Annotated in this window: 54 protein-coding genes, 1 tRNA gene and 1 pseudogene (2 of these 56 cut by a window edge); 27 read left to right on the top strand and 29 right to left on the bottom strand. The window is 44.5% G+C overall.

The window, feature by feature from the left end; genetic code table 11:
* Window positions 1-545, top strand: the 3' end of a protein-coding gene (locus ESB13_RS18400; protein WP_129005158.1) for a zinc-dependent metalloprotease. Its footprint begins 1,969 nt before the window's first position; only the last 545 of its 2,514 coding nucleotides appear in the window; its start codon lies off the left edge, out of view; it ends in the stop codon at window positions 543-545.
* 70 nt (window positions 546-615) lie between these two features.
* Here ESB13_RS18400 and ESB13_RS18395 read toward each other — a convergent pair whose 3' ends face one another.
* On the bottom strand, window positions 616-975 hold the full coding sequence (locus ESB13_RS18395) for a hypothetical protein (protein ID WP_129005157.1): 360 nt from the start codon (window positions 973-975) through the stop codon (window positions 616-618).
* Between the two features lie 911 nt (window positions 976-1,886).
* Here ESB13_RS18395 and ESB13_RS18390 point away from each other — a divergent pair.
* The 6 genes from ESB13_RS18390 (at window position 1,887) to ESB13_RS18365 (ending at window position 9,996) form a co-directional block, all read left to right on the top strand.
* On the top strand, window positions 1,887-2,168 hold the full coding sequence (locus ESB13_RS18390; RefSeq protein ID WP_129005156.1) for a hypothetical protein: 282 nt from the start codon (window positions 1,887-1,889) through the stop codon (window positions 2,166-2,168).
* Window positions 2,155-2,478 (top strand): hypothetical protein, encoded by a 324-nt coding sequence (locus tag ESB13_RS18385; protein WP_129005155.1) that lies wholly within the window; start codon window positions 2,155-2,157, stop codon window positions 2,476-2,478. Before ESB13_RS18390 ends, ESB13_RS18385 begins: the two co-directional genes overlap by 14 nt.
* A gap of 355 nt (window positions 2,479-2,833) precedes the next feature.
* Window positions 2,834-3,535: an RNA polymerase sigma factor gene (locus tag ESB13_RS18380; RefSeq protein ID WP_129005154.1), complete on the top strand. Its 702-nt coding sequence runs from the start codon at window positions 2,834-2,836 to the stop codon at window positions 3,533-3,535.
* A 107-nt stretch (window positions 3,536-3,642) separates the two neighbouring features.
* Window positions 3,643-4,824 carry a FecR family protein gene (locus ESB13_RS18375; protein ID WP_129005153.1) on the top strand — a complete coding sequence of 394 codons (1,182 nt, stop codon included), beginning with the start codon at window positions 3,643-3,645 and terminating at the stop codon, window positions 4,822-4,824.
* Window positions 4,825-5,192: 368 nt separating this feature from the next.
* Window positions 5,193-8,531 carry a SusC/RagA family TonB-linked outer membrane protein gene (locus ESB13_RS18370; RefSeq protein WP_164974270.1) on the top strand — a complete coding sequence of 1,113 codons (3,339 nt, stop codon included), beginning with the start codon at window positions 5,193-5,195 and terminating at the stop codon, window positions 8,529-8,531.
* A gap of 19 nt (window positions 8,532-8,550) precedes the next feature.
* Window positions 8,551-9,996: a RagB/SusD family nutrient uptake outer membrane protein gene (locus ESB13_RS18365; protein ID WP_129005151.1), complete on the top strand. Its 1,446-nt coding sequence runs from the start codon at window positions 8,551-8,553 to the stop codon at window positions 9,994-9,996.
* Between the two features lie 489 nt (window positions 9,997-10,485).
* Here the strand turns inward: ESB13_RS18365 and ESB13_RS18360 are convergent, their stop codons facing one another.
* Window positions 10,486-10,779 carry a hypothetical protein gene (locus ESB13_RS18360; protein WP_129005150.1) on the bottom strand — a complete coding sequence of 98 codons (294 nt, stop codon included), beginning with the start codon at window positions 10,777-10,779 and terminating at the stop codon, window positions 10,486-10,488.
* 477 nt (window positions 10,780-11,256) lie between these two features.
* Between ESB13_RS18360 and ESB13_RS24315 the strand changes: the two are divergent.
* The 3 genes and pseudogenes from ESB13_RS24315 to ESB13_RS18350 all read left to right on the top strand — a co-directional run.
* A pseudogene (locus ESB13_RS24315) lies at window positions 11,257-11,550 on the top strand (ATP-binding protein); the annotation flags it as partial.
* Window positions 11,551-11,678: 128 nt separating this feature from the next.
* Complete coding sequence (locus ESB13_RS24310; protein ID WP_407920904.1) at window positions 11,679-11,813, top strand: ATP-binding protein; 135 nt, start codon at window positions 11,679-11,681, stop codon at window positions 11,811-11,813.
* A gap of 240 nt (window positions 11,814-12,053) precedes the next feature.
* The gene (locus ESB13_RS18350) at window positions 12,054-13,481 is read left to right on the top strand and encodes a thioredoxin family protein (protein ID WP_129005149.1); all 1,428 of its coding nucleotides are present in this window, start codon (window positions 12,054-12,056) and stop codon (window positions 13,479-13,481) included.
* 167 nt (window positions 13,482-13,648) lie between these two features.
* On the opposite strand, the gene ESB13_RS18345 is transcribed toward ESB13_RS18350, so the two are convergent.
* From ESB13_RS18345 to ESB13_RS18300, 10 genes are all read right to left on the bottom strand, one after another.
* Window positions 13,649-13,945, bottom strand: coding sequence for a hypothetical protein (locus ESB13_RS18345; RefSeq protein ID WP_129005148.1), 297 nt, complete (start codon window positions 13,943-13,945; stop codon window positions 13,649-13,651).
* A gap of 115 nt (window positions 13,946-14,060) precedes the next feature.
* Window positions 14,061-14,564, bottom strand: coding sequence for a TlpA family protein disulfide reductase (locus tag ESB13_RS18340; RefSeq protein WP_129005147.1), 504 nt, complete (start codon window positions 14,562-14,564; stop codon window positions 14,061-14,063).
* A gap of 17 nt (window positions 14,565-14,581) precedes the next feature.
* Complete coding sequence (locus ESB13_RS18335) at window positions 14,582-15,031, bottom strand: MauE/DoxX family redox-associated membrane protein (RefSeq protein ID WP_129005146.1); 450 nt, start codon at window positions 15,029-15,031, stop codon at window positions 14,582-14,584.
* Between the two features lie 370 nt (window positions 15,032-15,401).
* On the bottom strand, window positions 15,402-16,424 hold the full coding sequence (locus tag ESB13_RS18330) for a helix-turn-helix domain-containing protein (RefSeq protein ID WP_129005145.1): 1,023 nt from the start codon (window positions 16,422-16,424) through the stop codon (window positions 15,402-15,404).
* 209 nt (window positions 16,425-16,633) lie between these two features.
* On the bottom strand, window positions 16,634-17,626 hold the full coding sequence (locus ESB13_RS18325) for a helix-turn-helix domain-containing protein (protein WP_164974269.1): 993 nt from the start codon (window positions 17,624-17,626) through the stop codon (window positions 16,634-16,636).
* A 223-nt stretch (window positions 17,627-17,849) separates the two neighbouring features.
* Window positions 17,850-18,113: a hypothetical protein gene (locus tag ESB13_RS18320; protein WP_129005143.1), complete on the bottom strand. Its 264-nt coding sequence runs from the start codon at window positions 18,111-18,113 to the stop codon at window positions 17,850-17,852.
* A gap of 6 nt (window positions 18,114-18,119) precedes the next feature.
* Window positions 18,120-20,687: a protein kinase domain-containing protein gene (locus ESB13_RS18315; protein ID WP_129005142.1), complete on the bottom strand. Its 2,568-nt coding sequence runs from the start codon at window positions 20,685-20,687 to the stop codon at window positions 18,120-18,122.
* A gap of 289 nt (window positions 20,688-20,976) precedes the next feature.
* Window positions 20,977-21,321, bottom strand: coding sequence for a LytR/AlgR family response regulator transcription factor (locus tag ESB13_RS18310; RefSeq protein ID WP_129005141.1), 345 nt, complete (start codon window positions 21,319-21,321; stop codon window positions 20,977-20,979).
* An 84-nt stretch (window positions 21,322-21,405) separates the two neighbouring features.
* Entirely contained in the window at window positions 21,406-21,636 is a 231-nt protein-coding gene (locus ESB13_RS18305) for a hypothetical protein (protein ID WP_129005140.1), read from the bottom strand.
* Window positions 21,637-21,781: 145 nt separating this feature from the next.
* The gene (locus tag ESB13_RS18300; RefSeq protein ID WP_129005139.1) at window positions 21,782-22,345 is read right to left on the bottom strand and encodes a hypothetical protein; all 564 of its coding nucleotides are present in this window, start codon (window positions 22,343-22,345) and stop codon (window positions 21,782-21,784) included.
* Between ESB13_RS18300 and ESB13_RS18295 the strand changes: the two genes are divergently transcribed.
* Window positions 22,344-22,592 (top strand): hypothetical protein, encoded by a 249-nt coding sequence (locus ESB13_RS18295; RefSeq protein WP_129005138.1) that lies wholly within the window; start codon window positions 22,344-22,346, stop codon window positions 22,590-22,592. The genes ESB13_RS18300 and ESB13_RS18295 overlap by 2 nt on opposite strands.
* Before the next feature lie 273 nt (window positions 22,593-22,865).
* Window positions 22,866-23,177 (top strand): LytTR family DNA-binding domain-containing protein, encoded by a 312-nt coding sequence (locus tag ESB13_RS18290; RefSeq protein WP_164974268.1) that lies wholly within the window; start codon window positions 22,866-22,868, stop codon window positions 23,175-23,177.
* Window positions 23,178-23,317: 140 nt separating this feature from the next.
* Here the strand turns inward: ESB13_RS18290 and ESB13_RS18285 are convergent, their stop codons facing one another.
* Both ESB13_RS18285 and porV read right to left on the bottom strand, forming a co-directional pair.
* Window positions 23,318-23,770, bottom strand: coding sequence for a DUF983 domain-containing protein (locus ESB13_RS18285; RefSeq protein WP_129005136.1), 453 nt, complete (start codon window positions 23,768-23,770; stop codon window positions 23,318-23,320).
* A 63-nt stretch (window positions 23,771-23,833) separates the two neighbouring features.
* On the bottom strand, window positions 23,834-24,964 hold the full coding sequence (porV, locus tag ESB13_RS18280; RefSeq protein ID WP_129005135.1) for a type IX secretion system outer membrane channel protein PorV: 1,131 nt from the start codon (window positions 24,962-24,964) through the stop codon (window positions 23,834-23,836).
* A 320-nt stretch (window positions 24,965-25,284) separates the two neighbouring features.
* Between porV and ESB13_RS18275 the strand changes: the two genes are divergently transcribed.
* The 3 genes from ESB13_RS18275 (at window position 25,285) to ESB13_RS18260 (ending at window position 29,459) form a co-directional block, all read left to right on the top strand.
* Window positions 25,285-26,829: an SUMF1/EgtB/PvdO family nonheme iron enzyme gene (locus ESB13_RS18275; RefSeq protein ID WP_129005134.1), complete on the top strand. Its 1,545-nt coding sequence runs from the start codon at window positions 25,285-25,287 to the stop codon at window positions 26,827-26,829.
* A gap of 92 nt (window positions 26,830-26,921) precedes the next feature.
* Entirely contained in the window at window positions 26,922-28,199 is a 1,278-nt protein-coding gene (locus ESB13_RS18270) for a UDP-N-acetylmuramoyl-tripeptide--D-alanyl-D-alanine ligase (RefSeq protein ID WP_246022621.1), read from the top strand.
* Window positions 28,200-28,451: 252 nt separating this feature from the next.
* Entirely contained in the window at window positions 28,452-29,459 is a 1,008-nt protein-coding gene (locus tag ESB13_RS18260; RefSeq protein ID WP_129005132.1) for a PorP/SprF family type IX secretion system membrane protein, read from the top strand.
* An 8-nt stretch (window positions 29,460-29,467) separates the two neighbouring features.
* On the opposite strand, the gene ESB13_RS18255 is transcribed toward ESB13_RS18260, so the two are convergent.
* Window positions 29,468-30,088, bottom strand: coding sequence for a DNA-3-methyladenine glycosylase (locus ESB13_RS18255; RefSeq protein WP_129005131.1), 621 nt, complete (start codon window positions 30,086-30,088; stop codon window positions 29,468-29,470).
* Between the two features lie 61 nt (window positions 30,089-30,149).
* On the opposite strand from ESB13_RS18255, the gene ESB13_RS18250 reads away from it, so the two are divergent.
* From ESB13_RS18250 to bshA, 3 genes are all read left to right on the top strand, one after another.
* On the top strand, window positions 30,150-30,941 hold the full coding sequence (locus tag ESB13_RS18250) for an EI24 domain-containing protein (protein ID WP_129005130.1): 792 nt from the start codon (window positions 30,150-30,152) through the stop codon (window positions 30,939-30,941).
* Window positions 30,942-30,964: 23 nt separating this feature from the next.
* Window positions 30,965-31,666, top strand: coding sequence for an SAM-dependent methyltransferase (locus ESB13_RS18245; protein WP_129005129.1), 702 nt, complete (start codon window positions 30,965-30,967; stop codon window positions 31,664-31,666).
* A 72-nt stretch (window positions 31,667-31,738) separates the two neighbouring features.
* On the top strand, window positions 31,739-32,869 hold the full coding sequence (gene bshA, locus ESB13_RS18240) for an N-acetyl-alpha-D-glucosaminyl L-malate synthase BshA (RefSeq protein ID WP_129005128.1): 1,131 nt from the start codon (window positions 31,739-31,741) through the stop codon (window positions 32,867-32,869).
* 184 nt (window positions 32,870-33,053) lie between these two features.
* On the opposite strand, the gene ESB13_RS18235 is transcribed toward bshA, so the two are convergent.
* The 6 genes from ESB13_RS18235 to upp form a co-directional block, all read right to left on the bottom strand.
* Window positions 33,054-35,771 carry a prolyl oligopeptidase family serine peptidase gene (locus ESB13_RS18235; RefSeq protein ID WP_129005127.1) on the bottom strand — a complete coding sequence of 906 codons (2,718 nt, stop codon included), beginning with the start codon at window positions 35,769-35,771 and terminating at the stop codon, window positions 33,054-33,056.
* Window positions 35,772-36,594: 823 nt separating this feature from the next.
* Entirely contained in the window at window positions 36,595-38,028 is a 1,434-nt protein-coding gene (locus ESB13_RS18230; protein WP_129005126.1) for a murein hydrolase activator EnvC family protein, read from the bottom strand.
* A gap of 53 nt (window positions 38,029-38,081) precedes the next feature.
* Complete coding sequence (locus ESB13_RS18225; protein ID WP_129005125.1) at window positions 38,082-38,909, bottom strand: DUF4292 domain-containing protein; 828 nt, start codon at window positions 38,907-38,909, stop codon at window positions 38,082-38,084.
* Window positions 38,910-38,916: 7 nt separating this feature from the next.
* Window positions 38,917-39,360 carry a dUTP diphosphatase gene (dut, locus tag ESB13_RS18220; RefSeq protein ID WP_129005124.1) on the bottom strand — a complete coding sequence of 148 codons (444 nt, stop codon included), beginning with the start codon at window positions 39,358-39,360 and terminating at the stop codon, window positions 38,917-38,919.
* Window positions 39,361-39,427: 67 nt separating this feature from the next.
* Window positions 39,428-39,907: a 2-C-methyl-D-erythritol 2,4-cyclodiphosphate synthase gene (gene ispF, locus ESB13_RS18215; RefSeq protein WP_129005123.1), complete on the bottom strand. Its 480-nt coding sequence runs from the start codon at window positions 39,905-39,907 to the stop codon at window positions 39,428-39,430.
* Between the two features lie 52 nt (window positions 39,908-39,959).
* A complete protein-coding gene (gene upp / locus ESB13_RS18210) occupies window positions 39,960-40,613 on the bottom strand; it encodes a uracil phosphoribosyltransferase (RefSeq protein WP_129005122.1) in 654 nt (217 codons plus the stop codon).
* A 155-nt stretch (window positions 40,614-40,768) separates the two neighbouring features.
* On the opposite strand from upp, the gene ESB13_RS18205 reads away from it, so the two are divergent.
* Window positions 40,769-41,872 (top strand): anhydro-N-acetylmuramic acid kinase, encoded by a 1,104-nt coding sequence (locus ESB13_RS18205; RefSeq protein ID WP_129005121.1) that lies wholly within the window; start codon window positions 40,769-40,771, stop codon window positions 41,870-41,872.
* A 4-nt stretch (window positions 41,873-41,876) separates the two neighbouring features.
* Here ESB13_RS18205 and ade read toward each other — a convergent pair whose 3' ends face one another.
* The 7 genes from ade to ESB13_RS18170 form a co-directional block, all read right to left on the bottom strand.
* Window positions 41,877-43,559, bottom strand: a complete 1,683-nt coding sequence (gene ade / locus ESB13_RS18200; RefSeq protein WP_129005120.1) for an adenine deaminase — start codon at window positions 43,557-43,559, stop codon at window positions 41,877-41,879.
* 448 nt (window positions 43,560-44,007) lie between these two features.
* Window positions 44,008-44,691, bottom strand: coding sequence for a tRNA (guanosine(37)-N1)-methyltransferase TrmD (gene trmD / locus ESB13_RS18195; RefSeq protein ID WP_129005119.1), 684 nt, complete (start codon window positions 44,689-44,691; stop codon window positions 44,008-44,010).
* An 89-nt stretch (window positions 44,692-44,780) separates the two neighbouring features.
* The gene (locus ESB13_RS18190; RefSeq protein ID WP_129005118.1) at window positions 44,781-45,191 is read right to left on the bottom strand and encodes an RNA-binding S4 domain-containing protein; all 411 of its coding nucleotides are present in this window, start codon (window positions 45,189-45,191) and stop codon (window positions 44,781-44,783) included.
* A gap of 94 nt (window positions 45,192-45,285) precedes the next feature.
* Window positions 45,286-46,647 carry a dipeptidase gene (locus tag ESB13_RS18185; RefSeq protein ID WP_129005117.1) on the bottom strand — a complete coding sequence of 454 codons (1,362 nt, stop codon included), beginning with the start codon at window positions 46,645-46,647 and terminating at the stop codon, window positions 45,286-45,288.
* A 28-nt stretch (window positions 46,648-46,675) separates the two neighbouring features.
* Window positions 46,676-47,686 (bottom strand): cation diffusion facilitator family transporter, encoded by a 1,011-nt coding sequence (locus tag ESB13_RS18180; RefSeq protein WP_129005116.1) that lies wholly within the window; start codon window positions 47,684-47,686, stop codon window positions 46,676-46,678.
* 15 nt (window positions 47,687-47,701) lie between these two features.
* On the bottom strand, window positions 47,702-49,159 hold the full coding sequence (locus ESB13_RS18175) for an LptF/LptG family permease (protein WP_129005115.1): 1,458 nt from the start codon (window positions 49,157-49,159) through the stop codon (window positions 47,702-47,704).
* Between the two features lie 13 nt (window positions 49,160-49,172).
* Window positions 49,173-49,556 carry an START-like domain-containing protein gene (locus ESB13_RS18170; RefSeq protein ID WP_129005114.1) on the bottom strand — a complete coding sequence of 128 codons (384 nt, stop codon included), beginning with the start codon at window positions 49,554-49,556 and terminating at the stop codon, window positions 49,173-49,175.
* A 257-nt stretch (window positions 49,557-49,813) separates the two neighbouring features.
* Between ESB13_RS18170 and ESB13_RS18165 the strand changes: the two genes are divergently transcribed.
* From ESB13_RS18165 to ESB13_RS18140, 6 genes are all read left to right on the top strand, one after another.
* The gene (locus tag ESB13_RS18165) at window positions 49,814-50,686 is read left to right on the top strand and encodes a sigma-70 family RNA polymerase sigma factor (protein ID WP_220399719.1); all 873 of its coding nucleotides are present in this window, start codon (window positions 49,814-49,816) and stop codon (window positions 50,684-50,686) included.
* A 93-nt stretch (window positions 50,687-50,779) separates the two neighbouring features.
* Window positions 50,780-52,099 (top strand): signal recognition particle protein, encoded by a 1,320-nt coding sequence (ffh, locus tag ESB13_RS18160; RefSeq protein WP_129005113.1) that lies wholly within the window; start codon window positions 50,780-50,782, stop codon window positions 52,097-52,099.
* 159 nt (window positions 52,100-52,258) lie between these two features.
* Window positions 52,259-52,702: a 30S ribosomal protein S16 gene (gene rpsP, locus ESB13_RS24205; protein WP_281275057.1), complete on the top strand. Its 444-nt coding sequence runs from the start codon at window positions 52,259-52,261 to the stop codon at window positions 52,700-52,702.
* Between the two features lie 205 nt (window positions 52,703-52,907).
* Window positions 52,908-53,420: a ribosome maturation factor RimM gene (gene rimM / locus ESB13_RS18150; protein ID WP_129005111.1), complete on the top strand. Its 513-nt coding sequence runs from the start codon at window positions 52,908-52,910 to the stop codon at window positions 53,418-53,420.
* A 187-nt stretch (window positions 53,421-53,607) separates the two neighbouring features.
* Entirely contained in the window at window positions 53,608-54,375 is a 768-nt protein-coding gene (locus tag ESB13_RS18145; protein WP_129005110.1) for a TatD family hydrolase, read from the top strand.
* A 39-nt stretch (window positions 54,376-54,414) separates the two neighbouring features.
* Window positions 54,415-54,501, top strand: a tRNA-Ser gene (locus tag ESB13_RS18140).
* Window positions 54,502-54,587: 86 nt separating this feature from the next.
* Here the strand turns inward: ESB13_RS18140 and ESB13_RS18135 are convergent.
* Window positions 54,588-56,141 carry a Fic family protein gene (locus ESB13_RS18135; RefSeq protein WP_129005109.1) on the bottom strand — a complete coding sequence of 518 codons (1,554 nt, stop codon included), beginning with the start codon at window positions 56,139-56,141 and terminating at the stop codon, window positions 54,588-54,590.
* A 441-nt stretch (window positions 56,142-56,582) separates the two neighbouring features.
* Between ESB13_RS18135 and ESB13_RS18130 the strand changes: the two genes are divergently transcribed.
* On the top strand, window positions 56,583-57,161 hold the full coding sequence (locus tag ESB13_RS18130; RefSeq protein WP_220399718.1) for a Crp/Fnr family transcriptional regulator: 579 nt from the start codon (window positions 56,583-56,585) through the stop codon (window positions 57,159-57,161).
* A gap of 78 nt (window positions 57,162-57,239) precedes the next feature.
* Window positions 57,240-57,671 carry the 5' portion of a CPBP family intramembrane glutamic endopeptidase gene (locus tag ESB13_RS18125; RefSeq protein ID WP_129005107.1) on the top strand. The gene runs 231 nt beyond the window's last position, so the window shows 432 of its 663 coding nt (coding positions 1-432); it begins with the start codon at window positions 57,240-57,242; the stop codon falls past the right edge of the window.

The raw sequence follows: 57,671 nt of genomic DNA, 5'->3' as shown, positions 1-57,671 counted from the left end.
AGTTATTCGAGCCGCCGGTATGGCTTATCAATAAGGCTATTTTTGAAAAAGTGGCTGGTAAGGGATTGTATGCTATTATCGATATACAGCAACGGGTGCTGAAGATGGTATTGTCGCAACAAACACTTACTTCCCTGCTTTGGTTCGAAAGCAATGAAGGCACTGATAAAGCATATACGATACACGAACTGCTGACCGATCTTGAAGCGGGGATCTGGAATGAGTTGGAGGCAGGTAAAACAATTGATATCTACCGCAGAAACCTGCAGAAGGTTTATGTAGAACGTCTGTTGATGGTGCTGGACTACAAAAAATCCGACGAAGTCACCGATGTTAGTTCTATTGGTCCCCTGAATGCCAGAACCGATGTACCATCTGTTGCAAAGGCGCATATCAAGGAGCTGCAAAAAAGAATAGGCAAAGCATTGCATAATTATACACAAGGTATAGCGCGTTGGCATTTGCTTGATGTGCAGGAGTCGTTGCAGCGGGCGTTGGAGCCGGGCCGGCCGGCTGCTGATAACCGGAGTGCAAAACAGGAATAACAATACTGCCCGGGTAATAGGATAAACAGGAGTAAGCATTTGCTTACTCCTGTTTTATGGATCCCTGTGCTTATTCTGCCACTTTCAGAAATACAGTAACAGCGTGGCCATCTTGCTGGTATTCCTGCCCGTTACTAAGATTATTTAAATTGTCGCTTACAATATCCAGCGCTTCTGAGAGGTTGGTATCATCGGTATCAAAGCGGATACCGTAGAGCTGTGTGCCTGAATTGCTGGCATCAGGTAAGGTTGTAGGGGTAGTCCAGTTGCCGGGAGTGGTGGCACTCGTAGGCGTTGCAGGCTGTGCACCAATATATTCATATTGGATAGGAGCCAGGTTTTTCACTTTTTTAGCAGGCGCAAATGCAAATGCTGCACCAATAACTGCTACGGCCAGTACGGCGGCGAGAACAACTCTTAAACTTTTCATGATAGTAAATTTTTGATTTGATGATGATGATGCCTACTCTCATAGGTTTTCGGCTACCCCTTTACCTGCCGTTGCGTGACAGGCACCGCTTTCCCCGTTAACACTGCAGTATCAACAGAGCTTGTTGCGCAACACTTATTTCAGAACCAGGCAAAAAATCCGGCTCCTAAATCTTTGAAATCTGAAACTGGTAACTTGTTTCTCCCGTAAGTGGTGTGGGGAGCAAATCTCAATTCCCTTGGTGGCAGGGGAAGAGAAGCAATAACCAGGGATAAGCAAACCGGGTGGCTGCTAACAACAACATCGTGTGATAACCGCGATCTTTGTGTTTCCCTTTTTCATAATCTTTTATTGCTTTTGTAAAACAAATATAGTCTATTGAAATGGTGGGGTATGGGAACTTCAGGAAAAAAGAAAGGGGCTTTATATCTTTTGTTTTATAAATATTTCATTTTGTTGAAATTAGTTGAATTTCAACGTAATTACTTTGAAATTTAATTGTTTTAAATTAAACCTCAATATAATTTTATAGCATAATCCAATCTGGTTCTTATAGGTACCCTTTGATCACTGCACTTTTTATCCGGCTCAAAAAGCGGGGTAATACGCTTGTGTATGAAATCAAATGCAGTCAATGAAAATGCTATAACACCATGCCGTCCTTAAAATCTATGGCAAAGGCCGAAAAGCTTATTGCCAACGTATTATCCAATAACCGAAACAAGCCTGCAACACCACCCCGGGATGCTGCCAACCCGATATTTGATCATATCCGGCAAACCAGTGCAAAAGATCCTTCAACCCGGCCCGAAAACGAGTGTGCAAAAATATTTTTTCATTAACATGACCGTTTCCCGGTTTTCAGCACCTCTATAATAGGAGGGGATCCTTTTTATTTAATACCCGTATATATGAAAATGATGCATAACAGGGCTTTTCCGGTGGCATTGCCATTTGGCGCCACTGGTTCACGTAAAAGACGTCCGGAAGCGCCGGAAGAAATTGTTTACGAAGAGCAAACAACTGCCCAAAGCTACCGGATCTTTATCCTTAAGTTCTGCGCGGTCATGATAGCGGCAAAATTACTGCTCGTCATGGCCGTGTTAACCTGGGCCGACCGGGAGGTCGAAAAAAGAGTTGCTGAACGGTTACAGCAACAGCAGAATAACCTAAACTACTATGGCCAGAAATGAAGATTTGTTCGATGGTTTTATGGGGTCGGGTAAATATCCCGGCGAATTCGACAGCCTTTTCGATTTTACAGAAGACAATAAACTCGTCCGCAAAACAGTGAGCGATGAAAAAACGGAAGAAGAACCCATTATCCCTCCGCATACGCTTAAAGGAGCATCTGAACAAAAAGCGCTTCCCTATAGGTCGGTGATACGAAGCGGGAAAAAAACGCTACGTGGTAAAAAGGGTCAATGGTACGTCCTGGGTATCCTGGTTGCCTTTGCATTCATCTATTTAATGGTCTATCTCTATCATTTAATAAAATCTTAAACACTCTTTTTGATGCTGGTATTGACAACTCTTTCTTTTTAACCAGTTGATTATGACGCAATAAGGTTTTGTTTAAAAAGTTAGTTTGTTTTTAAATGTAAAAAAAGGGGACTTTGAGGATGCGGGAAAACGCGGCTTTTTTGTATACTACCGCTTGTTATATCATAATTCTTGATAGATTTGGCTAAATTTTTGACTTAACCCCCATTATCAGCATATAACAAGGGCATTCAATATCCATTTATTGTTTTAAAGCATTAGCCGGTACTCTTTTCTCCCCCGAAAAGGCCAGTCCGGTGGCTACTGAGTGCCTGTGCATATCGCTGATCATTTAAAAAACGAATGACGGATTTGTATGGCTTCAGACTCGCAACCAGCATATTATTATCCAACGTATCATCATCCGGGCCTGGTGGCAGCGCTCGTATTGAAAATGCAAAGGGCGCTGGGGTCTTTGTTTCGCATCGGTGAACATAGTAAGGCCGACAAAGAAGCCATGAATTTGGTTAAAACCCTGGAAGATGAACGCGAGCTGTTCCGCAAGATCAGCGAGCAGGACGACCAGGCGGCTTTCAAGATCTTCTATAATCTTACCTGCAGTAAAGTTTACGGTTATTGTTTAAAGGTGGCGCGTTCTGTGCCGGTAGCCACCGATCTGTTGCAGGAAACCTATATCAATTTATGGAATGAGCGCAAGTATCTTTCGGGGGTGATCTATCCCCGTGCTTATGCCATGCGTATTGCGTCGCGTGCGGTTTACCGCTATTTTTCCCGCAGGAACGGCACCCATGAGGCATTGGATATCTCCGAATCGGAGCACCTGCTCGATCCCGAGCTGGCTTCACAGGTTTCGCTCGAAACCAAGGAAATACTGCAGCTGATAGAGCTGGCGGTATTAAAGCTGCCTCCCCAGCAGCAGCAGGTTTTCCGTATGAATAAATACGAAGGCCATAGCTATAAGGAAATAGCACAGCATCTGAAACTAAGCGTGTCTACCGTAAGCAACTACCTGGATATAGCAATGAAAAAAGTACGCGCCAGCGTAATAGGGCAGTAGTATTTTCCCTCCTTAACACAATTTTTAACTTTTTTTCCTGTCCGTAGGGGTATTTGTTTTCCTTTTAAACATCTCCTTTATACAACCATAATGTTGTACGATGATAGATGGCGCAAGATAGGATTACATATTTATTCAACAGGTATTTCGAAGGAACGGCAACGTACGGCGAAATAGAGGAGCTGAAGCTGATGTTTTCGGCGGACAGCGATGAGGCATTACGCGTAGAGTTGCTGGTGCTGAGTGTATTAGGAGTGGGAGAAGATTATCCTGAGGTAGAGCCCGGCAGTATTTATGCCGAAGCTTACGACGATGAATTGCGCAGGCCTGGTGTGATACGGATGTACAAACGTTATTGGTATGCAGCAGCTGCTGTGATCATATTCCTCATTGCCGGGGCGGCCTGGTTTTTCAGGAGCGCACCTGGTGAACATGGTAACGGGAAGCCGGTGCTGGTAGCGAAAAATGACGTTCCTCCGGGCGGGGACAGGGCTACTTTAACCCTGGCCGACGGCAGAACGCTGGTGTTAGACAGTGCGCAGGACGGAACCCTTGCAAAAGAAGGTATTACAACAATTAATTTACTCGGTGGCGAGATAACCTATGCAAATCATCACAACTTACATCAAACGGGGAAGGACCTATTGAAGAACACCCTCACCACCCCGCGGGGCGGTGAATTCAAACTGGTGCTGCCTGACGGAAGTCATGTCTGGTTAAACGCAGCGTCTACGTTGCGTTTTCCCAGCCAGTTTACCGGTGATGTAAGGGAAGTGGAATTAACGGGAGAGGCCTATTTTTCAATTGCTTCGAATGCGAAGGCCCCGTTTTATGTAAAAACCGCCACCACGAGGATACAGGTATTAGGAACTGAGTTTAATGTAAATGCGTACAGCGAGGAAAGTGCTGTACGTACTACGTTGCTGGGGGGCAGCGTACGTGTGAGTAGTGCTGCTGCCGGTTCGCTGCCGGTTCTTACCTTACGTAAGCCAGGTCAGCAGGCTGCCACAACGGAGGCTGGCAATACCATGAAAGAGGTAGATGCCCAGGCTGTTGCGGCATGGAAAGATGGTATGTTCAGCTTTGAGAAGGCCACCATTGGCGATATCATGCGGCAGTTAAGCCGCTGGTATAATGTAGAGGTGATTTACGAGGGGCAGCCATCGGGTGCAACATATATGATCGGATTTCCGCGGAGGCTCAGTTTAGCCACTGCTTTAGATATATTGGGGAAACTCAATGTTCACACCAGGATTAACGACAACAAACAGGTGGTTGTAACACCTTAGGGTGTACGAAACTGCTGCTTAGGCTAATCAAAACAAAATACCCGTGGGGGATATCAGCAATCCTCCTGAGTTATGGGCGGAAGTTGTTTAAACAATTTCTTAAATAACAAATGTGCTGTTATTGTATTGCAAGCCATAATGGATACATAGCGTTAACCCTGATCTCCACCTGAAATTTACAGTCTTAAAACGAAAAACCAGCGGTGTTTGAGCCACCACTGGTAAGTGAATCTTTTAAGATTTTTCAATCATGTCTCGATTTTTCCACCTTAAAAGTCCAAAACAAAGTTATGCATTTGTTATCAAAGCTGTGGACATTTCTGAATGTCTGCGACTGTACCCGGAAAGTCCGAAAAACGATTCTGATCATGAGATTAACTGCCCTGTTCCTGCTGATTGGCGTACTCACGGTGCATGCGAGAGGCAATGCACAAAAGGTCACGATTGACGAGGTGAACGTCCCGCTGCAAAAAGTCATTAATATCATTAAAAAGCAAACCGGCTACGGCTTCAATATCAACCTGGGTAACCTCGATGAGTTGCCGCCGGTTACGGTAAAGGTTAACGGCGGTAGCATAAAAGAGGCGCTGGAGCAGTGCCTGGAAGATCTGCCTATCTCTTATTATATAGGGGATAATTATGTGGTGTTGGGGAGGAAGAAGGTTGCTCCTGTTAAAGAAGAGATTACTAATGGGTTTATGCCGGAGGTACAGGAGCCTATTTCTGGTTATGTTTATGATTCAGAGGGGAAGCCATTAGCAGGTGCTATCGTAAAGGTAAAGAATAGTACAAATGTAGTAGCAAATACCGGTACAAATGGCAAGTTTGAATTAAAGCTTGGTAAGGTAGGTGATGTACTTGTAGTTAGTTTTGTGGGATTTGAAACTCAAGAGTTGATTGCAAGAACGACGGCAGGGAATATCGTAAGATTAAATAACGCTAACGGAAGTCTGAACGATGTCCAAGTTATTGCATATGGTATAACTACTAGAAGGCTCACTACTGGTAATATAGGTTCTGTGAAGGCGGACGTAATAGAGAAGCAGCCAATAAATAATCCGCTGTTGGCTTTACAAGGACGAGTTCCTGGTGTTTCCGTTGTACAAAATAGTGGGGTTCCTGGTGGAGGTATTACTGTACGCATACAAGGTAGAAATAGTATAAGCAGCGGAAATGATCCGTTATACGTGGTAGATGGTGTACCTATCGCATCACAGTTACCTGCCATTGGGCAGGATCAAAGTATATTTGGCACTTCGGGAACGGTAGCGCGAAATGCGCAGGCTGCTTCGGGAAATCCTTTGAGCTTTTTAAATCCTTCTGATATCGAAAGTATTGATGTACTAAAAGATGCAGATGCTACTGCTATTTACGGATCAAGGGCAGCAAATGGTGCAATTCTTATAACGACAAAAAGTGGTAAATCAGGAAAAGCTAGCCTTGATTTAAATGTGCAAAGCGGATGGAGCAAAAATACTGGGAAATTGGAAACTCTAAATACTAGGCAGTATCTAGATATGCGTTATGAAGCGTATAAAAATGATAATATTGACTGGAGAGCTGCAAGTGTGGCGGCAGATGATTTGAAAGTATGGGATACTACTCGTTATACTAATTGGCAAGACGAATTGCTTAGAGGTACAACTGCTTTTTCGACTGCAAGTGTTTCTGTAGCGGGCGGTATTACTGGCACTACTTATCTTGTGAGCGGTACTTATGCTAAGGAAGGAGTCCCCTTTCCTGGTGACTTTTTTAATAAAAGAACATCGGTACATTTTAACATTAGCAGTAATTCTTATAATCAGAGATTAAGATTTAAGTTCTCGGGTAATTATATGAATAATAGTAGTAAACTTCCTGTGAATGACCCTACTTCGGTCGCGTTGTTTCTTGAGCCTGTCGCGCCAGCCCCTTTTAATGCGGATGGAACATTGAACTGGCAGCCAAATGCAGCGGGGGCATCTACCTTTTCAGTTAACCCTTATAGAGGACTTGTTGCTGGACGAGATATGAGTACGCATAATTTAATTGGTAATATTGCTATAAATTATAAAATTTTGACGGGCTTGGAAATAGGAACTAGTTTAGGATATACCCGTACCCAAACTGATCAACTATTTCGCACGCCTTTGAGTACTATCCCACCCGAATCACGTTTGGCGACACCTAACAGCGCAAATTATAGCAGCCGGGATTTAAATTCATGGATAGTAGAACCTCAACTGAGTTATAAGCGGGTAATTTCCCGTGGTAGGCTGGATGCCTTAATTGGAGCAACAATATTAGAAAGTAACACAAAAGTTTCTACCATTGTTGGTCAAAACTACACTAGTGATGCATTGCTAGCGAATTTGGCCTCAGCAGCAACGATTGGTAGTTGGGCAAGTAATTCTACTCAATACAAGTATGCAGCAGTTTTTGGGCGATTAAATTATAATTGGCAAGATCAGTATATAATAAATATTACAGCAAGAAAGGATGGCACTTCGCGATTTGGTTCTAATAATCGCCTGCATACTTTTGGGGCAATTGGTGGAGCTTGGATTTTTGTTAAATCTGGAGTAGAAAAGAATGCTTTATCCTTTTTGAGTTTTGGAAAGCTAAAAGGTAGTTACGGTATTACAGGTAACGATCAAATAGCAGACTTCCAATATATGAGTCGATATGACAGGCTGACTGCTCAGGTTCCATATCAAGGCATAGCAACTCTAGTGCCTGCTAATCTACCTAATCCTAATTTAAAATGGGAATCTACTAGAAAGCTTTCTGTTGGGGTAGATTTGGGATTTATGAACGATAGAGTTTTGCTGAATGCTAACTATGCCAAAAATACTTCTGAAAATCAATTGGAGACCTATAGAGTTTCATCTGTGACAGGTTTTATAAATTATATAGCGAATTTTCCAGGAACAGTTCGTAATACTACTTGGGAGTTTACTTTAAATTTAGAAAATATAAAAAATAAGCACATCGATTGGTCATCTGATTTTAATCTCACAATACCAAGAAATAAATTAGTTGCATTTCCTGATTTGGCGTCTTCGGCTTATGCTACAACTTTAGAAATTGGAAAGTCATTAGGTATTCAACGTTTGTCCTCATTTATTGGAGTCGACCCTGCAACTGGTTTGTATCAATTTAGAAAAAAACATGGTGGGGTAACGGATAAGCCAGTATTTACGGATGACTATAATTCATTTAATTTAGATCCGAGGTGGTATGGTGGTGTGAATAATCATCTCAGAGTGGGAAGTTTTAGTTTAGATTTCTTTGTGCAGGTTGTAAAACAATATGGTCGAAACGTATTTCTTGGGAACGGAGGTGGTCTTGCAACTCCCGGAGCATTTGTCTTGGGCTTAAGTAATCAACCTGTTTCTGTTTTAGACCGTTGGCAAAACGTGGGGGATGAGGTGACAGTGAAGAAATATAGTTCTATAAGGGGAGACGTTTCTACCGGTCTTGCATATAGTAGCGATGCAGGATACACTGATGCGTCATTTGCTCGGTTGAAGAATGTTTCTCTCTCTTGGAGTGTCCCTGTTAATTGGTTGAAAGCGAGTGGCTTTAGGCAAGCTAGGTTTTTTGTGCAGGCCCAGAATTTAATTACTATCTCTGGATATAAAGGTCTGAATCCGGAAGTGCCAAGCACCGTTCCTTTGCTACCGCCAATGCGTGTTATAACATTAGGTGGGCAAATTGGTTTTTAAAAAATTTAAAAATAAAATTATGAAATGCGTAAATGGGGTGCCTGCTTTTATATTTATTGTTGTTTTAGTATCTGCTTGCAGCAAAATGATAGATACAAAGCCGCCAATTTCCAGCATTAACAGCGAAAATGTTTATGCTGAGAATGCAACTGCTATAGGTGTTTTGACAGGTATATATGTTAATCTAGTTAATAGCTTTACTGGAAGTACCACACAAAATATTTCTCTTAGAGCTGGCTTGTCGGCGGATGAGCTAGTTTTGTTTAGTGGTGTGACAAATGCAGATCAAATTGCTACATATCAAAATAAGCTAGTTTCTAATATAACAAATTCGTTTGGAGGAGCCATGTGGTCTAGATTATATACTTTTTTATTTTTCTGTAATTCTGCTATAGATGGTCTTTCTAATTCACAAAGCCTAAATGCTAACGTGAAGCAGCAATTATTGGGAGAAGCTTTGTTTATGCGTGCTTTTTGTTATTTTTACTTGGTTAATTTATATGGTGATGCTCCAATCGTTTTGACTACTGATCCTCTTGCAGTTCAACAACAGGCTCGTTCCTCTACTGGATTGGTATATCAGCAGATAATAAAAGATTTAAAAGAATCTCAAAACCTGCTTAGTACAAGTTTCCTAAACAAAGATTTGATGCCTTATGCTAATGCTAGCATTGAGCGAGTTAGGCCTACTAAATGGGTTGCTACTGCTTTGTTGGCTAGAGTATATTTATATACGAAAGAATACGGTTATGCAGAGGCTGAATCTAGTAAAATTATTAATGAAACTTCTTTGTTTGATACGGTGCCTGTTAATATGGTTTTTGGAATCAATAATAAGGAAGCAATATGGCAATTGCAGCCAATTAGGACCGGTCGTAATAGCGAAGATGCATTTTTATTTATTATACCGACAACAGGGCCTAGTGCTAGCACAAATCCAGTTTATTTAAGTGATGCCTTAGTGAATTCTTTTGAGTCAGGAGATAAAAGAGCTGTACTTGGCAACTGGATAAATAGAAGAGTCGTTACGGGGATAACCTACTATTACCCTTATAAATATAAGGCTACGACGGGGGCTGTAAGCGAGTATCCTGTGGTGTTTAGGCTGGCAGAGCAATATTTGATACGAGCCGAGGCAAGAGTGATGTTAGGGAAAATAAGTGGAAATAACAGTGGGCAGTCAGATTTAAATATAGTTCGATATAGAGCAGGACTTCCTTCTACGACGGCTTCGGATAAAGATGGCTTAGTCGCTGCAATACTACGAGAGCGACGTGTTGAGTTATTCACGGAATGGGGGCATCGATGGCTTGATATGAAGAGGTTAGGCGTCGTGGATGCAGTTATGAATCAGGCTGCTGTGTATAAAGGAACGACATGGAACTCTTATCAACAATGGTATCCTTTGCCTTTTGGAGATATCCAGGCTTCTACTGCATTAAAACAAAATGAAGGATATTTTTAAAATGAATATTGAGTTGTCTTTTTTTTCTAAAATGAATATTTATTTATTAAATGTATTGTGACTAAGTAAGGGGCAGTCATGGTAATCTTTCGGCTTTTTATCTTTTTCTGTCTAGGCTTAGCCTCTTTTTGTATCTTTAGATTCGATGATGTATTTGAGTGTTAAGTTCCTGAGAATTGGTTTAGTTTTAGATTGGTTAATGCTTTTGTTACATAATGGCAAGTGTATTCGCATTTTGAAAAAAAGAGTGCTAGCGTCTATGATATCATTTATGTTGCCTCAGGCAATTAATGAATATGTTTCTATAATTGGACAAGGGGGGCTGCGGGATTTTTGGGCTACTTCATAAAAGGTACATCTAGGTTATGTTTCGTTGCCAAAGCTCAATGCAAGTGCACAGTTTAATCCAGTCTGAAAGCCATCATAGGTGTTAAAATTAATAAGCAGACATCTTAACATAGGATGTCTGCTTATTAATATGCGTTAAATTTAGGCTCCTTCACCTAGCAAATTAATTGCAGGGCATGATTCCACTTCTTGACATGGTTGACCTGCAGGAGTAGTTTTAGGTACCGCATAGAAAGTTGGTGATGGCTGTGGTTCGTCGCGCAAGAATACTGTAAGTGTACAGTTTAAAGCAGTTGGGTCGCCATTGTATTGCACTGGAATTCCGTTGGTGTGCGCTAAACACCAAGGTGTATTTACTGTCTTGTTATGTGCCATGGCAGTTCCAACTGTAGCTGTAATAGCTACTGCTGATAAGGCTAATGTTACTCTTTTCATAGTTTGATAATTTGATAATAGTTAATGTTTGCTTGCCTACTCTTTTTATGGTTTTCGGCTACTCCATTTTCTTTGCCTTTTATGCTAAGGGATCCGCTTAGTTATGTTCTGGCAAAAATAGTCTGCGTCTTTTATTGATTGGGCTTTAAGATATTTACTCTTATTAACTTTCTTTCTTTATAAGTGATAAGATGGTTGGAATACAGTCTTAGACTTATTCTTATTTTAGAGCTGCGGTGTAAGTACCATACTTAGATTGCGATAATGTATACGTGCTAATCGATAAAATTTTGGTCTTACTTTGAAGACTATTTTGCTGTAGTTTTTCCTTTAGGATTGGCGTTTGAGTTATTGTATTGTAAAGTTAGCTTTACTTTTCCCACAATAAGGAACTGTATAAGTGACTGCTAGGAACAGTTAAAAATGGCTGATACAAAGTGAACAACTGGCCCGGCAACAGGAAAAACAGCCTACTACCTGAAACCGGCCAAACTAAGACAGCAGGCCATCCCCGAACAAGTACACTGCTCCGCTGCGCGGAACCTGAGCAAACAACAGCTGGCCGTTTTACTGGAAGGCCAATACCTGAAAGACGCAGATAATATACTTATTACAGGTTCCACCGGGTGTGGGAAAAGCTATCTCGCCTGCGCACTGGGTTATCAAAGCTGTATGCTGGGGCAGAAAACTACTTATCTTAATATGAACCGTTTTGTTGAAAAAGTTACGCTGGCTAAACTGGACGGTACTTACCTGAAGCTACTTACTCACCTAGAAAGACAGACCCCGATCATATTAGACGATTTTGGCTTGCAGCCACTCACGCAGGAGATTAACTGGCGCTGCTACAGATCCTGGAAGAGCGTCACGGCAGGAGGTCTACTATCGTCACATCACAGTTGCCTGCCTCTGCCTGGCATGAGTACATCAACGAGCCCACACTGGCAGATGCAATTATGGACAGACTGACAGCCAAAGCCCATCGTATTGAACTAAAAGGGGAATCAATGAGAAAGAAAACTCAAAAATCGTAACGGGGAATCTATATTTTTGATCTGCTTTAGTAACTTCTATAACAGCTCTTTACATACTGCTTTAAACCACCTCCACGGTGGGGGCAACATCGACCGGAACGCAGGGGACAGCTTCAGCGGAAGCTACAAAATAGATTTAAATATCTTTATTTTTTATTTCATAGGGTGCATCGGGAAATTAAATTCCTCACTACTGATGTGCTTTCACTGTTTTTTATTTAACCATACTAAGATGTTATTATGCGTCAAATATGTTTTATATTTTTCGTGCTATTTCTTTTAGGCAAATTCGAGCCAGGCAAATGTCAGCAACAACCAGCAAAGACCGCTTTTAAAAAGTCTGCTATACATTTCGAAGAACGAATTGGATGGCAAGATATTCTTGCAAAGGCAAAAAAAGAGTCGAAATACATATTTTTAGACTGCTTCACGACATGGTGTGGTCCTTGTAAGAATATGGATGCTGAAGTTTATACTGATGATAGTGTTGGTGCTTTTTTTAATAGGAACTTTATTTCTATAAAGTTACAAATGGACAGATCAAAAGCGGATTCGGAGGCTACAAAGAGTAGATATAAGGATGCGGTTTGTATTTCTAAAAAGTATGAAATAACTGCATATCCTACTCTTTTATTCTTAAGCCCGGATGGAGAACTAGTTCATAGGCATGAAGGGTTTCTTAAGCCTTCAAAGTTTGTCCTTCTTGCCACTGCTGCAATGGAACCTGGTCGTAAATTCGTTGATCCGGTTAAGGAATTGCGTGAGGCCATTAAGAGCTACCAAAAAAGAGGGGAAAAGCTAAGCGATTTGAAACCACTTATAGATCAGGCAATAGCTGCAAAAAGAAAAATAATGGCAGACAGTTTATCTCAGGTCTACCTAGAAAGGCTTCGTAGTGAAGAAAAAAATAATTTATACAAGAAGGAGGTATTGTTGTTTATTGGAAACTCTAAGTTGGGTTTTGAAGATCCTTTGCTTTCATTATTCTATCCTGATGGAAGTAAAGCCGATGCAATTGTTGGGTCTAAAGGCTTTTCACAATTTGTTGTAGATAGATATATCAAGAAGAATTATTTCAGCCGAGATTCTGTATTTAAAAAAGATAGCATGTCTGTTAATTGGGATTCTATTACTTCTGTAATAGCCAAGCGCTTTTCTGTAGAATACGCTAATAGGGGGAGAAGTGCGGCACAGCTTAGGTGGTACGAGTTACGAAAAAGAGAGGAGCAATTTAAATATGGTTTTATTAAATTGATTGATAGCTTTGGAATTAGTGCTGTTCTCATTTACGATCATTTATTGGGTAGCTCCTCCAGATATGAGGATGGAAGAAAGAATTCTGCTATTATTGTAAATGCAGTCTGTGATGATTTAATTCTTAAAAAATCTGACGAAACTGCTATTACAGATTGGGGTATTAATTGTATGAGGAAGTTAGTACAAGATGGAGAAAATGACTCTACAGCTTGGTGGAATGTTTACACATTTGATACTTATGCGTGTCTTCTCTATAAAAGAGGTCTAATTGATCAAGCCATTTGCTATGAAAACAAAGCTTTAGCCTTGCTGAGAGCAGACCTTAATACTCCTAAAGACTATATAAATAGCTATGAGGCTACTCTTCTGAAAATGAAAGAGGGAGCACCTTTGTTTTCTAAAACTAAGTAACATTATTATAATCTATAATACAGTATGGAGTAATATGTTGGAGTTTATTCAAAAATTCTACTGCATGAAAGTTTCAATACTTCGTAAAAACTCTAAGGCGGAAGCGAGTATCTCATCAAGATGGGATACTCGCTTAAGTTATTATTAGTTGTAGAACCTAATATTAACTATTGTTGCAACAGATTAACTGTAGGACATGATTCAATTTCTGGACATGGATCTCCTGCTGGAGTCGTTTTAGGAATAGCATAAAATGTTGCACCTGGCTGTGGTTCTTCGCGGAAGAATACAGTAAGTGTACAAGTGGTTGCGCTTGGTGTTAATCCGTCATAAGGCAATAGCTGATTAGTATTAGGGATAGCTGCTGCACAATAAGGTTGAGAAACTGCTTTAGTATGTGCCATCGCTGTGCCAACTGTAGCTGCAATTGCCAGCGCAGATAAGGCTAATGTTGCTCTTTTCATAATGATGATTTGATAATAGTGAATATTGGTTGCTTACTCTTTTTATGGTTTTCAGCTTCCCCATTTATTTGCCTTAATTAGCTAATGGATCCTCTTAGTTTTATTATGGCAAAATTTATATTTTGCAAGCATTTAAAATAGAATTTTTAGACATCGCTCCTACATATACTTGCTGTAACTTTTTATTTTTATCATATATTGCTGAAAATGGCATTTGCATGGGCCTAAAATATTTAATAAAAGCTCTTCCAGTGTCCACTGCTATCGAGATGTTGCTGAAGTTTTTGGTTTTAAACTCCGAAATGAACTTGTTTATGTTTTTTATATGTTTTTTTTCTGTTATAAATATGAAAGATGTTTTTTTCAGTTTCTCGATGTTGTTAATAATTCTTCTTGTTTCCATTTTGCAGTAAGGGCAGGTTGGGGAGAAGTACATAAGAAATGAGTTGTTTTGATTTTGAGAGAGTGGGATAGAAATCGCAGTAATGGTATCTGTCATTGTCATATTGAAAGTTGGCATATCTGTCCCTTCTTTTCCGGTTTTGATTATTTGAGCGCCGTTTTTGTTAGAGCAAGCGATTGTAGTTGCCAAGAGGATATATGCAAGAATATGCTTCATGTTTTTTTTCTTTATGATTAGTTGAAAGCAGGCTGGTTTGTAATTTTAGATCTTTCCTTGCTTTTGTGTTCAAGAAAAATAGCAATACATCCAATCAATACAAATCCAGTATTGAATAAAAGATGTTGCGGCCATGAAAGTGACTGTAAAAAACCACCGCATGTACAGGGTGTGCTATTGTGAAACTTCATTAGATAAGCTACGTATAGAGTGAATGTTAACATTAGACTTGTGCCAAGATATAGTCCTTTCAGTCTGCTTTGAGGCCAGAATATTAATAGTGCTAGCAGAATTTCAGAAACAGGTAGTAGCCATACTACTACTCCGGATATAGGTCCAACTAGTGGCATTGTAGCTAGCTGCTCTCTTGATAAGTCATAATCCATTAATTTACTTATAGCTGTATAAATAAAAAGAGAGGCATATAAAATGACTATTAATTCGACAATTACTTTTTTTAGTTTCATATAATTTATTCTATTGGTTATATAGTTATTCAACTGGATCTATTGCTTTATTACCCAATGTAGTGGGAGCTAATTGCTCCCAGCTACTTTTGGATAACTTTATATATAATTGACTGTGTACAAAGGCGGGTACGGATGTTCCCTGTGTGGAAAATAGTATAGTCTCCACCCCTTTGTGATTACACCAACGTAGACACGTCAGTCGTTAGTCAGTAAATAGATTGATCTTGTTTTAGAATTGTTTCGCTGTAATGGCTTTTGTCTTTGTTGTGTGACCTGGTTTTTCTCTGCCTTGTTTCGATTAGCGCTGTTGTTCTTGAATTATTACTTTGTAAAGATACGCTCAGTTTTCACTGTTTATAGGAACTTTCTAAACTATAGTTGGGAGCATTTGAGTTGTAGTATTTACCTGTGGTTGCCTGTGTTTTTTCCTTAACTCATCAGGTGTTAATCCCAGCTCTCTTTTAATAGCCCTGCTGAATACACGCCTGTCTGCATAACCCAACTGCATACTTATCTCTTCAAACGATGTCCTGGTTTCTGTGATCATGGCCATAGCCTTAATCATCAGGTTTTCTCTTACTGTTTCTTCCAGGTATTCGTTATATCTTTTCCGGTAACACCTCGATAATTCCCTCGCATCTATATTGTATTGCTTGGCGAGATGTTTTAACTGGTGATCGGCATTGTGTGGTGCTTCAATAATGGCGTAACGTATGTTCTCCAGTAGGTACAGCATTTCCTCGTAAGCATCGTTTTTGCTGGCTTCCATAATATGTATGACTTGCGCAATCAAATGGTCAACCACGCTATAAAGCTTGAATAGTTTATAACTGCTTTCGCCACCGGTATGTAAAATGCGTATCAGCTCCTGGTTGATGCTGGTATTGATCCCCGTATGTAAAATGGATTGATCCTGCAAAGGGGCTTGCTCCAGCAATTGTTTGATGACAGACAGTATACAGGCACTTTCTGCTATATCCATGGCATAACCAGGCCTCAGCCGGAAACAAAGCAACTGGTGTACTCCGGCATCCAGCCGCATTAGTTTGGTGTTCTTGGGTACATATTGTAAGCCACAGGTTTTGTTTTCGAATACAGTCGACAAGGTAGGGCTATGCTGGCTGATAAACGTACCTTTAATAATAAAATAAAGATAAATGGATGGCGCGTCTTCAATAGCATAGAATCGATCTGCTTCATTCATCCGGTAAGTCCGAAGCGTCATGTCAAATCGGGCGCATTGAAAAATTTGGGTGTAAACGTAACCACAAGGGTACTTTTTGCACGAACTGCTGTTGGCCCAGCTTAACTCGTACTTTTTTAATTCGGCGGGTACTGCTACCGGTTCCCCGATATCATACCTCGTGTCCGAAGTGTAACTGATTTCCATAGTTTGCTATCCTCCGTTTTCAATCCGGGGCCGCTGGCAAGCTTGCTTCCCGGATCTCATTTTAGAACCGTGAACAAATGATGTATAGTAAATGTCACTATATAAAATATGTTTTTAGGTAATGCTGAAGACTAAAGTTACCACAGAACATATTAAAAAAGTATGTGATTATTGATAAAAAGCAAATGTGAAAAATATAACTGTTGTAATTACATCGATCGGCGGTAATCCCTGGGATACATACCATACATGGCTTTGAAAGCATTGCTTAAATTGGCCTGGTTGGCATAGCCCACTTCATAAGCAATATCCTCTATCCGCATATCCGTATCTTGTCGCAACAGGTCGGCCGCTTTTTGCAGGCATTGGGTACGCACAAAATTTTGAATAGGCTGATTATAAAGCTGCTTGAATGTTTTCCGCAAACTGGCTTCACTTAAGCCGGCCAGCTGTGACAAATAATCCATGGTACAGGTTCTTAAGCTGGGGCTTTCGAGGATAAAATCATGCACCCTTTCAACTTTTTCCCGGGAGGTTTCTCCATCACTTTTTTGCCGGTTGTACTCATGTAAATGTTTGGTGAGCTCCGTAGCCAGTATGTAAAGGATGCTATGAAAATAAATGCTATGATGCTGGATCTTGGGATCGTAAAGCCCTACCCGGTTTACCTGGTCTCTCACTACCGTGTTCATGCGTAATAAGGCTACTGGCCTCCCTTTGGGAGAATGTTGCAAGGCAAGATTAAGCAGGATCTTCATATCAGGTATTACCTCTGCCAGTCCTTCCAGTAATTCATCTGTTTGTAAAAGTATTTGTAGTGCCCCGGAAAACCCCGGACCAACCTGCACTTCATTGGCGCCAACAGGAGCATAATAAGGACCATAATCTCCCGTGCGCGTTTGAAGGAGCTCGGTGTAGGGAGTGATCTGGCAGCTATAAGAACCTTTCAGGTTATACATAATGCCGATGGACGATTCATCATGAAAAGGATAAAGCGTGATGCTGCGGTCGCTGATGGTATAGAACCGGTGAAAAGTATGTTTCCCTACAGGTATTTCCTGGCTGATGATATAACCAAAGTCATAGCGTCTGCAGGAATGGTTACCATGGTTAACAGGTACAATATATTGACGGTAAGCGGCTGGTACCGGTACTTCTGTTCCCTTGTCATCTGCAGGGTTCGATGTGGCGAATACTTTCATATTGTTAGTCTTACTGTTTTCCATTAAAGGCAAACGTTCTCAGCAGATCACGATTATTACAATCATAGCCAGCCGGCTTATATAACCCAACGGGTCACATTTACACTTCAGGTACGGTTAAGACGGGAAATAGTTAGTTTTTTCGGGGAAGTAATTGATCCTGTATTTCCGGGCACAAAAATATAACACAATTTCTTATTATACCAAGTTTATCTTTTTTAATTCATTTTATAGCGGTTAAGCTCATTTTGTGAATACCCATCGTGGCATCACAGGCAAGCGGGCAATCCTTTTCTGTTGCGATATAGGTATAATGTGGCTTTAATACACTGTCTTCAAGATTATCAATTCCCAGTGTACACGCACCAGGCCCTTGTTCTACCGGTCTTGCACAATACAGTACATTCATGGAACGGCTAAAAGCAAAAGCGCCGCAACAGGTTGCTGCTATCAATAAGGCGCTGATAAAAGTTGTTGACTTTTTCATATTTATTCAGGCAATTGTTTGATGCTGTTGATAAACTTGTATCTGTTTTTCCAGGTAAGCAAGCTCATATTCTTCCGGCCGGCACAAAGCCAGCGTTGGGTGTTGTAATTGTCGCCAGAACATATGATAAGGTTGCTTCTGTGAAATACTGGTATGTTGTATTACAGCGCTCACCCATGCTGCCCGTTTTAGCCAGTCGACATCTTCAAATACTTCCCCGGCCAGCAGGTAGGTTTCCCCTAGTCCTGCCATCCCATATTCCAGCGAAGCGCTGTCCAATAGAATGTATTCCGGCACCCGGCTTAATAATCGGTTACTTAACGCTTTATATTCGGCGGCTTCCAGTATATGTCCTGCTTTTATCAGTACGTAAATAATGCCCAGGCTTCCCTCCGAAAACGTAAGCAGGTCAAGCCGCCCATTGTTATGCCAGCCTTCAAATCCGTTTTCATTTCGTTTCTCACGAACCAGCCAGTTTAGGCCATCTGTGATCACTTCTTTTAAACCTGGTTGTGCATCCTGGTGATAAAACTCCAGTAAGAAAAGCAGGATCCCCGCCACACCTCTCAACAATCCCGGTCTTGAAGTTTCATCTGTTGGCCTGCGCAACGCCCACGACCCGTCCGGGAGCTGTTGTGTAGCAAGTAATTGCACAATGGCATTTAATTGCTTGCTGGCGAATGCTTTGTCATCTATCCAGGGTAAACACTCGAGTAAAGCAAGTCCTTGTCCCGCCATTCCCGTAGCAATATCAGCTTCCATACCAATGCGGCTAAAGCATTGTTGTATAAATGCGCTGATCTCGGGTGTATCAGCCAGCTTATCATTGCGTAATACGCCGCAAACGCAAACTGCCATACCGGTAACACCATGCAAAAGACTCGTTTGGTTACTGGAAAAATCCTGGACCAGGCCGCGCTTAAAAGTCGGCCACTCAAAACGGCCTGCCGGAACTTTAATTCGTTCGTCTACGATGTTAACGCTGATATAAGGCAATCTGCTCTGCTCCACCTCCTGCAAAAGACTGTAAAGCCCTTCTTTTACAGCTCTGATGTCGGGCCTTAATGTCGGATCCTGGGCCATACAACCGGTGATCAGCCGTACAATGGCTGAACTGCCTGTGAAAAACAGCAGGTTTTTTTCCAAATTGGCCGGATGAACCTGGTCTATTTGCCTGGGTGATAGGCCTGCAAAGAAGCGGATCATCAGCCCGCCAATATTATAAACATCCTGCGCACTGGTAGGTGCCTGGGATGTTCTTTGCTCCGGCGACATATATCCAAAACTTCCCAATGCAAAAGGCGGTTGTAACGGCACTGCTGTAGTGTCATAAGCCAGCTCCAGGTCAATCAGCGTGATCTTATTACCCCTGCCAATTATAAAGTTCTGCGAAGTAATATCCCGGTGCAGGTAACCGGCCAGGTGCATTTTTTCAATTAGTGTAACAATATGGATAAGCATATTTATCAGCTCCCGCTTTTCACCGGCAGTAAGATGAAACCAATGCCGGTATTTTCGGATATGCCCAATCCAGTCACGCAGCGAAACACCTTGCACAAATTCCATTGCCATATACACCGTTGTATCCTTTTCAAAGAGATCTAGGATCTTCGGCAACGGAATCACATCCCGTAATGCTTCATGCAGTTGATATTGCCAGCGTAATCTGTCTGTATTATCCCTGTCATATTCATCAGCCGAAACAGCGTAATGTGCAGCCTTGATAATACAGGGCTCCTGGGTAAAGCCGGTAAAATAACTGGCCCGGTACACACAACCTTTCATGTCGGCTTTGATAGTGCTGTTGATGGTGTACTTATTATGCAACTTATGCTGCTCCGAATTGCCTTCTGCCGGTGGCTGGTGTGCTTTGATATCGCCAAAAGGCCATTCCACGCCCGGCGCCAGGTACCAGGGATCGTATAAAGTATCTTGGATCCGGTTGGTAAAAAGATTGGCGATCAGCCGCTGCCCCGGTGGACGGCTATCAGGAAGCTGCTGAGGAGCAGTACCGCCATGCCGGGTATAAACAATGCCGCCCAGGTGTATATCGGTAGCAACAAGAGGGCCTTTGTAGGTAGTAAACGCTACAAGGCGCGCTGCCAGTTCTATGGCGTTGCTAACCGATTTTGGGTAAATGGTAATGATTTTTCCAACATAGGCCTTCCCAAAACTGCCACCCAGTAACATATTCACAATAGCCTGGGTTTTCGCCAGCCGGAACGAAACGCCGGCGGCTTTTAATATAGGAAGACAATCGTCTAGTAATCTTTTTACCTGTGTCGGTATCACAGAAAGATGCAATATCCATGCTCGTGTTTCAGGTAATTCTCCCACCTGCCAATGGTATTGCAGTTCTTTAAACTCAAACCCATGGTTACGTAGTAGGGCTGCATATTCCTGCTCAGGTGTAACAGTCGGCTCAGTTGTCGAAGCTGCTGTCTCTACGCCTGGCGTCACTGTATTGTGCGTCGCTTCCGCTGCCACAGCAGGTGCTGGTGGCACTTGTTGTGCTGGTGGTGTGTCAATGGTTGCAGCGCTGTTATCAGCAGCAGCTGTTTCTTTGTTTTGCATAGTACATGATTTGGATTTTCCCTTGCCGGGTATCTCACAACAGTTAACAGCACTTAACTAACTGTAGTATGTTGTAGGAAAAAGTGGTAATGGTTCATGACGACCAGGGCGCACGGATCCGGATGAAGGAATGGTTAATCATAGTTTTTCTTTCAATAATAATGAAGCAAGCAATTTTTTGAGTTCATAATATTAGATAAAAAAAATTGTATTCACACAAATGCTACTTGTGAATTTTGAAATGTGCAGGATGAGTGGTACACAAAACACTACAACCGGCAAAAGCTGTTTACCCCTGTGATCCTTTGCTGGTATGAATTGTACGTACCTCGCTAAGCAACAATCGAAAATATTTTTTAGAAACCGGCAAATTTCCGACTCCTTTAATGTCTGTAACGTCTGAATTTATACTTACGATGCGTTGCAGCGGAACAATATAGGAAGTATGTATCCGGTAGAACCCATTGGCCTTCAGGCTTTCAGCTATTAGGTACAGGGGCATCTTAACAAGATGTTTGCAATTGTCGAGATGAACAGTACTGTAAACATCGCCGCCTTCTATATGGCTGATCCTGGATATTTCAATATTTAAATAACCGTCCTGGTGAAAAATGAACAAATGATTTAAAGGCATTGTATTGTATTTAAAAGATTTGAAAGAGAATAGCTTGAGTAATTTTGAAGACGAAGGAGAATCGTTCTCCTTCGTCTGAATCGGTTAGTAACCTTCTACCGCCACCTGGCTAACCGCCGTAGCAACACCTCCGGCTACTGCAAGATAACCGGCAATAGTAGTGACAGCTGCAGGTAAGCTAACTGGTGCTGTAAGTAAAGCGGCGCTCGCCGCCGCCAGCACGAGCCCGATGGTTCTTAATTTTTTAAAGAACTGCGGCGTCTCCGCCTGCGCCCTTTCAACGAGCGTCAAATTGTCAATTTCAGTTTGTGTCATTATTAATGTATTGATAGAGTAACAGGTTGTATGATAGTAGGGCTTAGCGTAATGCTTACCCCTTTCCCAATCTGTTATCTCTTTGTTAAAGGAAAAGCAAGCCGGCAGGAGGAGTATCTCTGCCGGCCGGCCAGGCACCTGCCTTTTACACGACTTTATTGGAATTCGCGCTATTCCCCGGCAGGTTGAATGCCGTAGCGGTAACAGTCGATCCGGAAGGAGAGCTGTTCAGCGTAGTTGCTGTATATATCCAGTCAAGATCATTGGCTAGCACAACTGCTTCACCCTGTTCAATAATGGAGCCCGCGCTCGATTTAATGACGATCTTCACTTTGTTCACTTTACACTTATCGGTAGCCTTCACCAAAATTTTGCTGCCGATACTGCCGTTATAACCACTTACATCAACCAGTTTTACTTCCGGCAGGTCATAGAAGTTTCGGACTGCCACGTTATAGGCCGATTCAATACCTTTTGCCTTAAAGGCATAGATCTCTTTAACGGCAGGGTCAACGATTGCTGCCCTGGCGTAGGTGATGGCATCGGCGAAAAGAGCCTGGTGTTGTAATTCTTCTTCAGTAAACGGCTTCTTTCGTTTCTGTGGCCGTTTGGCAATAAATGTGCGCCCTTTGCGCTGTCTGTAAACAAGCATATTGCCTGTTAATCCGCTTGATCCCATTACGAAATCATTATTTAAAACTTCACCCATGATAATTAGTATTTTTTATGAAATAATAGAAACGCAACCCAGTGAAACATTCGTTACGGGGACGCTCTTCCCGTACTTCCTGCTGAGCGTACAACCTTTGGTCGCGTTCTGTAATGCAATGTTACGATACCTGTTAGCCCTCAAAAAGCAGGAGATAGGTAAACGACCAAATGGTCATGGTAAACAGCAGGTTGAGCAGGGTGAGCGTAAAAAACAGCCCTCGATTGAGATGTCGAAATGCTTTTAAAAAATAGTAAACAATGAATGGTATCAACTAGGGTAGGAGAGCTTAGTTATTTTAAAGTTTTGGCAATGCTGTTTCGAAGCACGCGTAAAGCCGTTTCTAAGCTGTTGTTTACCATTCGTCCCTAAACAAAGATGTTATCACATAAACAGGGCCATGGTTTAAAATTTAACTGCTACGTTTACATCGCAGTTTGCAAACGCAACCTTTTAATTTTTATGAAGAAACACATTAAAGGCTACAAACATGTCTTGTTTTATTTTCAACCGCAACAAATTGATAAGGATTCCGATGAAAGACATCGTCCTTATCAAGGCCGCAGGCCCCTTTACCAACATTTACACAGTAAATGGTGAAAAGTATCCGACAAACCTTACGCTGAAGGAGTTTGAAGAAATTCTGGGCGACAAGGAATTCTGTCGTGTCCACCGATCGAGCATCATCGCTTTACCGCGCATACAGTCGATTGAAGCCCGTGTAGTGGACCTTGGTGATAGGCAGGTGGCTGTCAGCCGGACTTACTATCCGCTTCTTTTAAGTAAGATCGACAAATTCTTCAAGGTAAAAACCAAAAAGAAGAAGAAGTGATCTTTCCCCCCTCTCAGCATTTACCCCATAATGAAATAGGATCGGTGCCCCATTAAAAACCAAGCCTGGTTGCAGTAGTCCAAGTCAGCATTGGACTTACCGTAACCAGGCTTTACTTATATTTCCTGTAATCTATTATACTACCAATTCCCCATCTGCTCCTTCACGATCCTTTCCGGCGCATCAACCTTATGCGTCTTCCATTCCGGATCATATTTCACAAACCAGCTCAGCCATATAGAGCGCGAGAGGCGCATCAGCGGCGGCTGTAACCCCACCAGCAGGCAGCTGTTCACCACCAGGTACCAGATAAGACTATTATCATCGATAGAAATACCCAGCAACACCCACCACGCCACAAACACAGCAACAGACACCGCCACGCCCAAAGCATAGCTAACATAGCTGGTGCCATAATAAAACCCAACTTCAATCTCCGTAGGCTGCCCGCAGGTAGGACAATTACTATGCATCTTAATATACCTGCTTTTCTTCAGCGCATAAGCATTCTTCTCCAGGAACAGATCTCCCTCTCTGCACCGCGGACACTTATTCCGCAATACACTTAAAACATACGATGGCTTGGACTTCATGTTGCAAAGATACTGATATAGATGAGGGACTACAACAGGTGATGCCGGAATCCAGGTTCCGGGCTATTCTTTTACCAGGTCAAACCCAATCCCCAACCTCAAAGTATTGGACAACGGATTTCTCGTCACCCCACTCCCTGAAGGGATCAAATAAGAAAAGTTCGCATGAATAGCATTATACTTGAACCCAACTCCCATGGTAAGATACCGTCTTCCCCCCTGCGATTTGTCTTCATAATAATACCCCGCACGCGCAAAGAATTGGTTCACATAAGCATATTCCGCTCCACCGGAGATCTGTAAGCTCTTAAACCCGCCATTATCGCCTCCAAAACTCTTGAACCAGCTTTCAAAAACGCCACGGGTATAATAGTCGTCGATATCCTGCGAAGTGGGCGCCTTGGGCAGCGCCGGCACCAGCAGTTTATTGATATCTGCCGCCAGCGTCAGCTTCGAATCTTCATCAAAAGCCCAGGTATAACCCACTCCCACACCTAAGTTGGCAGGGATATAATCTTTGGCATTGGCGTTATTGGTATAACTTATTTTAGTCCCCAGGTTCGACAATACAGCTCCCCCGGTGAACCCGGCGCCCGTTTCATCGATACCATTATAAAAGAACGAGATATCTGCACCAAAGGCATTGCCGGGCTTATAGCTTACCCCGGAACCATTGACATCGCCATTGGCCAGCCTTGAATTGATATACCGCAACGCCAGTCCCAAACTGGTCTGCTTCGACAAACGGCGGGTATATCCCATGTCAAAAGCAAACTCACGCGGATCGGAGGTGCCGAGACGGTCGCCATTAATATTGGTAAACTGGATGGAGCCAAGATTGAAATAACGGATAGAAGAACTGAGCGCCTGCTCATCATCTATTTGGTAATAACCAGCCAGGGAAGCCAGGTAAACATCACTGGTGATATCACTTAACCAAGGGGTATAGGTAGCGCTGATGCCCGACTTTACCGGGGCAAACGGCAGCTTCGCCTGGTTCCAGAAACTGGAGTTGGCATCGGGGGCCGTAGCAATGCCGGCATCGCCCATACCACCTGCACGGGCATCGGGAGAAATACGTAAAAATGGAACCGCTGTAGTTACAACGTTAATGTCCTGGGCTTTGGATTGAACCATTCCTGTTCCACAAAGCACTGCTAACAAAGCAGTTATCCTAAAACGAATTACTTTCATTTAAAATGATGATTTAAGGTATCGTGATGCCTTTTCACGAAATTATCAGAAACTTCAGAATCGGTGTTAGGGTAGAGTTGGAGTCAAATAGTCGGATAGTTTGGTGTAAAGGATATGAATGGCAATGATTATTTTTAACAATTGTATAGCAAATATGTGGATTTTTTACTTGTTTTGCAACTATCCATGTTTTTTTAATTTAAAGTAAGCCGGCGCGCGATGTATATCGAAAACGATTATATTCGCAATCTCTTCGACTTACTTGCAATAATTAGGAAAAACCAAACGTTAAATATTCAGCAAAAACTGTTGTCTGCAACATGCAAAATAGACTGATAACTTGTACGCTTTTATTGGCTGCCCTGGGTGGCCTCTCAGCCTGCAACAAAAACAAAGGGGGTAAGTCTGACGTCACCGGTTGGAATTACAACGACGGTAAGAAGTCCTCCGGTTTTTACGTTGCCAAACCCAAAGACATCAAAACAGGCCCCGGTCTGGTATTCGTTCAGGGTGGTACTTTCACCATGGGCGCTACCCAGGAAGATGTAATGGGCGACTGGAATAACGTTCCACGCCGCGTTACCATCAACTCCTTCTTCATCGACAAAACCGAGGTTGCCAACGTTCACTACCGCGAATACCTCTACTGGCTGGAGAATGTGTTCCAGGATCCCCAGTACGAAGCAGTGGTGAAAGGCGCCAAGCCCGACACCCTGGTATGGCGCAGTGAGCTGAGCTATAACGAACCGCTCGTGGAATATTATTTCCGTCACCCCTCTTATAACTACTACCCGGTGGTTGGCGTTACCTGGAAACAGGCGTATGACTTCTGTATCTGGCGTACCGACAGGGTGAACGAAAAAGAACTGATCGACAAAGGCTACCAAAACCAGAATGTCCTGAAACAGGAACTGAATGGTGGCGGCCAGGATAACTTCAACACCAAGTCTTACCTGATGGGTGAGTACCAGGGCGTTCCGGGTAAACCTAAAAAGAACCCGCTGAAAGATGCACAGGGCCGTCCGCGTAACACGGTGAAATTTGAAGACGGCATCTTATTACCCGACTACCGCCTGCCTACAGAAGCAGAATGGGAATATGCCGCGCTGGGTCTTATCAACGAAAACCCTTCACCCCGCCGTTCCGAAAAACAACGTGGTGAGGAGTTGATCTCCAACAGGCAGATGTACTCCTGGAAAAACGACGGTTACGACAACCTGCGCGCTACCCGCAAGGGCAACTGGCAGGGTGCTTTCCTCGCCAACTTCAAAAGGGGTAATGGTGACTATATGGGTACGCCCGGTGGTTTGAACGACCGCTCTGCTTATCCTGCCGACGTAAACTCTTTCTTTCCCAATGGTTTTGGCTTATATAACATGAGTGGTAACGTGAACGAATGGGTTGCCGACGTGTACAGGCCTACTACCAACCAGGATGAAGATGACCTGAGCCCTTACCGTGGTAACGAATTCAAAACCGTTGACGTAAGCGGTGGCGAAGGTAACCTGCGCGACAGTCTTGGTCGTATCAAATATGTCAATGAAAATGACTCCAGCTTACGCAACCGTTTCAACTACCAGCGTTCCTATGCAGTGAACTTCCTGGATGGTGACTCGTTGAGCTCTTCTTCTTACGGTTATGGCATCACCACCCTCATCAGCGACAAATCACGCGTGATCAAAGGTGGCAGCTGGAACGACATGCCTTACTGGCTGAGTCCCGGTACCCGCCGCTTCCTGCAGGAAGATCAAAGCAGCAGCACGGTAGGTTTCCGTTGCGCCATGACACACTATGGAGCACCTGAAGGCGCCGGCAGCAAACACAAAACGGGTAACTTCTTCCCAACCCGCAGACAAAAGAGATAAGGAAAAGGTAAATACAAATGAAGGCCATCCACGTTCAACGTCGGGTGGCTTTTTTTTGCCCCTCATCATCTATCTTCACGAAAAATTACGCCGTGACCATTCCTGAACTATATTCCCTGTTTTTACTCCACCCTTCCGTTGAAACCGATACGCGTAAACTAAAAAAGGGTGATCTCTTTTTCGCATTGAAAGGGCCTTCTTTTAACGGCAATACCTTCGCCCTGAAAGCCCTGGAAGCCGGCGCAGCCTACGCAGTGATAGACGAGCCCATAGCACCCAATAACGGCCGCCTCATCCTGGTCGACGATGTGCTTACAACCTTGCAGCAGCTGGCGCGCCATCACAGGGAGCAGTTCAACATCCCGTTCATCGCCATCACCGGCAGCAACGGCAAAACCACCACCAAGGAATTGGTGCACGCCGTATTGGCCAGTCACTATACCACCTGCACCACCCAGGGCAACCTGAACAACCATATAGGCATCCCCCTCACGCTTTTAAGAGTGCAAAAAGACGCTCAATTCGCGGTTATAGAGATGGGCGCCAACCACCAGAAAGAAATTGAAGGATACTGCACCTATGTGCAGCCAACACATGGCATCATCACCAATGCCGGCAAAGCCCACCTCGAAGGTTTTGGCGGCGAAGCCGGCGTCCGCAAAGGCAAAGGCGAACTGTTCGATTACCTGCGCGCTCACAACGGCGTAGCCTTCGCCTTCAACGATTACGACTACCTGCACGAAATGTCTGCCGGCATCCCCACCATCGAATGGTACGGCACCACCAGCGGTACCGTCACCGGTGAAGTGGCGCACTCCGAGCCGTTCCTGGTGCTGAAAATGACCAGTGGCGTAAATTTTAAAGCACTAAGCACACAGCTGGTAGGCAGCTACAACCTGCCCAATGTATTATGTGCTGTTGCCGTAGGTAAACACTTCAATGTCCCCGAAGACAAGATGGTAGCGGCATTGAGTCAATACACCCCCTCAAACAGCCGTTCTCAGCTGGTAAATGCCGGCAGCAACAAGATCATCCTTGACGCTTACAATGCGAATCCATCAAGTATGAAAGCCGCCATCGAAAACTTCGCAAAAGTAGAAGCTGCTCAAAAGATCTTATTACTCGGCGCCATGATGGAACTGGGCCCCGAAAGCATCGCCGAACACCAGCAGCTGGTAGACCTCATCGCCCGGTACAACTGGCACGCAGTAGCGCTGGTAGGAGGAGATTTCGCGAAAGTGAGCCACCCCTATCACTACTTCCAAAATGCCGCCGCCGCCGCCGAATGGCTGAAGGCACAAAACTTTACCGACAGCTACCTGCTGGTAAAAGGCTCACGAAGTATAGGGATGGAAAAGGTGATACAATAAAAATTAGCTGCTCGGCCCCAGCTATGTTTCACTGGCTATTATCAAATGAACTATATGCAGTTAAGTTTTGCCACGGAGGAAAGACTGCTGCTTAAACCATTTTCCTTTTATGTAAAATGTTTCCAGCTTCCTTATCTGTTTGCCGGTAAAATGCACGCGCATGTTGGGGGAAACCAGTAATTTCGCGGAATTACAGACTCAACCCTTTCACCATCCGCCATCTATCCCTATATTTAGGTGGCAATATCAACTATGAGAAAAATAATCCTAAGCTTTCTACCCTTAATAGCGCCAATATTACTGCTGGCGCAGGATCCGCATTTCTCACAGTTCTTTTCATCACCACTTACCCTGAACCCCGCATTTACAGGAAAATTCGACGGCACCTTCCGGGTCTCCGGCAACTACCGCAACCAGTGGCCTACCATCAACAGGGCTTACCAGACAGCCACCTTATCGGTAGACCTGCCTGTGATGCTCAACAGCATCCCCGAAACAGACAGGTGGGGCGTAGGTTTTATGGGCTATACCGATAAAAGTGCCAATGGCGCCGTAAAATTCAACTATTTCTCCGCATCTACAGCCTATCATATAGGCCTCGATGAAGAAGGTTATCACCAGATAGGCGCAGGCTTCCAGGCCACCTATGCGAATATGATGATCAATACCGCCGACCTGAAATTCGAAGACCAGCTTACCGCATCCGGTTTCACCGGCGTGACATCCGAGCTCTTTAACGGCTCAACCCTCAAAAACAACTATATCGACGTAAATGCCGGCCTCTTATATAGCGGCAGTAATACCGACCGTGATTTCTATTATGCAGGCATCAGCATGTATCATATTAACCGTCCGAAGCAACAGTTCACCGGTGCCTTATACCTGCTGAATCCAAGAACCACGTTCCATGCCGGCGGTTATTTCCCGATAGGCGAAAACCTGACCCTTCACCTGAGTGGTTTGACCAGCATCCAGGCCAAAGCCAGCGAAACCGTCATCGGCGGCGCCTTCCAGATCCAGGCAGGTACCGAAACCATGATCAATCCCATTAACCTGTATGCCGGCGGATGGCTCCGCGTAAAAGACGCTTTCATTCCTTACCTGGGAATAGAAATGAACAATGCCCGTTTGGGCATCTCGTACGATGTCAACACCTCCCAGTTAAAAAGCGCCTCCGCCAGCCGTGGCGGGATCGAAATTTCGCTGATCTATATCGCGCGCCCTTCCGATAGAAAAGAAATGCCCTGTCCCAGGTTTTAGGAGTATTCCTAAAGGGAGAGGAGAAATCTATAAGGCAGTTTGGCATCTTCCCCTGCATAGTCAACCCCTATACGCGGCCCGGCCACAATCGCTTCCTCGGGATAGCTGGTGCCATCCGAGGCAATAAAGATCTCCGGAGTATTTATAAGACTTTGCCCCGTATGCCGGGTATGAATCCCCAATGCCTTCGATACATTACCAGGCCCGGAGCCAAAAGTCTGGCTAACCTTCGTTTTCCCCGTGCGGGCAAGCATATGTTCCACACCCACCAAAGGCGTTATCCCCCGGATAAGAATGGCATGCGGAATATCCTTCTTATTGGTAACCACATTAAACAGGTGGTGAATTCCATAACACAGGTAAACATACGCCGTTCCGCCGGGGGAGTACATCACCTCGGTGCGGTTGGAGCGGCGCCCGTTCCAGGCATGGCAGGCGCGGTCGGTAACCCCTTCATAGGCTTCGGTTTCTGTGATATAGCCAGCTGTGACTACACCGTCGAAGCAGGTGACCAGGATCTTCCCTATCAGTTCGCGCGCCAGCTGTACTACATCTTCCCGTTCATAGAAGGCGGCTGGTAAGATCTGCCAGTGGCTGGGGAGGGTACATGGCTGTTGTTCGTAGCTCATGGGTTAAAAATACAAACGGATAGCGATGAAGGGCTTATATTTGGCCAAAAACAGACGACCGTTGTTAAAAGAGATTATCATATCCATCCAGTCGTTTATCCAGGCGAATGAATTTATTCGCCGGCACAAGTTGTGGAAATGGATCCTGGTGCCGGGTATCGTATATGCTATCCTGTTCATGATAAGCATGTATTTTTTCGGGAAGACCTCCAGCCAGTTCATCGAATGGCTAAGCCTTAAAACAGGACTAAGTAACTGGGTATCCCGTATGCAAAGCAGCCTGCTGGGCTTCCTGTTCACACTATCAGGACTCATCTTCTGGCTGATCCAGATGATGCTTTATTTCTCGCTGTTCAAATACGTTATTCTTATCATCGGTTCGCCGGTATTTACATATCTCAGTGAAAAAACAGAGGCTATTATCGCCGGAAGAGAATTAAAGTTCCGGCTTACCGAATTACGTGCAGATATGACCCGTGGCATTCGGGTGGCGCTCAGGAACGCGTTCTGGCAAACCATTTATACCTTGTCGATTCTCATCCTGTCTATTATTCCCGTAGTAGGCTGGGCCACCCCTTTGATGGCGGTGATCAACGAATGTTTTTACTGGGGTTTTTCAATGGTAGATTATAACAATGCGAGGCGGAATATGAGTGTCAACAATAGCATTTATTATATCACCCATCACAAAGGCCTGGCCACTGGTAATGGCCTGTTGTTTTACCTGATGCACCTGGTGCCTTTCTTGGGTTGGGTATTAGCCCCGGCCTATGCCATCATTGCTGCTACCTTAAGTATGCATGCGATCCAGGAAAAACCAGGTATTATCGATAACCACCTGGGACATTCCTAACTACCATTCTATACCTATCATTTATGGGAACTGTTTACCTGATACCTACTGTATTACATGACGAGCCGGAGGCGCTGGAAGTATTGCCGGCTTATATTACCGATGCTGTAAAGCAGTGCCAGGTATTCTTCGTTGAGAATGAAAAGACGGCAAGGCGTTTCCTGAAACGTTTATGGCGCGAGATGGTGATAGATGATTATGCCTGGTATGCGATCCATAAAGCCGAGGATGCGGTAAGGACCCAATTCCTGGAAGCGTTACAGGCGGGAAAGAATATTGGCATTATCAGCGAAGCAGGCTGCCCCGGCGTTGCCGACCCCGGGCAGATATTGGTAGCAGCGGCACAGCAGGCGGGGGCAGTAGTAAAGCCCCTGGTAGGCCCCAGTTCCATCCTCCTGGCGCTGATGGCCAGTGGTATGAATGGCCAGGGATTCCGTTTCCGCGGTTACCTGCCTATAGACAATCTTGAACGTCGCAAAGCGATTAAAGCTATAGAGGTCGAATCGCAGCAGCAGCAATGCGCCCAGATCTTCATCGAAACTCCTTACCGCAACAACGCGTTATTAAAGGACCTTTTGCAGTATTGCCAGCCTAATACCAGGATTTGTGTTGCCGCCAATATCACCGCATCCACCGAAAAGATCCAGACAAAGACAGCCAAGGAATGGTTGAAACAGGTCCCCGAGTTACATAAAATCCCTGTTATATTCCTAATACAAGCTTAATGCTACCTCGTACCCTCGGCCGTCTGACATCTGCCATCTATTCCTATCTTTGTGTGTAATAAACCATTATGCATGCGTATAGGAATTGTATGCTATCCCACCTTTGGGGGTAGCGGAGTATTGGCTACAGAGTTAGGAAAGGCATTGGCAGATAAAGGACATTCGGTACATTTTATCACATACCAGCAGCCGGTGCGGCTGAATGTATTCAACGCAAATATTTATTACCACGAGGTAAGGGTGCCTACCTATCCTTTGTTTGATTATCCTCCTTACGAGGTGGCACTGGCGAGTACGATGGTAGATGTAATTATGAATCACGACCTGGATCTATTACATGTTCATTATGCAATACCTCATGCTTCGGCGGCTTATATGGCCCGACAGATTGTTCAAAAGAAACTGGGGCGCGATGTTCCGGTGATCACCACCCTTCATGGTACCGATATTACCTTGGTAGGTAGAGATAAGATGTATGAGCCTGTGGTTACTTTCTCTATCAATGAAAGTGCAGCTATCACTGCGGTATCGGATAATTTGCGAAAGGAAACATATAGGCATTTTGATATCAGCAAGGAAATAGAGGTGATTCACAATTTTGTAGATGTAAAACGATTTAGCAAGAAGCCGATTGAGGCATTTCGGAAGGTGATAGCACCTAAGGATGAGAAGATTTTGGTGCATGCTTCAAATTTCCGGAAGGTGAAGAGGGTGCAGGATGTTGTGAAGGTGTTTGCAGAGGTGAAAAGGGAGCTGCCGGTCAAGTTGTTGATGGTGGGAGATGGGCCTGAACGGCATATAGTCGAGGAATTGTCAAGGGAGTTACATATTGATGAAGATGTGCGTTTCTTAGGTAAGCAGGAGCAGATAGAAGAAATATTGGCAATTTCTGACTTATTTCTACTGCCTTCTGATTATGAAAGTTTTGGATTGGCTGCATTAGAGGCAATGGCTGCGAAGGTGCCAGTACTTAGTAGCAATGCGGGTGGATTGCCTGAAATCAATATAGAAGGTGTAACCGGATATCTTACTAATGTGGGAGATGTGCCTGATATGGGTCGAAAGGCGCTAGAGTTGTTATCAGATACAACACTTTTGAGCCTGCTAAAAAGCCAAGCTTATGAGCAGGCTTGCCGATTTGATATTCAGAATGTAGTGCCTTTGTACGAAAAGCTGTACAATAGATATTGCAGGATGTACTAGTCAACGCTACATATTATAGGCAAGAGATAACTAAAAACCGTTTAGAACTAGTAATTAGAAAAGCGAGGGCATGATTGAGAAATAAATAAAAAGCTATTAAACTTAATTGAGCTTTTTTTTAAGAGCTGCCGTTGAGTTTAATAGCTTTTTATTTATGTTAGATAGATTTTGGTAATGGAGTCTTTTATTCTTTGATTAGTTTTAAGCCCGTTTCAATACCTTTTAGTTCTCTTGGTACCCCTTTTGTCATCCATTCTGCTGGGGGCTGTCCTTTTAAATAATGCCCAAAAAATTGTTCTAAACGTGTTGTATAGTCTAATACGTCACGTTTAGTTAAAAGGGAGTGATTACCTTCATCATATTGTAACAGCCAAGCGGGGCTTCCTAGGCGCCAAAGAGCAATAAAAAGCTGCACAGATAACTCCCAAGGCACTGCCTCATCCTTCATACAGTGAAACAATAACAATGGAGTTTTAATCTTATCTGCAATATGTAATGGCGAATTTTCTAAATAAAGATCCAAATGTTCCCATATCGTGCCCATTCTTAGTTCAGATGCATAAAATCGGAGGTTACCACATCCTCTTGTAATAAATGAGGAGGTAATTGCATCTGCGCCACCTGCTCCGGACAACGCTGCTGCAAAAACATTAGTATGTGCTACAATATAATCTGTTTGAAAACCGGCTTGGCTATGACCAGCCAAACCAATTTTATTCTCATCTACATAAGATTGTGTTTTAAGCCAATCTGCCGCCGAAGCAACTGCATTAAACGCACCAGGCCCTGAACCGTTTTCCGCTACAAATACATCGGGGGCCATAACTATGTACCCTCGATTGACAAACCAAGGGATATTAATAATATCTGAACATGGTTCCGGTATATCGTAATGATACAGCTTATGACTCAACTCTCGGTAATGGTAGATGATAACTGGGTATTTTTTTTTCGAATCAAAGTTTTCTGGTTTGTACAAAATGCCGTTGCCTCTTTTGCCATCATATTGCTGCCAGTGAACTAACTCAGTTGTGTACCAATTATAATCGCGATGAGGCTGGATGTCAGTTAACCTTCGATAGTGTTTTAAGTCATTTGTTATGAAATAGTTTGGAGCACTATTAGTAGAATTGCACTTAACCAACCATAAGTCAGTGTCTGTTGCTTTCAATGGTGGCATGCCTTTATACATCATATGGTCATTGTCGGGCATAATTCTTTTGCCAAATGCATTAATTATCCATGGCTGCATTGATAAGGAATCAAGGTGGCTATTTTCAGATAAGCACTTGGAATAAAATCCATTATATTTGTTCTCTCCATTGAATGCGGTTAATAGTAATGTGTCTTTACTATTATATAAATTTTCTCCTAGACTACCTTCGTAAGCTAAAGCAAAACGAGTATGATGCTTATATCCATAGCCGTTTGTTATATTTTCAGGCTTTTGATTTCCCGATAAATAAAATTTGAATATATCGAAGCTTCCATAGATCAAAACAGCATTTTCATCTGATAGCCAACCCACTACGTCATTCAGGAAATTTGGCCCAACTAGCTTATCTCCGTTGATTGTTGTGAAAGTTAAGTGGTCTGTTGGGATATATTTCGATAAATTCTTGGTTTCCTTTGTAAGCGTATTGAAGCTGTAATAGTCTAATTTTCCTCCTACAGAATCTCCATAAACAATATATTTCCCATTTGGAGAATAATAATATTGTCGACAACCTGATACAATGTTAAAGCGCGCTTGCGAGCCATCTTTTAAAGAAACTAGCCAGAAATGGCGACCAGCAGCTACTTTTTCTTTCCAATACTGATCTCCAATATAATTAGCAGTAATAACATAATCCCCTACCTTTCTATAGCTAGGCAATAATCTTATTGAATCATTTTCGAGACGGACTAATTTTTCCTCTTGTACGCTTGCTGAAAAAGCATATGTGTCAGGCAAAGGATAAAAGCATGCGTTTTTAGGTTTTAAATCCTTATAATTCCAAATATCCAGTTTGACATAGTCTGTTTCTTTTCTTACAGGTTTTGATTTCTCTACTCTAAAAAAGATATAACGGGCATCATCAGAAAAAAATGGCATTTTGGATGATATAAACTCTCCAATGCTTAAGCCAGCATTTCTCGAATCAGCTTTTTTATGTACTTTATGCGTTAAAGCATCAAACAGCCAGATCGTGCGTCCTGATTTGTTTTGTCGCAATACTTTAGTGAATACAAGCCTTGTACCCGAATTGTCGAAATCAAAGGCCTCTATTTCTTCTTCGGAAGACGCAGCTATTTCATATTGCTGCCCTGTTTGGAGATCAAACCACCTTAGGTTTTTGCCTGTATGTCCTTCTTTTGTCAATAAAATAGCTAAATGTTCCTCTTTTTTATCTAGAGCGTATTTACTAACAGAATCTATCACCATGCTTTTTTCAGGTGTTTGCAGATACTTCACCACCAATTGGCGCCTCGCCCCCTCTAGTTGATAAATCAATAACTCGCCTTTTTTTTTATCAGGAATTAGTATGTTTTTTACATTATCAATTATTTCAACCTCACCCGAAGTTATACTCAGATCTGTTAGCTTATTTTGTGAATAATAAATGAAGTGTTTGCTGTCCTTGGAAAAAAAACATTTAATATCAAGGGGGAATAGATATGTCTTGCCTTTGCCATCTACCGGCTGCAAAATTCTTTGGCCATCAGCCACCCATCTTTTTTTTAACCTATAAGAGAAATATTTTCCATCTGGACTTAGATTTACATCGTCTTGGTAGGCGAGCCCTATTTCAGGCCAGTTAAAGGCAGTTGTAGTATCTATAATCTTTTTTACAGGCTTGAGTTGGCTAAACAGAAGTATTGGCATTAGCAATACTAAGCTTAGGAGACTTTTTTTTTGCATAATAACAAAATAGGTGTAAAGAAATATACAAGCCCCTTAGGGGGACTCTTAAAATAAAACTGTTTACAAGTTGTTTGAGTGTACTTTCTTTTATTTTCCCCCTATTAGCTCCATATCCGATTATTTTTATAGTATCATCGTCATTTCTCAAACGTGGTATTGGATAAGTGAATATAGAGTAATATCGTTCTTTTATGCAGAAATGAGCTATAATGCGTCTATGTATGATCTATGTAATGCTCCTTATTAAAAGGATAAGTTCCCTAAATTGTTTTTTTTTACACGAAATTTATTAGGTTAATTATAGCAGGCGCCTCTAATGGAGGCGAAAGAATATTCATCATTTTTTAAATTACAATATTAGCATGAAGAGGTCGATATTAGCTTTTTCTGTGTTAGCAGTTGTAGGTATGGTTAGCGTAGCTATAGCAAATAGGAAAACAGCTTCGCAAGTTTATTGTGTAGCCGCTATTCCTGGTACAAATATGGCTTTACCTTATGATGGAGTAACTCCTACTGCAGGGCCTTGTACACTTACGTTTTACTTTCGAGAAGAACCTCAACCAGGGGGTACTTTCTATGGGTTGCCTAAAACTAGCCCTATAGGACTGAGCTGCCCAGAGATTGAAGAGTGTCCAGTTCTCAATTTACTGGATCAGTAATGAGTCAGTAAATTGAGAATCTTAAAAGAAAGGCCTCATTAAAAGGAGCAAAGCTTTTGAGAACCTACGAAAAATGGGCCAAATACTCTTTCAAAGAGATTCTGAAATCTATGTTTGTATCGCTTGATCTAGCTATTATATAATGCATGATCGAAAATTACCTAGCGTCTTTTCAGCCAAAATTCCGGGTTGAAAAAGTTCCCTTTTTCGTTAGAAACCATAAATGTAGTTTGTCCATCTCCGTCGCTACCAGCTGACGCCCTTCCCAAAATAGTGCCGGCACGCACCTTCTGACCGCGGCTTACGGATACTCCTGAAAGATTACTATAGGTAGTGAAGTATTTACCATGAATAACAATAACTGCATCTTCTCCTCCCAAATCTACTACAGCAGAAACTTCACCATCAGCCACAGACTTAACTGTAGTTCCTACCGGTGTGGAGATCACTAGCCCATCGCTTACCCCTTTTAACTTCGAATCTGGAATAGTATAGGAGCCAAAATGAATCAGGATAAATCCTTTGTCCACCGGCCAAGGCAAACGGCCTTTATTATTCTCAAAATTGAGCGACATGGTCAGCCCCTCACTTGTAGATTCAAACACACTATAATCCCGGTTACTAGGGCCTGTAGTCACTAATCCTGTATTTGCCGACTCTGATGGACGGGAAGGTGTGGTACTGGCAGGCGGCTGCGCATTAGCATTACCATTGTTAGAAGCTGAAGGCTGGGTAGCAGCTGTACCTTGTTTGGGTTGATTTGCTTTCTCTCGTTCCGCTGCCGCTACAGCAGCAGCTTTGCGCTTACGTTCCTCTTCTTCTCTAGCTTGCTTTTCTCGCAGCATTTTGGCAGCCATCTCCCGGCGCTTTTCCTCCAGTTCGCGTTTAATGGCAGCCTGTAAAGCAGCGCTCAATTTTTTACGTGTTTTCTCCCGTTCCCGGATATCAGCAGCAACTTCAGATTCCCGGCCTTTTAGTTCCTGCACCACCTTATCTTTCTCACGTTTGTCTTCTTCCAGTACCTGTAACTGCTGCCCCTGTGTTTTCAAGGCAGCATTTTTGTCCACTTTACTATTAGTCAGGAATTGAGACTTTTGTTCAAGTACAGAGCGGGTTTTAACGATGTTATCAGCTTGTGTTTCGCGGTATTGACGATAGCTTTTCAGGTAAGCTACCCGCTTAAGTGCATCATTAAAACTGGTGGCGGAAAATATAAAGTTGAGATAATCGTAGTTACTCCGGTTCTTATAAGCGAATACCAGGCTTTGCGCATAATTCATCTTCAACGTATCCAACTCCCGGCGCATGCGGTTCATCTCCAGGGTGGTAAGATAAATATTGTCATCTATCAGCCTTAAGTCCTTATTCAGCGCGCTTACCAGCTCCTCCCGGGCGCGGATCTTCCGCTGCACCAGCTGTAACTGCCCTATAGATTGTTTCTTATTCTTCTTGATCTCGTTGTAGGTATCATTCAAGTCTGCAAGCTCCTTCTGCAGCTCCTGCTGTTTTTTCTGGATTTCATCTTTTGTCTGCTGCGATACCGCCGCTACGGCAATACCTAAGCACAATATGGAAACAAACAGCTTTTTAGTCATTCCAATCCTTTTTATGGGTTCAGCCTAAAATTAACGTTCAAACCAGGCAAAAATTATTTCCGCTTGAAGTTTTTCGGCACATTAAACGGAAAGCTCACCGCTTCATTAAACGTGTATTTCTTAAAGTCAAGTGTTACATCCAGCTTTGAATGTTCTGCCACCGAAATCTTGCGGTAAGTAGAGAAATTAACGCCACCCTCGTTTTTATATTGTCCGAAAGTAATATCGCAGGTCCTGTTGCGGTTTGCATCTACATCATCCAGCTTGCTGTGTAAGATCTTGCTTTGCGCAGGATCCAGCGTTACCAGGTGTTTAAACAAATTGCCAATGATCAGCACCTGTAAGCCATTATCTTTTTTCCTGTAAGAAGTGAGTTTGCCATCAATAAACACCGGGTTGCCAATGATCACATCCTGTAAAGTGTTGAAATCAAACGGCGTTTGGGTCAGTTCTTTCAGGTAATCGATGCTGCTCATTTGCACTGTCTTCTTGATCTTGTTCATCAGCTTCACGCTATCACGTGTTACCAGCAGGCGCACCCCTTCAATATTAAAAGGGCCGGTGAGGGAAATCCATATGGCGCTGTCCTTTTTCATTTGAATAAAGGCATTGGCCTGGTCGCCGCCGTCTTTGTCCTGGTATTCTACTTTTACTTTTGCAGAGAAGCTATTGAAATCAATCAACCCCTTATCCAGGTCCGCTATAATGCCTTTTACAATGGACATAGAGTCTACTGCTTCCGGTTTCACCACTATGCGGGCAGTGGTATCTTTTTTAGCGATCGCATTTTCAACGCGCTGCACCTTTTTAGTAGGGCGGCATCCTGTAACTGCCAGCAGGGCAGCAAAGGCAAGAGCACTAACGTATAAAAAATTCTTCATTCCTGTCTTAAATTTTGCCGGTATGACCAAAACCGCCGCTACCTCTGTTGGTAGTGTCGAGTGTTTCTACGGCAAGCCATTCTACCTGCGCTACCCGCTGAATCACCATCTGGGCAATTCTGTCGCCTGGTAATACTGTTTGTGGTTCATTGGAAAGATTGATGAGTATTACTTTAATCTCCCCCCTGTAGTCTGCATCAATCGTGCCAGGGGTATTGAGGCAGGTAAGCCCCTGTTTGATAGCCAAACCGCTCCTGGGGCGGATTTGCGCCTCATAGCCTTCAGGTAAGGCCATAAACAGCCCGGTAGGCACCAAAGTACGTTCCAAAGGCTGTAAAGTGAATGATTCCGTGATATTAGCCCGCAGGTCCATTCCCGCCGAGCCCGAAGTGGCATAAGCAGGAAGTGCAAATGCCGACTGGTTGATGATGTTAACGCTTAATTTTTCCACTTCGCGAAGATAGAGGATACACAGTAGATGGGGAATGCCAGATGTTAGAAATTACGAAGGATAACGTTTATAATGGAAATAATAATGCGCTGGCGTAGGCTACTACACCCTCTTCGCGGCCCACAAAGCCCAGTTTTTCGGTGGTAGTGGCTTTTATGGAAATATCTTTTATGGTGATGCCGGCGATACCCGCAATTACTTCCTGCATTTGGGCCACATAGGGTTTGATCTTGGGTGCCTGCAGGCATAAGGAAGCATCGATATTACCGATGCGATAGCCCTCTTTGGTAATTAACGCACAGGTTCTTTTGAGCAGTATTTTGCTGTCGATATCTTTAAATTCGGAGGAAGTATCGGGGAAATGCATGCCTATATCTCCCAGGGCTGCAGCTCCCAACAGCGCATCACAGATAGCATGTAACAATACATCAGCATCACTATGTCCCAGCGCTCCTTTGATATGTGGCACTTTCACGCCTCCCAGCCATAGATCACGTCCTTCAACTAACTGGTGAAAATCAACACCCTGTCCTATTCTAATATTCATTACATCAAATTAAAACTGAAAAACCAATTATCTCTTTCTCTCTGCCAGCTTTCTACGATTGCATCTTAGTTCCAAATGCCAGATCGCCTGCATCTCCAAGTCCTGGTACAATATACCCCTTGGCGGTTAGCTCATCATCGACATCTCCACACCAGATCTTAATGTCATCGCCGGCTTCGCGTACAACATATTCAATGCCTAAGGTACAGGCAATGGCTGCTATCACATGAATAGAGGCTGGCTTGCCTTCTGAGCGGATATAGTCGATTGTTTTCACCAACGAGGCGCCTGTAGCGAGCATAGGGTCGCTGATCAGTACAATACGGTCGTCCAGCGAAGGGCAACTCATATAGTCCAGGCTGATCTCGAAACTGCCATCGCGGTGATGTTTGCGGTAGGCGGAAACAAAGGCATTGTCGGCGCGGTCGAAATAGTTGAGCATGCCGTGATGCAGCGGCAGGCCTGCTCTCAGGATGGTGCACAACACCGGCTGTGCTGCCAGCTTTTTGCTGTTATGGGTTCCCAGCGGGGTTTGCACTTCTACTTCTTCCCAGGGCAGCTCCTTGCTTATTTCATAAGCGGCTACCTCACCTATCCGTTCCAGGTTGCGGCGGAAACGCATACGGTCCGTTTGGGTATCAATACATCTTAATTCGCTGACCCAGTTACTAACCAGGCTGTGTTGCTCGCTGAGATTCACTACCATAATGCGCCAAAAATAGACAATAAAGCCTATTTACAGGTTGACTATGATCAACCTTGCCGGAATTCCCTCCTTCCAACCATCGGGTTTCGTTACTTTTGCGCGCTGAATGGTGCGGTCCGGGACCGTATTTTCTTCATCATTATTGAATTAACTATATGGTTTACAGGGCAATTGGCATTATGAGCGGCTCTTCGCTCGACGGATTGGATCTCGTTTTTGCAGAACTCGAAGAAAGCAGGGGTAAATGGTCGTACGAAATTAAAGCGGCGCATTGCTACAGTTATGATGCCGCCTGGGAGCAGCGGCTGCGCCATGCCACCCAGCTGAATGCTTATGAATACATGTTATTACACGCCGATTATGGGCATTATATAGGTAACAAGATCAACGAATTTATAGATACATACCAGCTGCACCATAAGGTACAACTGATCGCCTCTCATGGTCATACCAGCTTTCATGCACCGGCTTTAAAAATGACGGCACAACTGGGAGACGGCGCAGCTATTGCTGCTGTTACAGGTATTAACGTTGTCAGCCACCTGCGTGCTATCGACGTAGCCTTAGGCGGGCAAGGGGCTCCCATTGTTCCTATGGGAGAAAAGCTGTTATTACCACAACACAATTATTTCCTTAACATCGGCGGTATTGCCAATATTTCGGCTAACACCGATAACGGTTATATTGCTTATGACGTATGTGCTGCCAACAGGGTATTGAATATGCTGGCTGCCCTGGAAGGAAAAGCTTTTGATGAAGGAGGCGCTATCGCTGCTTCCGGACAGGTAAACACCGGGTTGCTGGAAAAGCTGAACGCTTTGCCTTATTACCAGCAAACCTATCCCAAGTCTTTGGCAAATGATTTTGGTACAGAAACGATCTTCCCATTGATTCAATCCTATCAATTGTCTGTTGCTGATGCAATGAGCACTTATGCCGAGCATATTGCAATACAAGTGGCAAAGATTTTTGAAGGCGCCATTGGAGATGCCGTCACTACCGATGAAACTGCCTCTATGCTGGTTACAGGTGGTGGTGCTTTCAACACCTACCTGGTACAGCGTTTATCTCATCACCTGGCTCCTTTTCACGTTACCGTTGCCATTCCGGAACCAGAGTTAGTGCAATATAAAGAAGCCCTTATAATGTCACTTTTGGGCGTATTGCGCTGGAGGGAAGAGAATACAGTGCTGCATTCTGTAACCGGCGCAACCCGTAGCAGCATTGGTGGTGCGGTATGGATAGGGCAGGAGGCCTAAAGCTTTATTCGAATTGAAATTTATTTCCATTAAATAATCCCTTGTCACTAAGCTTTAGATGTGGAATCACCAGTAAAGCCATAAAGCTTAATGTCATAAAAGGAGAGGCAAGTGTTGAGCCTGTAGATTTTGCCATCCGGTCTAATGCAGTGTATGTGGCAGCCACTTCATAACCATCGTTGAGGCTCATAAGCCCGGCAACGGGCAGGGGAAGTACGGAACGTTGCCAGCTACCGGCAGCAGTTGGGCTGTCATTGGCGGGAATAACACAGCTAAGCCCTCCCTTTTCGGCAATAACAAGGTTAATGGCTTCGGTTATACTTTCATCACTGCTGCCTACAGCTATGATATTATGGCTGTCATGCGCTACGCTGGAAGCTATAGCACCATTTTGAATACCAAAATTTTTAATCCAGGCAATAGCAGGCGGTGCCTGGTGATAGCGGTTTACAACTACCACCTTCAGTACATCATTTACCAGGTTAGGAATGATCTGGTGATGCTCAACCAATGGCGGTAATTCCAGCCTGTTGGTGATTAGCTGCCCGTCCAGTGCTTCTATAACAGGAATGGTAACCTGTTGCTGGTAACTTACCTGCAGGTCTTCTGGCTGAATAGGGGCGCAGTGGAACTGGTTGATAGCGCTCAGGCCAGGCAGCGATGGTATCAGCGAGGCTGGTCCGTCAGAAACCTGTAAGCCGTTGATATAAGTAGCGAATACCTGGAAATGTGTCAGGTCTTTTACCAAAATGAAATCGGCCGGATCGCCTTCCCTGAGCAGGCCAACCGGCAGGTTATAATGGACCACAGGGTTCACGCAGGCCGCCTGTAATACATGAAAGAGATTGATGTCGTATGCCACGGCCCGGGCGCAGAGCTGGTTGATATGACCGGCCACCAGGCTGTCGGGATGTTTGTCATCGCTACAGAACATAATATCCCCGGGATAATCATGCAGCAGGGGAATAAGCGCTTCAAAATTGCGGGCGGCGCTACCTTCCCGGATGAGGATCATCATGCCATGTTGCAGCTTATCGAGCGCTTCTTCGGCGGTAAAACACTCGTGGTCGGTGCTGATGCCGGTGGCGATATAATGGGCGGCTTCTTCACCGCGTAAACCCGGGGCATGGCCATCAACAGGTTTGCCCGCAGCCTGGGCAGCGGCAATTTTTTTCATTACCTCGGGATCACCGTTAAGGACACCCGGGAAATTCATCATTTCACTGAGATACCTGATATCGTTGAGCGCCAGCAAGGCTGCTACATCATCGCTATTTAAAGCAGCACCAGCCGTTTCAAAGCTGGTGGCAGGAACGCAACTGGGCGCTCCAAAGTTGAACTTGAAAGGTACTTGTTTGCCATTTTCAATCATATAATGAACCCCTGGCAGCCCACATACATTGGCTATCTCATGGGGATCGCTAACGGTTGCTACCGTGCCGTGAACAACCGCCAGGCGGGCAAATTCTGATGGCACCAGCAGAGAGCTTTCTATATGTACATGGCTATCGGTAAAACCCGGCATGATATAAGGAATTTCAGCGCCCGGATATTGTTGCTGTAATTGTTCTGTTGAAATACGCGTGATAGAACTGATCTTCCCATTCTCAAAACTAATGGTAGCAGGATAGATCTGTTGCTGCCATACGTCTACCAGCTGTCCGCTGATGTTTGTTGTGTTTGCCATGAGTAAAAGTACCAATAGATGGCAGACGACAGGCGATGGCGTATAGATTTTTATAGCGGGAAAGAAGATAGATGATGGAAGGGATGGGTAAAGGGCAAAAAATAAGCGCAATAACGGGCTGAATCCATTACTACGCTTTTATTCGGGATAAACCCGGCTGAGATGAGGATATTGGTTGTTAGCTCGGTACAAAACCCACTTTTGTGGGCTTTGTACAGCTAATTTCTTGCTTTTCTAAGGGGATGAGGCCTTAGAAAGTCTTTCTGATATTGGATTGGAAAACGGGGAAAACCTGTATCAAAAATAACCTGAATACTTAAATCTTGTTAGCGCAATCCGTCAGAAGAATAGCCCAATCGGACATAATCCACCGGATGGGAGTATATTAATGTAATTACGCCGACTTACAAATGGAAGTATTTGTCGCTTAAATTGGTTGCAGGGTTATTTATTCTTGTCCCTCAAGCAAATCAGGACGGCGCTGGCGTGTACGTTCAAGCGATTGTTCAAAACGCCACTCTTCAACCTTTTTGGGATCACCGGACAGTAATACCGGTGGAACCTGCTGTCCGCGGAAATCAGCGGGGCGGGTGTATACAGGAGGGGCCAGAAGATTATCCTGGAAAGAATCGAACAGGGCAGAGGTTTCATCATTTAAAACACCCGGCAACAGGCGGCCAATGGCGTCTATCACTACTGCTGCGGCTAATTCGCCGCCGCTGAGCACAAAATCTCCGATTGAAACCTCCCGGGTGACATACATATCCCGGATGCGCTGGTCAATGCCTTTATAATGCCCGCAGATGATCAGCAGGTTTTCTTTCATCGAAAGTTCATTGGCAGCCGATTGGTTAAAAGTGCTGCCATCCGGTGTCATATAAATGATCTCGTCGTAAGGTTGCTCTTTTTGCAGTGATTCTATCGCATTTGCCAATGGTTCGCACATCATCACCATTCCGGCGCCACCGCCATACTGGTAGTCATCTACCTGTCCATAGCTGTTCACAGCCCATTCACGCAGGTGAAATGTACGCACGGTTAAAAGCCCTTTGTCCTGGGCGCGTTTCATAATGCTATGCGATAAGGGGCTTTCAAGTAACTCAGGAACTACGGTGATGATATCAATCTTCATCCCGCAAAGATACTATTACTGGGCTGTCAGCCCCAGCTTGTCATCAATTCCTTTTAATGGTCATTTGCAGCAGTCGAGAGGCGGGACAGTTATTCCTGTTCTGCGCCATCAGGCGCATCAATATCCATGAACCCGTCGAGATCACGCCTTTCCCGTTTGGTGGGCCGCCCGATCTTACTTTGTCTTTTCCCGGTATTAAAGGCAGCAGCCTGCGATTTTACTGCATCCAGATCTTCCGGAGGGGTAAGATCGGTATAGAAATTAACAGCCTCGGAATATTGTACCCGGTGGTCCAGCAACCCTGTCACTTTTACCACCCATTTCCGGGCCTCGGCACGTATCTCGTATTCATCGCCAATACTCACCACCCTGGAGGCCTTTACAGGCGTTCCCTGCACCTTCACACGGCCCCTGGAACAGGCATCTGCAGCCTGGCTCCGGGTCTTGAAAACACGGATACTCCACAGGTATTTATCGATACGTAATTTTTCCTTTTCCATACACTAACTGAGTTAAAGAAGGAGTGCTAAAGTTAAAAAGCCGGGAGCAGAAGTCAAGGATCAACTTCCACTCCCGGCCCTTCCGGTTCAATCCTTACTCCCCGTAAAACTTGTGGAAATAAGGTATCGTCTCAATTCCTTTATAATAATTCGCCAGATCGAATTTCTCATTCGGGCTATGCAGGTTATCGCTGTCTAATCCAAAACCAAGAAATACGGTTTTGCAATCCAGGATGCTTTCAAACAACGCCGTAATAGGAATACTGCCGCCGCCACGAACCGGGATCGGTGTTTTGCCGAAAGTAGCCTCGATAGCTTTCTCAGCTGCTTTGTATTCCTTGCTGTCTACAGGGGTGAGATATGGATTACCGCCATGGTGTGGGGTAGCCTTCACCTCTATATACGCAGGAGCGATCTTCTTCAGGTGGTTCAGCACCAGCTCAGTGATCACCTCGCTTTTCTGGTTGGGAACCAGGCGGCAGCTGATCTTCGCAAATGCCTTGGAAGGTAACACGGTTTTAGCGCCTTCGCCGGTATAACCGCCCCAGATCCCGTTCACCTCAAGTGTTGGACGGATCCCGGTGCGTTCGTTAGAGGTAAATCCTTTTTCACCCCATAATGCTTTTACGCCAAGGTCTTTTTTGTATTCTTCCTCATCGAAAGGCGCCTTTGCTAAAGCAGCACGCTCTTCCGCAGGCACTTCAAGCACATCATCATAAAACCCCGGGATGGTAATATGATTGTTTTGATCGTGCATGCTGGCAATCAGCTGCGCGAGTATCGTGATGGGGTTGGCCACCGCACCACCATAAACACCACTGTGCAGATCGCGGTTAGGGCCGGTTACTTCTACTTCAATATAGGTGAGGCCGCGTACCCCTACATCGATGCTGGGGGTATCGAGACTGAGCATAGACGTATCGCTGATAAGTACCACATCGGCTTTCAGCAGGTCTTTATGCGACGCCAGGAAGTCTTCGAGGTTGCGGGAGCCGATCTCTTCTTCTCCTTCGATCAGGAATTTGATGTTCACGGGCTGGCTGCCGGTAGCAGTCATGGTTTCAAATGCCTTAACGTGCATATAAAACTGGCCTTTATCGTCACAGGCGCCGCGGGCGAAGATCTTGCCATCTTTGATAACGGGTTCAAAAGGACCGCTATGCCAGAGCTCCAGCGGATCGGCAGGCTGCACATCGTAGTGACCATATACCAATACCGTAGGTTTGGCAGGGTCGATGATCTTTTCACCATACACAACCGGGTGGCCGGGGGTAGGATAAATTTCAACGGTGGTAGCGCCGGCTTCCTGCAGTCTTTGTTTTACCAGGGCGGCACATTTCGCCATATCATCTTTATGCTCGCTTCTGGCGCTTACACTGGGTATACGCAGCAACTCGAGCAACTCGCTTAAAAAACGGTCTTTATGCTTTTCCTGGTATTCTTTCCAAGCTTGCATGTCTTATCATTTAGTTGATCTGTAAATGTTATTGGCGGAGCGAAGATAAGTTTTCCGGGTCATTATGCTTCCGGTTCGAAAGTATGTTTTGCAGTGTCCACTCCATCCGCCGCTCAAATACATGCTGCCTTCTCAGGCAATCCTGCTTAATGCAAATGGGACATCCGAAGGGCAAACAGCCATCGGTATGCACGAACATTTCAATGGCGTCGCCAAACTCGCGGCGGATAAGATCCTGCAATGCATCCACCTCTTTATGCGCTTCGTGGATGTTCAGGAACCAGGGCAGGGTAAGATGGCAATCTACGTGCAACAGCGCGCCATATTTGATCACCCGCAGGTTATGCAGGTCAACCCAGTTATCGCGGCGGTGGGCATTGAGTAAAGCCACCATCTTTTCAAGTAATTCGGTATCGGCCTCATCCATGATGCCTGCCAGTGAGCGGCGTAAGATCTTGTAGCCATTATAGATGATGAAAAAGCCCATGGCTATCGCCAGCACTTTATCGAGCCAATAGCGTTTCGTGAGCAGCATCAGCAGCAGGCCAACGATCACCGCGGCAGTGGAATAGGTATCTACCTGCAAATGTTTACCTGCCGATTGTAAGGCCAGTGACTGATTTTGTTTGCCGATACGGAGGCAAAATGCGCCTGCGATATAGTTGATGACAGCAGTGAGGGAAACCAGGAGCAGGCCATAATCCAGCTGTTGTAAAGGCTTTTTTTCAATGAAGTTGAGAACGGTTTCGTACAGCACCATTAGTCCTGCCGCTATGATGAGGGTGCCTTCTGCGGCTGCCGATACAAACTCGGCCTTTCCATGACCGTAAGGATGATCCGTATCCCGTGGCTTGGCCGCCACATAAAGACTATACAGGCCAATGAACCCGGCCATAATATTCACAATGCTTTCCAGTGCATCGGTTAAAATAGCCAGTGAATGCGTGAGATACCAGGCAATGATCTTGGCAATGAATAACACGATGGAAAGCACGGTAATACCCTGCTGAACTTTCAGATTTTGTTTTGCCTGTTCCACGTCGTCACTGTTTTATTAAACGTCTCCTGCTACACGCTCTTTCTTCTTCCTCCGTTTCTCGATAAAAGCCCGCACATGCTTGAAAGTACGATAGTAAAACTCCTTGTTAAACAGCTGCGAGTCGCTCATAGCCTTTATCGTCAGGAAAACGCCTATGGGAATAAGCACAAAGGTACTCAACCACATGCCGCCACCGGGACTGGTAACGCCTTCTTTAGCGAATTTTTCACCTACGGTGTTGAGGATATAGAAAATAACAAAGAAGATGATAGCAAAGATCAAAGGAGACCCAAGGCCGCCCTTGCGGATGATAGACCCCAGCGGGGCGCCGATCATGAATAATACAAGGCAGCCTGCCGATAAGGTGAACTTACGGTTCCATTCTATCCAGTGCTTGCGGATAAGCTGCTGGCGGGAGTCGTAATCTGCCGCTACCTGGTCTATATTGCTGCGGATATTGTTGACCTGGTTAAGCGCCCTTTCGTTGATGATACGGCGGACAGAATCGGTCATCAATGAATCGTATGCAACGGCTTTTTTAGGAGGCGGGGCTTTGAATTTGGTCCAGTTACTATCCGCCATGCGAACGAAACTCAGATAAGACGCCATCTCGCGCCTGCTGCGGTCGTAAAAGATCCGGGTAGATCTGTTGAGTGAGTCGATCGCATGGTTCAGCTGGCGTACGCTCAGCATTTTGGCATCGTATTTAAAAAGGGTATCCTCGGTTCTGCTCATTGCAAAACTGCTGAGGTCCATTACCTTTTTATAGTCTTTGAAACCCAGCCGGATCATTTCGGTATTGGTAGTATAACGGGGCCCGTTTTCTTCGTAGCGCCAGCCGTTATGCAAGATGAACTCAAGAAAACGTTTGTCGGGCGTAACACGCATGATGCCGCTTTCGGCTACCAGTATCTTATCCTGCAGGCGGTAATCTTTTTCATAGATCACCACGTTGCGGATGGTGGAATCGTCTTTTTCCTTTTTACCTATTTTAATAACGAAACCTTCGATCTTGCTATAGAAAACCCCTTCCTTGATATCGAATGCCGGTTTGGTAACGATGATATCGTATTTGAGGGCGTTAAGCTTGAGGTTGATGACAGGAGTGATATTATTCGCAAACAGGAAGGCGACGCCGCTCAGGAGCACCGCCGTAATGAACAGCGGGCGCATAAAACGGGTAAGCGGGATGCCCGATGATTTAATCGCTACCAGCTCAAAACTCTCGCCGAGGTTGCCGAAGGTCATGATCGACGAAAGCAAAAGTGCCAGCGGGAGGGCCATAGACACGTTAAAGGCGGCAACGTAACCAATAAGTTTGAAGATGGTAAGGATATCGAGGCCCTTACCTACGAGGTCATCGATATAAAGCCAGAAAAACTGCATCACCAGCACGAAGAGGGAGATGAGGAAGGTGGCAAAAAAAGGCCCTATGAAGGCCTTCAGAATCAGTTTATCTAGTTTTTTAATCAAGCTGTGTTGTTTACTAGTTGCCTAACCGGTGAAAGAGGTCTTTTACCTGGTATTCCCACAATTGACTTTGATCTTTGATATCGCCTTTTTCTGCAAAATCTTTGATCACGAGGATCGTTTGGTTGGTGATCTCGGCTTTTTCTATTCTGAATTCAAAATACTCGTCTTTGCCGGTATGCAGCCAGTGATAGCGAATATATTTATCTTGTTCCGATTCCAGCATTTCTGCTTTATCAGGCACGCCGCCACTCCACGAAAAGCTGAACACTCCATCGCGTTCGTCTACCTTATCAGCAAACCACTCCTGTAATCCCGCCGGTGTGGAAAGGAATTCATATAATATGCTGGGGGAACACCGTACGGGATACTCCAACGTATACATCTGTTTTTTACTCATTACGCTTCTTTTAGTCTTCAACATTCAAGGGCTGCAATAATATCAAATATTTGAGTGCCTCAAAATAATTTTTCAGTTTATGGGGGCTTAAAAGGCGTATTCGGAGATATGCACGGATACTAATTCTGTAAAAGCCTGTTTTACAGCGTATTATAACGAAAAGTTTTTTGGTGAAATTCAAAAAAAAAGTTAAATTGCTTTCAATCAGCATTCTTCCCCTGCGTTTATTAACTCTTATGTAAAAAACTGCTACGGATATGAGTATGCGCCAACTAAAGATCACGAAGTCGATAACCAATCGTGAATCACAGAGCCTGGAAAAATACCTGCAGGAAATAGGTAAAGTAGAACTTATTTCACCTGAGGAAGAAGTGCAATTAGCCCTTGCTATCAAGCAGGGATGCCAGCGTTCGCTGGACCGCCTCGTACGCGCAAATCTCCGCTTTGTAGTATCTGTAGCCAAACAATATCAAAGCCAGGGATTATCATTACCCGATCTCATCAATGAAGGCAACCTCGGTCTTATAAAAGCAGCCCTGCGTTTCGATGAAACCCGTGGTTTCAAATTCATTTCTTACGCCGTATGGTGGATCCGCCAGAGTATTCTGCAGGCGCTTGCAGAGCAAAGCCGTATTGTTCGCCTCCCGCTGAACAAAGTAGGCCTTACCAACCGTATCAATAAAGCCTACCAGCTCCTCGAGCAGGAGTTTGAACGCGAGCCCACCCAGGAAGAACTTGCCGAACTGCTGGAACTGTCGCTCGAAGAAGTGGCCGCCACCATGAACATGGCCGGCCGCCACGTGAGCATGGATTCCCCGCTGGGAGAAGGTGAAGAGATCACCCTGGTAGACGTGCTCGAAAACCATAACGCCAGCAGGACCGATGAAAAGCTCGAATACCACGAATCCCTCCATCGCGAAATAGAACGCTCCCTGCGTTCCCTTACCGAAAGACAAAAAGAAGTGATCTGCTATTTCTTCGGCATAGGCGTAGACCATGCCCTGAGCCTCGAAGACATAGGCCTCCGTTTCAACCTCACCCGCGAAAGGGTAAGGCAAATAAAAGACAGCGCCATCACCCGCCTTAAAACCGCGAACAGGTGTAAGCAGCTGAGAGTGTACCTCGGATAATAAAAAGCCGCCCGTCCCACAATTCTACCCTCCGTCGTCCACCATCTACCAGCTATTTGTCTATCTTTGCACCCTTAAAAACCTGTCGTAACAATGTTTCAGAACCTGTCAGAGAGACTGGAGAGTGCTTTTAAAAACCTGAAAGGGGAAGCCCGTATTTCCGAGCTTAATATTGCCAACACTGTTAAGGATATCCGCCGCGCGTTGATCGACGCCGACGTTAACTATAAGATAGCCAAGGAGTTCACCGATAAAGTAAAGGAGAAAGCCCTGGGCGAAAAGGTGCTGAATGCCATCAGCCCCGGACAACTCATGGTAAAGATCGTCCAGGACGAACTGGCCGAACTCATGGGTGGTAAAGAAGCCGAATTCAACATTACCGGAAATCCCGCTATCATCCTGATCGCAGGTTTACAGGGTAGTGGTAAAACCACCTTCACCGGCAAACTGGCCAACTACCTCAAAACAAAAAAAGGTAAATCTCCGCTGGTAGTGGCTGCGGATATCTACCGCCCTGCCGCGATCGACCAGCTGACCGTACTGGCCGAACAGATAGGAGTGGACATCTACGCCGAACGCGAGAACAAAGACGCCGTTGCCATCGCACAAAACGCGATCAAACGCGCCAAAGAAACCAATAAGAACGTTATTATAATAGATACTGCCGGTCGCCTGGCGGTAGATGAGGTGATGATGACCGAGGTGGCCAACATCAAAAAGGCCGTCAATCCTTCCGAGATCCTGTTCGTTGTTGATTCCATGACCGGTCAGGATGCCGTGAATACCGCGAAAGCGTTCAACGACCGCCTCGATTTCAACGGTGTGGTCTTAACCAAGCTGGATGGCGATACCCGTGGCGGTGCCGCCCTTTCTATCCAGTACACCGTGAACAAACCCATCAAATTCACCAGCAGTGGTGAAAAAATGGATACCCTCGACGTCTTCTATCCCGATAGGATGGCGCAGCGTATCCTGGGCATGGGTGATATCACCTCCCTCGTAGAAAAAGCGCAGGAGCAATACGACGAAGAACAGGCCCGCAAACTGGAAAAGAAGATCCGCAAAAACCAGTTCGACTTCCAGGATTTCCTCGATCAGCTGCAGCAGATCAAGAAAATGGGTAACCTGAAAGACCTGATGGGCATGATCCCCGGCGTGGGCAAAGCCATCAAGGACGTGGATATCAGCGACGACGCCTTCAAAGGAATAGAGGCCATGATCAATTCAATGACCCCCTTCGAACGTGCCAACCCCGATGAGATCAACCCCTCCCGCCGTCAGCGTATCGCGAAAGGCGCCGGCAAAGAAATGGCCGACGTAAACGCCTTCATGAAGCAATTCGACCAGATGCGCCAGATGATGAAAATGATGAACAAAATGCCGATGGGCAAAATGCCCGGCATGAGAAGATAATATCTATCTCCCTGTTACACAGGACGGGAGAAAAATTAATATCCAAAATGGTAGACTAACTTGGATAATATTGGGCAAACCCTTAGTTTTGCCGTCCGAATAAAAATCGTTAACCTAATTTGTTTAGCCTTTAAATGTCTATTTAACATGGCAGTAAAAATGAGATTACAAAGACACGGGAGTAAAAAAAGGCCTTTTTACTTTATAGTTGTGGCTGATGCCCGTGCACCTAGGGATGGTAAATTCATCCAAAAGATCGGTACTTACAACCCGCTGACTGTACCCGCTTCTATCAGTTTAGACCGTCAGAAAGCATTGGAATGGTTGCACAAAGGTGCTCAACCTACCGATACAGTACGCAGGATCCTTTCCTTCAAAGGTGTATTGTACCTGAAGCACCTGTTAAGAGGTGTTAAACTGGGATTGTTTGATGAAGCTACCGCAATGACTAAATTTGCGAAGTGGCACGAAGAACATGAAGCAAAACTGAAGCAGCGCAATGAAGAGCATAAGAGGTCTTCTCAGCGTAACAGGCGTTCTGGCCCTCCTGTAAGAAGGGTACAAAGAAACGACCAGCCTGCTGAAGGTCCTGCAGAAGCTTAATCGTATCAATAGTTCCCTTGTAAAGGTCCCAGGCACCCAGTGTTTGGGACTTTTATTTTTACCCTATGCCCTATACCGCCACCGCCCTTTCCCGGCACAGGCCACCCTGGTAACCTTCTGTTGGTTACCACATCCCACGGGCACGCATGAAACAGGAAGAAGCCTGGCGCATGAAACAGTTCGCCGGCATTAAACAAGATAGTACATGGATTACATTCATATAGGAAAAATAGCCGCCAGCTTCGGCCTCAAAGGCGAAGTCATCCTGGTGCACCCCCTGAACAAAAAACTCTCTTTCAAAGGTGTGGAAGCCGTTTTCATTGAACAGCAGAAAGGCGACCGCCTCCCTTACTTCATAGAAGCCGCCCGCCCAAAGGATACAAATGAGGTATACCTGAAACTGGAAGGTATCGACACCCCCGAAGCAGCGCAACGTATCATCAGGAAGAACCTCTGGCTTGCAGACGCCGATTTCCGGTCTATGGCCGGCACAAAATCCCCGCTGAGCTTACTGGGTTACCAGTTGATCAACGAAGGTGAACCTTTAGGCCCCGTGGAAGAAGTGATAGAACAGCCGCACCAGGTGCTCCTGCGTATCACTTATCGCAACAATGAGGCGCTGATACCCTTACACAAGGAGACGCTTAAAAACATAGACCGCGAAGCCAAAGAAGTACACGTAGTGTTGCCCGAAGGCCTGCTGGAGATTTATGAATAAAGAGAGGACTGATGAAGAACCGGGTGAGAAGGGATACCCCCTAAAAAAATGGAGGCCGAGGTAAACACCTCAGCCCGTTTTTAATCCGTACCCTATGAAAACTGGATCAAATATAGACCTTGGTTGAATCGCGTCAAAATATTTTTTTAAAATAACCCGTTTTTGGGATAAAAAGTTTTTTAGACATATGCATCTGATAGATACACACTGTCATTTATATGACGAGGATTTTAAACATGACAGGCCGGAAATGATAGGAAGAGCCCAAAAAGCCGGCGTCCAAAGATTCTACCTCCCCGGAATCGACAGCACAGCCATAGAACCGATGCTGGAACTGGAAAAAGCCTATCCCGGCGTTTGTATCGCCATGATGGGCCTCCATCCCTGTTATGTAAAGGAAAACTACGAAACCGAACTTGCCATCGTAAAAGAGTGGCTCAGCAAACGCCCCTTCGCCGCCATAGGCGAAATAGGCCTCGATTTCTACTGGGACAAAACCTTCACCCAGCAACAGCACGACGCATTCGACAGGCAGATGCAATGGGCCCTCGATCTAAACCTGCCCATCGTCATCCACACCCGTAATGCCATGCAGGAAACCATCAATGCCGTAAAGCCCTTTGCCGCAAAAGGCTTAAAAGGCATTTTCCATTGCTTTGGCGGCAGCTATGAAAGCGCCACCCAGATAATCGACATGGGCTTCCTCCTGGGCATAGGCGGCGTTCTCACCTACAAAAATGCCGGCCTCCCGGAAGTATTGGCGAAAATAGACCTCGCACACATCGTGCTTGAAACGGATGCGCCATACTTGCCGCCGGTACCTTTCAGGGGTAAAAGGAATGAGAGCGCTTACCTCATTCCTATCGTTGAAAAGCTGGGCGATATCAAGCAAATGGCAGCCGAAAAAGTTGCAGAGATCACCTCTGAAAATGCCTTAAAAATATTTCGTGTTTAATCGCCGCGAAATTGTATTTTTGCGACCCAACAAAAAAACGGAGACGTGTCCGAGTGGTTGAAGGAGCACGCCTGGAAAGTGTGTATACGGGAAACTGTATCGCGAGTTCGAATCTCGCCGTCTCCGCTGAAAGAAAAGCCTGCAAACTGTTTGCGGGCTTTTTTATACCCGCTGCGATCTCATCTCCCTGCCATATTTGTTAGAATAGGTTCTCAGGTTGGTAATGTTGCTACCGTTTTACCTTCTATTCTCTGTTGAACTAGCGAGCCTACGAATCTTGCGAACGGCTCTATGTTTTGTTGTACACTTGCACTTTCCAGTGCCTGCATATAGTCGCTGCGTCGTTCTACCGGGATAACTGTCCAGGGATAACCACCGGAGGCTAACATGGTATTCATCAAATAGCGCCCTATCCGGCCGTTGCCGTCCATGTAAGGATGGATGAACACAAATAGAAAATGCCCCAATACTGCTCTTACCGAGGCCTCTTTTTCTTCTGTCAGCAATTCAAACAACACTGGCATCGCGTCGCGCATGGAATCCACTTCAAGAGGTACATGCTTGGAATTGCTGATGAAGACCTGTTGATTACGATAACCTGCCAGGTCTGACGCTTTCACAATGCCGGCTGCCACACCTGGATCGAATAATTCCCGGTACCATTTTACGTGATCATTGTTTACCTGTTCTCCCGCGTTGGCGCCTTTCAGGATACCCTTTATGGACTGCTTTACCTGTAAGAAAGCTTGGTAATAGCCACGTGCCGCCATGGCATCCTTTTGTTTGCGGTCTTCCTCGTTTTCTCCGACACCCCACTCACCGGAACTGACCCGTTCGATCAATTCGGGAGAGACCCGGTAACGTTCAATAGAGAGGGAATGATAAGCATCTGTAACGTATATGTCATCAACCTCTTTTAGATAATCTTCCTGGTTGGCAGGCAACCCCGGAGCGGCCGGGAAATGAGCGATGACCGTTTCACGCATCTGCATCCACATCAGGCGCATACGGTTCGCATACGGGGAACGCTCACGCTGTAAAAGTTTAATGTCCAGCTTCGTTTCAAAAGGATCTTCTTCGCGTATGTTGTAATCGGCCTGTTTAAATGTTTCTATTATCTGATCTGCAATTCTGTCGCGTTGTATGTTCCTGAAAGCGCCTGCCAGCCTGCCAGCTAATGTTGTATGGCCATTGTCGAGCAAAATCTGCAAAACCTCCGATGCATCACGTATCATGGATAAGGCTGTGCGGGCATCGATGGCACTATGCGTAAATATCGTAGGAGCGCTGTAAATGAGGGAAGCGGGTAGATTATAAAGGCGCATATTCCGCACAATTACAGTTTGATTGTCGGGCGGAGGAGCTGTTTTAAGGCTAAAAAGTGAGGTTTCATGCGGCAATGGAGTTACCCTGTTATTGCCGTCTGGTGTGCGGACGAGCAATTGTTTGGGAACCGCCCAGTTGCCCGCATGTATCAAGAGTGATTGTTCAGCCGACAAGCACCAGTTTTCCCCGAATCTATAGCGCAGGTAAGGGATGAGAAATTCCCAGTAGGAGCTATACCAGGCGGTAGTTTCCCCTTCTTTGTCTTTCGGGTTGGTGGCAATATACCACCCCCTGGTTACTTCACTTAGAAAGCCATATTTAGTAAGTCGGATGCGGTGCATTGGGGGAAGATCATTGGTATGAATTCCAATAACACCGTTGTCCTGGAGGTTTTTTAGCGTTTGCAGCGCTTCTGCGAACTTTTCGTTGGGTGTAGCCATAACGTCAATATTTACAGCTGAGTCACTAATATGGGTTAATCAGTCAATTACTGATTATACTTGCACTCCAATTAGTAATTGTAATTGTGTTTGAATTAGTAATTACATTTGTGCTCTAATTAGTAATTGTAATTGTGTTTGAATTAGTAATTACATTTGCGCTCTAATTAGTAATTGTAAATGTATTCAAATTAGTAATTGCATTTGCGCTCTAATTAGTAATTTAATTTGCGTTTATATTAGCCATTAGGTTTGATTGCTAAATATGCCATTGATTATCAATGTATCTTGTGCCGACTAGTTTTTTGAAAATCCTTGCTGGACGCTGCTAAACGAACTAGATTCGAATCTCGCCGGCGTAAATCCCTCACCTCTTTTGTTTTAAATAGTTGATATTTAGTTTCAAAGCTGTTTCCTCACGTAAAATCCTAATGCATCACGATGCCGACGCCCAAACAAATTCAGCAAATATTCGCCCCTTATTACAATGCAGAAAATAAAATCTGGGAAGGTTTCTCGGAAAAAATACAAGTGCGGCAATTCCGTAAAAATGAGATCATCAAAGATTATGATGGCGTAGAAAAGTATCTGAATATTGTTGCTGAGGGTTCGGCGGGGTTATTTGTCTGGGATGGAAAAAAAGATATCTGCATTAACCTATTATATGAAAGCAGTTTTATGAGCGATTATTTTTCGTTCCTGAAGCAGCAACCTTCCGGTATTAAAACAGAAGCCCTGGAAGATTGCACACTCTGGTCGATAAGTTATCCTGATTTGAATGAACTGTATTCCCGTAATGAAACGGGATTACGGATCGGGAAAGCTGTTGCAGAAGTAATGTTCTTAAAAAAACAACAGGAGCAGGTGAACCTCTTAACCCTCAGCCCGAAGGAACGTTATCTAAACCTGGTAAAACAAAGGCCTGAAATTTTTCAGCGCACACCGCTAAAGATCATAGCTTCTTACCTGGGATTAACGGCGGAAAGCCTGAGCAGGCTTAGAAAAAGAGTATCGAAATAGCAAAACTTACCCATCGTCAATTTTCGTTCATTTTCTATTGCTTAGTTTTAAATTTAATGTGATTCAAAGCAAAGATTTATGAAAGGAAGAATCCGGGTTCAGGCAATAATTGTGTTTTACGCTATTGCCGTCCTGTTACGTTTTTTGGCTGTAAAAACCAGTCTGTTAGGGAGTATTGAGAACGGGTATTTGCAGATCCTGCTTCGTGGGGTTGGTCCGGCAATAGGTGCATGGGTTGCCATTAAATTATTCCGTATCCCGTTGCAGCTTTCTCTCAAAGGAAATTACCGTAACCTGCTTTTGCCATTGCTGGTTTATTGGGTGTTTCCCGTGGTATTGATAGGAGCGGTTACTTATATCTATGAAGCAAAATTTCCTGCTTTACTGCTTTTCACTGTTTTAGTATATGGCTTACTGGAAGAAATTGGCTGGCGTGGTTTTTTGCAGGAGCAGTTGAAAAGTTTACCAAAATTTCAAAGCATTTTCATTATCGCGGTTCTTTGGTTTGTC

Origin of the sequence: Filimonas effusa (assembly GCF_004118675.1) — a bacterium.
Taxonomy (GTDB): Bacteria; Bacteroidota; Bacteroidia; order Chitinophagales; family Chitinophagaceae; genus Filimonas; species Filimonas effusa.
This window is presented reverse-complemented; position numbering and strand designations above follow the sequence as displayed.

Coding starts and splice junctions, on each gene's coding strand:
- ESB13_RS18395 (WP_129005157.1), bottom strand. CDS start 975: ATGAAAAGTTTAAGAGTTGTTCTCGCCGCCGTACTGGCCGTAGCAGTT.
- ESB13_RS18390 (WP_129005156.1), top strand. CDS start 1,887: ATGAAAATGATGCATAACAGGGCTTTTCCGGTGGCATTGCCATTTGGC.
- ESB13_RS18385 (WP_129005155.1), top strand. CDS start 2,155: ATGGCCAGAAATGAAGATTTGTTCGATGGTTTTATGGGGTCGGGTAAA.
- ESB13_RS18380 (WP_129005154.1), top strand. CDS start 2,834: ATGGCTTCAGACTCGCAACCAGCATATTATTATCCAACGTATCATCAT.
- ESB13_RS18375 (WP_129005153.1), top strand. CDS start 3,643: ATGGCGCAAGATAGGATTACATATTTATTCAACAGGTATTTCGAAGGA.
- ESB13_RS18370 (WP_164974270.1), top strand. CDS start 5,193: ATGAGATTAACTGCCCTGTTCCTGCTGATTGGCGTACTCACGGTGCAT.
- ESB13_RS18365 (WP_129005151.1), top strand. CDS start 8,551: ATGAAATGCGTAAATGGGGTGCCTGCTTTTATATTTATTGTTGTTTTA.
- ESB13_RS18360 (WP_129005150.1), bottom strand. CDS start 10,779: ATGAAAAGAGTAACATTAGCCTTATCAGCAGTAGCTATTACAGCTACA.
- ESB13_RS18350 (WP_129005149.1), top strand. CDS start 12,054: ATGCGTCAAATATGTTTTATATTTTTCGTGCTATTTCTTTTAGGCAAA.
- ESB13_RS18345 (WP_129005148.1), bottom strand. CDS start 13,945: ATGAAAAGAGCAACATTAGCCTTATCTGCGCTGGCAATTGCAGCTACA.
- ESB13_RS18340 (WP_129005147.1), bottom strand. CDS start 14,564: ATGAAGCATATTCTTGCATATATCCTCTTGGCAACTACAATCGCTTGC.
- ESB13_RS18335 (WP_129005146.1), bottom strand. CDS start 15,031: ATGAAACTAAAAAAAGTAATTGTCGAATTAATAGTCATTTTATATGCC.
- ESB13_RS18330 (WP_129005145.1), bottom strand. CDS start 16,424: ATGGAAATCAGTTACACTTCGGACACGAGGTATGATATCGGGGAACCG.
- ESB13_RS18325 (WP_164974269.1), bottom strand. CDS start 17,626: ATGAAAGTATTCGCCACATCGAACCCTGCAGATGACAAGGGAACAGAA.
- ESB13_RS18320 (WP_129005143.1), bottom strand. CDS start 18,113: ATGAAAAAGTCAACAACTTTTATCAGCGCCTTATTGATAGCAGCAACC.
- ESB13_RS18315 (WP_129005142.1), bottom strand. CDS start 20,687: ATGCAAAACAAAGAAACAGCTGCTGCTGATAACAGCGCTGCAACCATT.
- ESB13_RS18310 (WP_129005141.1), bottom strand. CDS start 21,321: ATGCCTTTAAATCATTTGTTCATTTTTCACCAGGACGGTTATTTAAAT.
- ESB13_RS18305 (WP_129005140.1), bottom strand. CDS start 21,636: ATGACACAAACTGAAATTGACAATTTGACGCTCGTTGAAAGGGCGCAG.
- ESB13_RS18295 (WP_129005138.1), top strand. CDS start 22,344: ATGATAATTAGTATTTTTTATGAAATAATAGAAACGCAACCCAGTGAA.
- ESB13_RS18300 (WP_129005139.1), bottom strand. CDS start 22,345: ATGGGTGAAGTTTTAAATAATGATTTCGTAATGGGATCAAGCGGATTA.
- ESB13_RS18285 (WP_129005136.1), bottom strand. CDS start 23,770: ATGAAGTCCAAGCCATCGTATGTTTTAAGTGTATTGCGGAATAAGTGT.
- porV (WP_129005135.1), bottom strand. CDS start 24,964: ATGAAAGTAATTCGTTTTAGGATAACTGCTTTGTTAGCAGTGCTTTGT.
- ESB13_RS18275 (WP_129005134.1), top strand. CDS start 25,285: ATGCAAAATAGACTGATAACTTGTACGCTTTTATTGGCTGCCCTGGGT.
- ESB13_RS18260 (WP_129005132.1), top strand. CDS start 28,452: ATGAGAAAAATAATCCTAAGCTTTCTACCCTTAATAGCGCCAATATTA.
- ESB13_RS18255 (WP_129005131.1), bottom strand. CDS start 30,088: ATGAGCTACGAACAACAGCCATGTACCCTCCCCAGCCACTGGCAGATC.
- ESB13_RS18245 (WP_129005129.1), top strand. CDS start 30,965: ATGGGAACTGTTTACCTGATACCTACTGTATTACATGACGAGCCGGAG.
- bshA (WP_129005128.1), top strand. CDS start 31,739: ATGCGTATAGGAATTGTATGCTATCCCACCTTTGGGGGTAGCGGAGTA.
- ESB13_RS18235 (WP_129005127.1), bottom strand. CDS start 35,771: ATGCAAAAAAAAAGTCTCCTAAGCTTAGTATTGCTAATGCCAATACTT.
- ESB13_RS18230 (WP_129005126.1), bottom strand. CDS start 38,028: ATGACTAAAAAGCTGTTTGTTTCCATATTGTGCTTAGGTATTGCCGTA.
- ESB13_RS18225 (WP_129005125.1), bottom strand. CDS start 38,909: ATGAAGAATTTTTTATACGTTAGTGCTCTTGCCTTTGCTGCCCTGCTG.
- ispF (WP_129005123.1), bottom strand. CDS start 39,907: ATGAATATTAGAATAGGACAGGGTGTTGATTTTCACCAGTTAGTTGAA.
- upp (WP_129005122.1), bottom strand. CDS start 40,613: ATGGTAGTGAATCTCAGCGAGCAACACAGCCTGGTTAGTAACTGGGTC.
- ESB13_RS18205 (WP_129005121.1), top strand. CDS start 40,769: ATGGTTTACAGGGCAATTGGCATTATGAGCGGCTCTTCGCTCGACGGA.
- ade (WP_129005120.1), bottom strand. CDS start 43,559: ATGGCAAACACAACAAACATCAGCGGACAGCTGGTAGACGTATGGCAG.
- trmD (WP_129005119.1), bottom strand. CDS start 44,691: ATGAAGATTGATATCATCACCGTAGTTCCTGAGTTACTTGAAAGCCCC.
- ESB13_RS18190 (WP_129005118.1), bottom strand. CDS start 45,191: ATGGAAAAGGAAAAATTACGTATCGATAAATACCTGTGGAGTATCCGT.
- ESB13_RS18185 (WP_129005117.1), bottom strand. CDS start 46,647: ATGCAAGCTTGGAAAGAATACCAGGAAAAGCATAAAGACCGTTTTTTA.
- ESB13_RS18170 (WP_129005114.1), bottom strand. CDS start 49,556: ATGAGTAAAAAACAGATGTATACGTTGGAGTATCCCGTACGGTGTTCC.
- ESB13_RS18165 (WP_220399719.1), top strand. CDS start 49,814: ATGAGTATGCGCCAACTAAAGATCACGAAGTCGATAACCAATCGTGAA.
- ffh (WP_129005113.1), top strand. CDS start 50,780: ATGTTTCAGAACCTGTCAGAGAGACTGGAGAGTGCTTTTAAAAACCTG.
- rpsP (WP_281275057.1), top strand. CDS start 52,259: ATGAGATTACAAAGACACGGGAGTAAAAAAAGGCCTTTTTACTTTATA.
- rimM (WP_129005111.1), top strand. CDS start 52,908: ATGGATTACATTCATATAGGAAAAATAGCCGCCAGCTTCGGCCTCAAA.
- ESB13_RS18145 (WP_129005110.1), top strand. CDS start 53,608: ATGCATCTGATAGATACACACTGTCATTTATATGACGAGGATTTTAAA.
- ESB13_RS18135 (WP_129005109.1), bottom strand. CDS start 56,141: ATGGCTACACCCAACGAAAAGTTCGCAGAAGCGCTGCAAACGCTAAAA.
- ESB13_RS18130 (WP_220399718.1), top strand. CDS start 56,583: ATGCCGACGCCCAAACAAATTCAGCAAATATTCGCCCCTTATTACAAT.